The following is a 56769-nucleotide window of genomic DNA, read 5'->3' on the forward strand; positions in this document are numbered from 1 at the left end:
GAACAAACAGCGGCCGCTGCCCGCGGATTACCTGCCGCAGGACCTTGCCGATGCCGGCGGGGTGCTGCTGCGTGCCGAGGCTGCCGCGGCCTATCAGCTCCTGGCAGCAGAGGCCGGTGCTGCCGGAGTTCCCATCACCGCTGTGAGCGGCTTCCGGACCGGCGCCGAGCAGGAGCAGCTTTACGTCTCCTATACGGAAGATTTCGGCCCGGAGGCGGCGGACGCCATTTCGGCCCGTCCCGGGTACAGCGAACACCAGACAGGCCTGGCCATCGACATTGCCAACCCGGACGGAACCTGTGCCCTGGAATCCTGCTTCTCCGTAACCCTGGCGGGTTCATGGGCGGCCGCCAACGCCCATCACTACGGTTTCCTCATCCGTTACCCGGCGGGGGCCGAACATGTCACCGGGTACTCCCACGAACCCTGGCATCTGCGGTACGTGGGGACGGAGCACGCCCGCGCCGTGCACGACGCCGGCACCACCTTGGAAGAGTTCCTGGGACTGCCGGCCGCGCCGGGTTATTGAGAACCCGGGCCGTTATTCGTTCCCGGCAGAGTTGAACCGCTCCAGAGCGGCGGCGAAATCCCGGAGCTCAGCTTCGCTCCACCCCTCCAAACGGTTCCGGACAGCCTCGCGGTGAATGGCCAGGGACCGTTTGAGCCGGTCTGCACCCTCCTCGGTCACGGAGAGGGCGCGGCCGCGGCGCTGCTGGCTGTCGCCGTCGTCGCCCTCAATCACCAGGCCAAGCTCCGCCAGGGCATGGACCTGCCGGGAGACAGTGGAGCGGTTCAGGGAGAAGGCGGACGCAATGTCCGTGGCGCGGCACCCGGGGTTGCTGCCGATGAAGGCCAGGAGGGACTGCTCCACCTGCGTCAGCGGAGCATTGATCCGCCGTGACCGGGCCACGGCCCGCCGGTAGATCGCATCGATCTGGTCGTAGACGTTTCCCACTGCAGTGTCCCTGGATTTGTCCTGTTGTTCCACCCCTCCAACTTACCGTCCGGACAGCGGCGGAATCCCCTTGGCGGCCGTGCAGAGTTGCACTATGCAACAATATAACGTTGCATAGTGCAACTTACAGAGGTTGTCTGTCCTGTTTCTGAGAGGTCCCATGTCTGAGCCGTCCCTTTCCGCTCCGTCACCCGATGCAGTCCGCGCGGAGCCGGCTGTACAGCCGGCCCGGTCCGGGTACGGCGGTTCCGTTCCCGGGGCAACCTTTTGGAGGTCACTGGGAATGCACCTGCTGATTCCGTTCTTCCTGGCCGCGGGGATGGGACTGGCCTATCTGGGCGCGTTCCATGAGCCCGAGCCCAACCATCTGTCCCTCGGGATCATTGGTGCCGGGACGTCCGCGGAGGTTTTTGCCCAGCAGCTCAATGGCGAGGAGCCCGGCCGGTTTGATACCCGGGTGGTAGCTGATGCCGAAACTGCCCGCCGGCTGATGGTCGACCGCGAAATCTCCGCGGCTTATGAGTCCGGCGGCGACGAGGCCACTTTGTACGTTGCGTCGGCGGCATCCGCGACGACGGCGGAGGTGGCCAAGAAGATCTTCCAGCCCGTCGCTTTTGGCCAGCACCTGCCCTTGGACATCGTTGATGTGGTTCCCGCCAATGAGCATGACCCGACCTCCCAGGGGCTGTTTTTCCTGCTGGTCGGGTTGAGCGTTGGAGCTTACTCGAGCGCGGTGGCAATCTCCGCCGTTGCCGGACAGGTCACCGTTCCATGGCGGGCCGCCGCCGTCACCATCAGTTCTGCCGTGATAGCAGGAATGGGTGTGATCATCGCGGGGCCAATTTACGGCATCCTGGAAAACGGGCTCTGGGGCATGTGGTTGTTGTCCTGGCTCTACGTCACCACAATTGCCCTGCTGGGAGTCGCGCTGCATCCGGTGCTGCGCAAGTGGACTACCCCCACCCTGACCATGCTGTTTGTCATGCTCAACTTCACGAGTTGCGGCGGCATCTTTACGGCGGAAACACTGCCGCCGTTCTTCGCCGCGCTGGGGACGTTCTGGAACGGTGCGGCTTGGCTGCACGCCGCGCAGAGCCTGGTGTATTTCCCGGCACAGCCGTTCGGCATTGACCTGTTCAAGCTGGCACTGTGGCTGGTTGCTGCCGGAGTCCTGCTGGTCCTGACCCATCGGTGGAGCGTGCGGCGGATTCGATTGTCCGATGAACGCGCGCGGGTGCGGGAAGAAGAAGGCATCGTAGCTGCCTAGGCCTTCCGGCCGGTGAGCGACGGCGGAAGCGGCTGCCGCTCAGATATCACGCCAGGTGAACCGGCCGCCGAGCAGCGTTGCCGACACCGGCATGGTGCGCAACTCCTCGCCTGTTGCGGACAGGGGATCCAGCTCGGCAATAGCCAGATCAGCCACTTCGCCTGTCTGCACCGTTGACCGGCCGCGGGCGCTCGCAGCGAGGGCAACCTCCGCCGGCAGACACTGCTCGGGATGCCACGGCTCCCGGCCGTCCCGGCTGCGGCTGACTGCGGACGCCAGCGCGAGCCAGGGATCCAACGGAGCCACCGGGGCATCGGAGCCCAGCCGCAGCGGCGCTCCGTCACGATGCAGGGAGGCCAGCGCGAAGGCACGTCCGGTGCGTCCGGGCCAGAACATATCGGCCACGTCCCGGTCATCCATGGCATGCTCAGGCTGAACGCCGGCAGCCAGCCCCAGCTCCCGGAAACGGGGGAAGTCCGTGTCCCGTACCAGCTGCGCGTGTTCAATCACTCCGGTCATGTCCAGATCCTGAAAGACATCCAGCACCTCGGTGTTGGCCCGGTCGCCAATGGCGTGGATTGCCGCGCCGATGCCGGCGTTGCGGGCTGTGGCCATCAGTGTCCGCAGTTCAGGCATCGGAACCGTGTTGTGGCCGCAGGCGGACTCCCGGCCTGCGGGGTGCCCGGGATACGGATCCCAGCACCAGGCGGTGCGCGTGTTCAGCGAACCGTCAACGATGACCTTGAGCGGGCCCATGGTGATGAGCCCGCGCTCATCCAGCACATCGCCGGTTTTCACGCCGAGGTCCACGGCGCCGGCCAGCCGGTCCGGCCACACCGATACCTCCACCCGCAACGCATCAACGCCGTGGCGGACGCGCTCCGGCCACAGCTGCAGGTTGTCAGCGTTTTCAAAGTCCACAATTCCGACGACGCCGCGCCGGGCCGCCGCTTCAGCGGCCCGCAGGTAGGCCTCTAACGGGACGGCGTCCGGATCCTCAAGCTTCTCCAGCGTCCGGAAGCACTCCGCTTCCCGGACCAGGCCGCCGTCGGCCCCTGAAATGCCCAGAGCGCGCACCGCCGCGGTGTTGACCCAGACGCAGTGAAGGTCGGCGCTGACCAGGACCACCGGCGTCGAGCCTGAGACGGCATCAAGCCCGGCGCGAGTGGGGTTGTCCGGCCAGAGTGCATCGCGGAAACCGAAGCCCACCAGGCATTCCCCGGCGGTTCCCGCCGGTAGAGCCGCTGCAACCTGCGCGAGGACCTCCGCGGCGCTGCCGGATCCGGTCAGGTCCAGCCGCTGCTGCCGGATCACCCACTGGGTGAAGTGGACGTGGTTGTCCCACAGGCCGGGGAGAACAAAGCGCCCTTCGAGGTCGAGAACCTCCTCCGCGTTCACCCCCGGTGCGGTTCTCCGCGCATTTCCCTGCGCCGGACGAATGGCCGCGATCAGTCCGGCCTGCAACGCGACGTCGTGCCGTCCCGGACGGGAAGGAAGCGAAGCGTTCCTCAGCAGAATACTGTGCGGGTTCATGGGTGTCCTTCGGAGCGCAGGGGGAGTTGTTCAGCCAAGGGTTTCCGCGTTGACCTGCCGCATGCGCCCGGCCAGCGGCGGATTGGCGTAGGGTCCCGGCTGCTGAAGGTGGTCAATGACGCTTCGGATGGTTTCCGGGCTCTTCCCCTGGCTCATCTTGTCCTTGCCCTCAATCCGGGTGACCCGGAGCCGGAAACCAACGGTGCCGTGGACAATGCGGCGGGCATACTCGCTGTTCTCGCTGGAGGCGTGCAGCAGGCGCGGCTCAGGCAGCGGCGCCTCGAAGTGCTCCACCAGGCGGTCCAGGACTGACAGGTTTTCTTCATCGGACAGGATTTCCGGCGTGCCCCGGAGATGGGCGGCAACGAAGTTCCAGGTGGGAACGGCTGGACCGCCGTCGTACCAGCCGGGGGAGATGTAGCCGTGGGGGCCCTGGATGACCGCAAGCATTTCGTGCCGTCCCAGCTCATGTTTGACCTCGTCGGGCCGGCCGACGTGGCTGAGCAGAACTATTCCCTCGGCGTCCTCGTCCAGCAGGACCGGGTAATGCGAGGCCACCAGCCCGGCGCCGTCCACCTGGCTGATGAAAGTACACCAGGGGTTGCTGCGGATGAGGTCCTTGATGGCCTCTGCATCATTGAGGGCGTAGCTGGGGTTGTCTCTCATCGGTCCTTCCATTGCGCGTGCCGCCACCCTAACAGGATGCAACAGAACAGGGCTGCGCACCGGCGCCGGGCGCGTGCATACTTCGTTTATGACGGATCAAACCCCGGTACCGGAACTGTGGCGCAGCCTGGAACCCTTGCTGCCGGACGGGTTCGAGCCGGCCGCATGGTGGGGATCGCGGTGGTGGTGGGGCGGCCCGCTCGATGTTGAGGGCCTGGGGCTGGGGGCGCTGCAGGCGCTCGCAACTGCGGTCTCCGCTTACGCGTTAACCAGCGGACATCCGGAACGGGTCAGCTTCGCGGCCGGCGGCGCGGCGGCGTCGTTTGCGTCCTTCGCCCACCTGCGTATCAACGGTGAACCCGTGCGGGGATTCGCGCCGCTTTCCGGGTTCCGGCGCAGCGCCGACGGCTGGGTGCGGCTGCACGCCAACTATCCGCATCACGAACGCGCCTTGCTGGCCGCATTGAACATCAACGGACCAGGGGAAGTGGACGCCGAGATACGCCGGCGCACGTCGGCGGATGTGGAGGAGACGGTCACGGAGCACGGAGGTCTGGCCGCGGCAGTGCGCACCCCTGAACAATGGGCGGCATCCGGGCCCGGGGGCGCCGTACTGCACGAACCCTGGCTCCGGTTGGACCTTGAGGCTGCGGAACGGGCATCCCTGCCCTGCGGCGGCAGCGGTATCCTGGCGGGACTGCGCGTGCTGGACCTGACCCGGGTTATCGCCGGTCCATCGGGCAGCCGGATCCTCGGCTCGCTGGGGGCTGACGTCCTGCGCGTGGACCCGCCGGGCATCCCGGAACTGGAGGACCAGTACGTAGACACAGGCTTCTCCAAACGCAGCACCGCAGCGGACTTCGGCGACCCGGACGCCTACCGGAAGCTGTGCGGGCTGCTGGAGGGGGCCGACGTCGTCCTCACCGCCTACCGTTCCACGGCACTGTCGCGTTTTGGTCTCCACACCGCGGCGCTGCGGGCTGATCACCCAGGGGTTGCGGTGGTCTCACTGGACGCGTGGGGAGACCGCGGGGCCTGGGCCGGCCGGCGCGGTTTTGACAGTATCGTGCAGGCTGCCGCGGGCATATCCCACCTCTACGGGAACACGGAGGAGGACGGTGAGCGGCGGCCGGGCGCGCTCCCGGTGCAGATCCTGGATTACGCCACCGGGCTGGGGATGGCTGCGGCCGCCGTCGCCCTGGTAGCCGCCCGTGCCCGCGGACTGGGCGGATCCGCCCATCTGTCACTGGCGCGGACGGCCGTGGAACTGATGCGGTTGCCCGGCCCTCCTGGCGGCATCAAACCCGAGCTGCCCGAACCCGAGCTGCTCACGTGCCGCAGCGGCTACGGCGACTTGATCTACGTGCCTCCGCCGCTGCTGATCAACGGTGCGCAGCTTGAGTACCGCTGGCCTCCGCCGCGGTACGGCAGCGCCGCATTGGTCTGGGATTACCCGGGCAGCTAACCCGCCACGCGTGCGCGCTGCGCGGTGTCGACGGCGGCTACCGCACCGCCGTCGACCAGCAGGTCCATACCTGTGATGAAACTGGCGTCGTGTCCCAGCAGGAACGCTGCCGCGTTGGCGATATCTCCCGGCGTGCCCATGCGCTTGGTACCTGAGCCTTCGATCATGGCCCGCATCTGCGCCCCGGATTCACCGGCGAGCTCCTGCTGACCCATGGGCGTGGAAATGACACCGGGGCTGATGCTGTTGACCCGCGCCCCGCGGGCACCCCAGGCCAGGCTCGCCGCCTGCACCCGCACCTGGTTGGCTCGTTTGGCGATGCCGTAGGCGTACCCGGGATTATCAACGCCGGACAGGAACGGCACCAGAAGCAGATCATCGGTGGGGACAGCGGCCAGGCCGGCCAGAACGTCCGCGGGAATCTGCCCGCCCACCATGTATGCGGACATGCTGGAGATAAAGACACCGGAACCCCGCGGTGCAATAACCTTCTGGAACTCATCCAGGACCAACGCGGTGCCCAGCAGATCCACCTTCCAGATGGCCTCCACCGGCGCCTGAACGGGAGAAAGCCCCGCTGTATGCACGACGCCGGTGACCGTGCCCAGCTCGGCGGCCGTTGCTGCCAGTGCCGCCACGGAATCACGGGATGATACGTCCACGCGCTGCGAAACGACGTCGTAACCGTCCCCGAGCGCGGTCCCTGCGACAGTCTCGAGGAGGGTTTCGTCAAAATCGGCCAACAGGACCTTTTGTCCCGCGCCCGAGCGGCGCAGGACGGCCTGTCCCATACCGCCCATTCCTACAATGACCAGTACCTCGGTTGCCATAACTCTCCAATGTCCGGAGGACTTCGGCAGGGGGAGGCTGCCGGTGCCCTGACCATACCCTCCCGCGAGGGCGCAGGCCGCCGTCTCCCGGACAAATGCCTTCGGTTTACGGCGGATTGAAACTTCGTCAGCCGGGGATGTTTTCGTAGATATGTTCGGGTGGCGCCGCATTCGGTTTCACAAAAATGCGAGTATGTAACAATTTACCTGCAAAGTACTCTAATCAGCGCATGCAACCTGACGTAGTGAATTTTGTTGCCCTACCGTAATAGCAAGCTAAGGGAATCCATCCCTGCCGTCTGCAAGCGGTGAATCACGTCTCCGGTCCCGGCATTTCGCGGGAAAGGCGGCCTCATCGGGTCCGGGACGGCCGTACGGCAAGGCTTGGGGGCTGCGCAGTGCGGCAAGCCGGTAATCGAAAACACTTGTGTTTTCTCGTCTGCGTAATACGCGGAAACACCAACGACACCATCCAGGAAATAAATGAAAACGACACTTTCCACCGGCCTCACATCGGCAGCGCTGGCAGCCTTGCTCGCGGTCACCTGCCTGGCGGGTCCGGCCGCGGCTGCCGTCCCTGCCTTGGACACCGACATGCCGGCCAACAGTCTCAGCGAGGCCGAGCAGTCCCGAATCATCGGCGAGAACGGATCCCGGATGGGCCAGGGCCTTCACCGGCTCACCGTCACCGGCGATGCCCAGTTGCCGGCACCCCATGAGACCGGCTCAGCGCCTGCGGAGGCGGATCCCCAAGGAGCTGTTCCCGACCCGGCCGAGCCGCTGGGTGGAAACTGGCGTCCCCCGGGAATCCAGGGCATGGATGTCTCCAGCCACCAGGGCAATGTCGATTGGAACCGTGCCTGGGCTCAGGGATCCAGATTTGCGTACGCCAAGGCCACCGAGGGCACCACCTACAAGAACCCGAACTTCAACCAGCAGTACGGCGGATCGTACAACGTGGGTATGGTCCGCGGCGCCTACCACTTTGCACTGCCCAACGTCTCCTCAGCGGTTGAGCAGGCCAACTACTTCGTCAACAACGGCGGAGGCTGGTCGGCGGACGGAAAAACGCTTCCGCCCCTCCTGGATATCGAGTACAACCCCTACGCTTCGCTGGGGAACACCTGCTACAACATGAGCGCAACCCAGATGGTCAACTGGATTAAAGCGTTCTCCAACCAGGTAAAGGCGCGGACCGGCCGTACCCCGATGATTTATACGACTACCGACTGGTGGTCACGGTGCACCGGAAACAGTGCAGCCTTTGGAGACAACCCCCTGCACATTGCCAGCTACAACGAGGTGGGAGCCGGTCCCCTTCCGGCAAGCTGGCGCTATTACAGCGTGTGGCAGTACAGCGACACCGGTCCCTTTGTGGGGGATTCGAATGTCTGGAACGGAACCGCAGCCGGCCTGACCGCTTTCGCCCGTAATGCGGCTGAGGCAGCACCCGCGCCGGGACCGTTCAAGGATGTACCGGCCAATTCACAATTCGCCAAGGACATTACCTGGCTTAAGAATGCCGGGATTGCCACCGGATACGCGGACGGAACCTATCGTCCCCTGCAACCGGTCAGCCGCGAAGCGATGGCTGCTTTCCTGTACCGGGTTAAGGGAAGTCCGGCTTATACCCCGCCTGCACAGTCAGCATTCAGGGACATTGCGGGAAGCGAGTTCTACAAGGAGATCAACTGGCTCCGCGCAAAGGGTGTGGCCAAGGGCTGGAACGGTAACCAATTCGGCCCGAAACTGGACATCGGCCGGGACGCCATGGCAGTTTTCCTCTACCGGCTGGCGGGAAGCCCTGCCTACAGCGCTCCGCGCGTCTCGCCGTTCAAGGATGTGGCGGTCAACAACGTCTACTACAAGGAGATCAGCTGGCTGGCGGCCACCGGGATCTCCACCGGCTGGAGCGACGGGACTTTCCGTCCCTTCGATCCGGTCAACCGTGACGCAATGGCAGCTTTCCTGCACCGCTACGACACTAAGTTCTAGCACCCAACAGGACCCGGGAAGGGGTCCTCCCGAAGCGCTGCAACCGCCGGAATCACTTCTCCCACTGCATTCCAAAAACCGGCGGTGCAGTGTTTTACATGCATTCCTGTCTCTCAGGACGCGGCAATAGATTCATGCTGCTCTTTTGGGTATCAATCGATGATGAGCCGCCAATAAACCCGGCAAATCCAATTATCGTCCGGGCAGTAGACTAATATCGCGACGTGCCGCTACGATAAATCCAATCATGAAAAAGAAACCCGCCTTCCGGACCGCTGCCGTCCGTGTCATATGTGCCTTTGTCCTTGCATCCGTTGCCGTTCCGGGAAGCGCTGCAGCCGCCGCGTACCCGGCGCGCGGAACCGTTGCCGTACCGGCGGGTGAGATGCAGCAGCCGGAGGTTCCCGACCTGCCTCCCGCAGCTCCGGACACCCCCAAACCCGACCCCGCTCTTTTGTCTCCCGAGGCGGCTCAGGCATCGGTTGATGCGGCAGCCGCCGCGGCCGGCGCCGCCGCTTCCGGTGCAGCCGTTCCTGATGCATCAGTGGAAGCGGTCCGGAGCGATGCCTTCGCTTCGGCAGTGTTTGACCTGATGAATGCCAAGCGCCGCGCGGCGGGGGTTCCCGCATTGATTTGGCACCAGCAGATTGCTGACGGTTCCCAGGGCTGGGCGAACCATTTGCGGGTTGCCACGGCGGATCCGTACTTTGACTGGAACGGCATTCACCGGCCCGATGCCGGCCTGTCCGTCATTCCCGCCGGTGCCAACTGGTACGGGGAAATCATCGCCTTCAATTTCTCAGCTGCGTCCGTGGTGGATTGGTGGATGAACTCTCCCGCCCACCGGGCCGCGATGCTGGATCCGCGGGAGACCCATGCCGGGGTGGGCTACGTAGTACCCACCAGCGGACCGTACAAGGGGTGGCATCTGGTGGTCTCCAACCTGGCCGGATACCCCAAGACTGCTCCGCCCGCTCCGGTGTCTCCGTTCAGTGATCTGCAGAGCGGGCAGCAGTTCCTGCCCGATATGAACTGGATGCACGCCAAGCGCGTTTCCACCGGATGGGCGGAAAAGAATGGAACCAAGACCTACCGTCCTTTTGAAGCAGTAACCCGGGAAGCAATGGCAGCTTTTATGTATCGGCTTTCCGGCTCACCGGCCTATACTCCACCGAATAAATCTCCTTTCACGGATGTAAAAACTTCGCATCCTTATTATAAAGAGATAGCGTGGTTGTCAGCCAGGAAGATATCCACGGGCTGGAAGCAGAAAGACGGCACGCAGGAATTTCGTCCGGGTACTTCGGTAACCAGGGATGCCATGGCTGCATTTATGTACCGGCTAAAGGGATCGCCAAAATACGCGGCACCGAAAACATCGCCCTTTACCGACGTTCACAAATCCCACCAGTTCTATAAAGAAATCTCCTGGGCCGCCGCCGAGGGTGTCTCCACCGGCTGGCCCGCCGCAGGCGGCGCGTCCGAGTACCGGCCGGAGCAAACCATCGCCCGTGACGCCATGGCTGCATTCATGAAGCGCTGGGCTTCCTAGCGCTTTCTGCCCTGCGTTCCCCGGGGGGTCAACTGACCCCGCAGCCGCAAGCCGGCCGCGGGGTCAGCCGGCCGTGGGGTCAGCCGGCCGCAGCGGCCAGCCGGTCCGAGAGGGCCATGAAGTCCTGATCAAGTACTTGTGCCTCGGGGTGGGCGTCATACCAGGCAAGGATTTCCGCCGCACCCTGAACAAAGGGGATTCGGGCGGCAAACCCGGGGACCAGCGACTTGATCTTGGAGTTGTCGAAGATAACCGAGTGGGATTTGTCGCCCAGCAGGCCCGGCCCGCGTCCGGGGTCGAGAGCGGCAATGGTGTCAGAGGGAACATGCACCAGCCTCGGCTCAGGCACACCGGCTGCCGCCGCCAGAATCCGGTAGATCTCGTTCCACGGCAGGAACTCATCCGAGGTGATGGTGTAGCTGTCTCCCACCGCCGCCGGCCGGCCCAGCAGGCCGGTAAAGGCACGGGCAAAGTCCCTGCTGTGCGTCAGGGTCCACAAGGAGGTGCCGTCGCCGTGGACCAGCACGGGCAGGCCGGCACGCATCCGGTGCAGGTCCGTCCACCCTCCCGTGAGCGGAATCATGGTCCGGTCATAGGTGTGGGAAGGGCGAACCACGGTTCCGGGGAACCCCTCGTCCCGGTAAGCGGCGGTGAGCAGGTCCTCGCAGGCAATCTTGTCCCGCGAGTACTGCCAGAAGGGATTGCGCAGCGGCGTGGACTCCAGGATGGGCAGCCGGGCCGGCGGTTTCTGATAGGCCGAGGCCGAGCTGATGAACACATACTGGCCGGTGCGGCCGCGGAAGAGATCCATGCTCGCCGCCAGCTGCTCCGGAACAAACGAGATGAAGTCTGCAACGGCGTCGAACTCCCGTCCGGACAGGACTTCGGCAGCCGCCTCCGGATTTCGGATGTCTGCGTGCAGAACCTCGGCTCCGGCAGGGGCAGGCCGGACGGTGGAGGCTCCCCGGTTGAGAAGGGTGACCCGGTGGCCCAGCTCGGCTGCATGCCCGGCCACGGCGGAGCTAATGACCCCGGTTCCGCCGATGAGAAGAATGTCCATGTGTGCTCCCTGCTCGGATCCAACGGCTGCCGGGAGCCAGTCTACGGAGTATCGGCTTCTGCGCCACCGGTGCGCTCGCCAAGGCCCGATTTTCGGCCGCCGCTGCTGCGCCGGGTGACCGCTGATGCCCACACCCATGTGGCGCGCCGAATGCCGCCATCAGTCCACAGCACCTGGACTGCCCTGGCATTCCAGGTGCAGGCTTCACCCTTGACGCGCTCAGCGGAACCGGGAAACCGGATCCAGGCCCAGACCGGAATCCCCGGCACCGACGTGGCGGCGGGATGGTGTTCAAAGTCCAGCTCTTCGGGAGTGAGTCCAATCGGCTCCGCGCGCCTGGCGTAGCGGGCGGCGATCCGAGCTGCCGCATCCTGATCCATACTTAAAAGTAGAACACATATTCGAATGCGGGTGCCTCTGGAGTTCTCCGCTGCGGCGGGCACAATGGGACCATGTGCGGACGATATGTGATGGCGAAGGCAACGCCGGACCTGGTGGCGGCCTTTGCCGCGGAACAGGCTGTGGGGGAGGACGTGGCTCCGTCCTGGAACGTGGCGCCCACCGACAATGTGCGCATCGTCACCGAGCGCACCCATCGCAGGGACGGGGACGACGACGGCGGCAGCCGGCCTGCCGCGGTCCGGCGGCTGGCTACAGCCAAGTGGGGGTTGGTGCCGGCATGGGCGAAGGATCCCAAAATCGGATCCCGGATGATTAATGCCCGCCGGGAAACGGTGCTGGAAAAGCCGGCGTTCCGTAAGGCCGCCGTGAAGCGCCGGGCGCTGGTGCCTGCTGACGGCTACTACGAATGGGAGAAGTCGGGCGGGGCCAAGATTCCTACGTACCTGTACTCGCCGTCCGAGGATCCGCTGGCCTTCGCCGGCCTGTATGAGTTCTGGCCTGACCCGTCACTGCCCGAAGACCATGAGCATAAATGGCTGCTGAGCTTCACCATCATCACCACCGAAGCAGGCGATGCACTGGGGCATATCCATGACCGCACTCCGCTGATCGTTCCCCCGGATCTCTACGCGGACTGGCTGGACCCGCAGCTGACGGAATCTGCGGACGTGCAGCAGCTGCTGGACGCCATGCCGGAACCGGTGCTGACGCCGCGGGTGGTTTCCAGCGACGTCAACTCGGTGCGCAACAACGGGCCGGAGCTGATCCTCCCGGCACAGGGGGCCTAGCGGGGCGGGAAGGGATCCACCCCGCCTCCCGCCCGCTGCCCGTCACCAGGCGTAATCCTCCGGGGCGGTCCGGTGGCCGGGGAAAATGGTGTCGAGCCTGGCGAGCGCCTCTGCGTCGAGCTCCGTGTCCAGAGCCTTCAGTGCGTCGTCGAGCTGGGCCTGAATCCGCGGCCCGACAATTGGAGCGGTGACGGCGGGCTGGTGCAGCAGCCAGGCCAGCGCCAGGATGCCGGGGGCAACGCCGAGTTCATCGGCGAAGTCCTCGTACCGGACCAGCGCTTCCCGGTGGGTTTCCAGGGCTTCCTTTGCCCGTCCCTCCGTGCGTCTGCCGCCCTGCTCGGTTTTCTTGATTACCCCGCCGAGCAGGCCGCCTTCCAGCGGCGACCACGGCAGCAGCCCCAGGCCGTACTGTTGGGCCGCCGGTATCACTTCCAGCTCCACGGCACGGGTGATCAGGTTGTAGATGCTTTGCTCACTGACCAGCCCGGTGAAGTTCCGGCGCCGGGCGGCCTCCTGGGCGCGGGCAATGTGCCAGCCGGCAAAGTTTGAACTGCCGTTGTAGATGATTTTGCCCTGCTGGACCGCCACGTCCATGGCCTGCCAGATCTCGTCCCAGGGAGTGTTCCGGTCAATGTGGTGGAACTGGTAGAGGTCAATGTAGTCGGTTTGCAGCCGCTTCAGGCTGGCATCCAGGGCGCGGCGGATATTCAGTGCGGACAGGAACGTGTCATTGGGGCGTTCGCTCATGGACCCGTACAGCTTGGTGGCAATGACCGTGTCCTCGCGCCGGCCGCCGCCCTTGGCGAACCAGCGGCCCACAATCTCTTCGGTCCAGCCTTTCTTGTCCCAGCCGTAGACGTTGGCGGTATCAAAAAAGTTGATGCCTGCCTCCCGGGCGGAGTCCATGATGGCATGGGCGTCCGCTTCCTCGGTTTTGGGGCCGAAATTCATGGTGCCCAGGCACAGGCGGGAGACGCTGAGGCCGGAGCGGCCCAGGTGGGTGTACTGCATAGAGGAATCCTCACGTAGTGGATGGCTGAGCACGCGGTCCCGGGCAGCGGGACCGCTGATGCAGGACCCATTGTGCTCGTCCGGGGACTCCCCGGCTAGGGGTATCCAACAGTTCCTGCAGGAAATAGGGTGGCGCCCAAACACGATGAAAGGCACTCAATGACGCAGGACCATGTCCCGGGACTGGATCTCAACAACGGGGTCCGCATTCCGCAGCTGGGCTACGGAGTCTTCCAGATTCCCCCGGAGAACACCCAGGAAGCCGTCGAAAGTGCCCTCGAGGCGGGCTACCGGCACATCGACACGGCCGCCGGATACAGAAACGAAGCGGCAGTGGGAGCCGCCGTCGCAGCCTCCGGGATTGCCCGTGAGGACCTCTTCATCACCACCAAACTCCGCAACGGGGACCAGGCACGGGCGCGTGCGGCGTTCGAGGACAGCCGGGAAGCGCTGGGCCTGGAGCAGGTGGATCTGTACCTGATCCACTGGCCGGTTCCCTCGCAGGGACTGTATCTGCAGGCCTGGCAGGACCTGGAACAGATCTACTCTGACGGGCTGGCCCGCGCCATCGGTGTTTCCAACTTCCTGCCCGAGCATCTGGAAGAACTCACCCGGGCCGCAAATGTTCCGCCCGCCGTCAACCAGATCGAACTGCACCCCACCTTCCAGCAGCGGGCGCTCGCGGATGCTTCCCGCCGCCACGGCATGGCGGTTGAGGCTTACAGTCCGCTGGGGCAAAGCGGGGATCTGACGAACAGCACGGTGATCGAGATAGCAGCCCGTCACCATGCAACACCGGCGCAGGTGGTGCTGGCCTGGCACCTGGCGTCCGGCAACATTGTCATCCCCAAAACTGCCACCCCGGAGCGGATGCGGGAAAACCTCGCTTCGGTGAGCGTGGAGCTCTCTCCCCTCGACATGGAGCAGATCAACGATCTCGACGCCGGCAGGAGGATCGGAGCGGACCCCGCCACCGCGGCCTTCAGCCAGTACTGACGGAAGGCCGCTGAAGGCCGCTGATGTAGCCTGAGACACACACCTGATCCACAAGGAGGGCACATCTGTGGCCGAGTCGTATTACCGCGCCCTGGGCGAGGAAACTTTTGAATCCACCATCCACACGCAGGGCGCCTGGAATGAGCACGAACAGCACATGGCTCCCGTGGCCGGCCTGCTGGCCCACGCGCTGGAAACGTGCAGTCCGCGGCCGGATATGCGCGTGGCACGGATCGGCTACGACATTCTCGGCGTCATCCCCCGCGGCACCTTCGACGTGCGGACCAAGGTGCTGCGCCCGGGGCGCACCATCGAACTGCTGGAGGCAGAGCTGATTGCCGGCGGCCGGACGGCGGTGCGCGCCACCGCCTGGCGGCTGGCGGTGGGATCCACCGGCGAAGTGGCAGCCCTGGAAGATGCTCCCATGCCCGGACCGGACGGGCTGGAAGAGGCCCGCGGCATGACGCAGTGGCCGGGGGATTTCATTGGATCGCTGGACTTCCGTGCCGTGCCGGGCCTGCGACCGGGCCGCGGCCAGGTGTGGATCCGCACTCCCTATTCCATGCTGGAGGGGGAAACGACGTCGGACCTGGTGCGCCTGGTGGGCCTGGTGGACACCGCCAACGGCATTGCGGCCCGGGTTCCGCCGGGCGGGGACAGTTACATGTTCCCCAACGTGGATCTGCAGATCCACCTTCACCGGGCACCCCGGGGGGAATGGCTGGGGCTGGATACCCGCGTCACGTTTGGAACCGACGGCATAGGACTGACTTCCTCCGTGCTGCATGACGAGCAGGGCCCCTTCGGCCGCAGCGAGCAGATCCTGACCGTGCGCCGGCTCGGCGGACAGGCCTAGCAACCGTGTCCGGTGACCCTTTCCGTCCTGCCCGCGGAGCCGCTGCTTCAGCGCCGCTCACGGTGGTGAGGCAGGAACAGAGCCTGGGCGCGGCGGAAGATCTGGACTTCGCGCTCAGGATGCTGGATGCGGCCAAGCGGGGGGAGCTGGGGCCGACGCTCCGCGTCTACCGCCCGCTGCCCACCGTGGCCCTGGGCCAGCGCGACGCCCGCCTGCCCGGCTTTGACGACGCTGTGCGGGCCTGCCGTGCGCAGGGCTTTGAGCCGCTGGTGCGCAAGGCCGGGGGGCGCGCGGCGGCCTACCACCAGGGCTGCCTCGTGGTGGACCATGTGGAGCCCGGAACCAATGCCGTGGCAGGATCACTTGCCCGGTTTGCCGCCTTCGGTGACATGTATGCCTCGGCGCTGCGGCGGGCCGGTGCCGATGCGGCGGTGGGCGAAATACCCGGGGAGTACTGTCCAGGCGAGTTCACCGTCCACGGCACCACTCCCGGCGGCCGAAAAATCAAGCTCGTCGGCACGGCGCAGCGCGTGGTCTCCGGTGCCTGGCTCTTTTCCTCCGTGTTTGTGGTGCAGGATGCCGCGCCCCTGCGGCAGGTCCTGGACCAGTGCTACGCGGCACTGGGCCTGGACTGGAATCCGGACACGGCCGGCGCCGCGGAGGATACCGGCACCGTTGACCTGGACGGTGTCGAAGCGGCCCTGATGGAGGCTTATGCTGCCCGAGGCCCGCTGGATGTTGGTGATTTCGGGACCCTGGGGCGGGACCTGCATCCTGCCGCCACGGTGTCCGGTGCCACTGCAGTCCAGTGATTTCTGCGGTGGTCAGTAAGCTGAGTGATGGATCTGCACGCGAGGAACGAAGGAGAGACGTTGGCAAAGAACAGCATTGAGAACACGACACTGAGGCTGAGGGCTGTTTTGGAGGTCCTGGCGGCGGAGGATCCGTCCGTCGAGCGCCGCATCAGCAGGGGAGAAGTCCTTTCCGCCGCTGTGACCCGGGTGCCCTTCACCGGCAGCGAGGCGGAAGTACTGGCCAGCGGGGCGGCACGCGGAGAACGCGCGCTGTCCAACGCCAGCAGCAAGCTGGTCAAGGCAGGCTGGATCACCAAGGAAGGCAGGGCCGGCTGGAGCATCACCGCCGCCGGACGCCGGGCACTTCAGGATTTCCCGGACACCGCCGGTCTGCTGGCCGCCATGAACGGCAAGGCTCCGGCCGCCGCTTCACCCGCAGCAGCCGCTGACGTGGAGGAAGTTATTGAAGAAGCGCTGCAGGAAGCTGCGGCCATGCCCGAAATTCCGCAGGAACCGCACGGGGCCCACGAGTCCGCCGAACTGGCCGAACCCTCCTTTCCGCAGCCGGACGCCGTCGTTATTGCCGGCACCATGGGCAGCGCCCTGGGCCAGGCGGACTGGGATCCTGCCGCTCTCCAGCTCACATTTGACCGCAGCGATGAGCTCTGGAAGCTCACTGCGGACCTTCCCGCGGGCCACTATGACTACAAGGTGGCGCTGGACGGCTCGTGGGATGAGAACTACGGGCAGCACGGACACCGGGACGGCGCCAACATCACCATGGCGCACGATGGCGGCCCGCTGACGTTCCTGTATGACCACGCAACGCACATTGTGGTCACCAAGCCGGACGTCAGCGCCTGATCAGGTACTAGCTGACCGGGTATCAGCGGTCCGCCGCTTCCGGCGAAAGCCCGTGCCGGTCCAGGAACCCCAGCACTGTTTCGGCGAGCATCTGCCAGCCGTGGTCGATCACCAGGGAATGGCCGCTGCCTTCCAGTTCCGCATACTCGGTGACTGATGCCGAGGAGCGGTACCGGTGCGCAGCGGCCCGGACCACCGATGCCGGAACCACGCGGTCACGGCCTGCGCCCACCAGCAGCAGCGGGCCCCTGGCCGCGGCGGTGTCCACCCGGACCGGCGTGCGCGGATTGAGGTTCGCCGTAGCGGCCTGGAACAGCGGGCGCCCCGGTGCCGGCATCACACAGGTGGCGTGCAGGTCATAGGCCTCGCGTACGGAAACGGCATTGGCAAAGTTCCGGCGAAAACGCTGCGGGGTTAGGCGGACAATTCTTCGCACATTCAACGGGTTACGCAGCACCGGAAACAGGGACGCCAGCTGGACAGGCGGCAACCGCAGGACACCGCGGAACTGAACGGGAGCAACCGCAACCGCCCCTGCCGCCAGCCCGCGGGCCAAAAGCTGCTGTGCCAGCAGCCCGCCAACGGAGTGCCCCACCAGCACCGGAGGGCGGGGGAGCCTTCCAATGAGTTCCGCGTAATGGCTCAGGGCTTCGGCCATTCCGGTTCCGGCCATCGGTTCCGGAAAGGCATTGGCTGCTGGAAGGCTTTCCGGCTCGCCGGGCCACGCCGGAGCCCACGGCGCGTAACCGCGTTCCTGAAAGAGCTCAAGCCACGGGTCCCAGCTGGTTGAGTGCAGCCACAATCCATGGATGAACACCACGGGGGGGGCGGTCCTCGAACTCCGGAGCGTCCGCATCCAGGGCAGCGAAGGGAATGGGCGGGCTCCCCACTGGGGTCATGGTCAGGGCTCCTCGCATCGGCAGTGATCCGGTCCGCTGGCTGGTCCGGATGCTAAGTCTGCCACCGCCGGCTTTCCCTGCGGTAGGTATCAGGAAGGGATTTTCCGGACCGGGCCGCTGAGGAAGCCCGCCTGCTCGCGCACCCACCACACGCCGTCGGCCCGGCGTTCCGCCGCCGTGGAAAAACGGTAGCGGTACACCCGCGCCCGCACCCACCGGGGAGGTGTGCCGGCAAAGGGATCGGTGCGCAGCAGGGCGAGGGTGCGGCGGTCGCCGTCGAGCAGTTTCTGCAGCAGTACGGGAAACCAGGATCCGCCCGAAGCACCCAGCGCCAAAAACCACATCAGCCAGTCCAGCCGCAGATGGTAGGGAGCGAACTGGCGGGGCATCCTGCCCGGATCGCCCGGTTTCCCCTTGAACTCATACGCGAGCCAGCGGGCGTCAGCGCCCGGCTCATCCATGGTGCCCTCAATCACCACCTCGTTGCGCAGCCGGGTGATACTCCCGAACGCACCGTAGGCGTTGGACAGGTGCCAGCGGTTGAAGCTGGCGTTCATGAGCTGGTTTCGGCTGAACAGATTCCGCAGCGGCTTCCACGCCCAGTAGAGCATCAGCGCTGTTACAGACAGGACGACGACGGCGAACCAGACCGGAGTTGGCTCGGGGGCGGGGGTGCTGAAGGCAGTTCCGGGCAGCAGTGCCCGGAGGTTCGAATCGGCGACGGCGCTGAAGGCGAGCAGGACGGTCAGCACGTTCAGCCAGGCGAAGTTGCCGGAAAGGATGAGCCACAGCTGGGTGATGATCACGATGAGCGCCGCAACTCCGGCCACCGGCTGCGGAAAGAACAGGAAAAACGGCACCACGAGCTGCGCAAAGTGGTTGCCGAGCACTTCTGCCTTATGCAGTGGTTTGGGCAGGTGATGGAAGTACCAGCTGGCCGGATTGGGCATCGGCTGGGTCTCGTGGTGGTAATACAGGGCGGTCAGATCCCGCCACACCCGGTCCCCGCGCATCTTGATCATGCCGGCGCCGAATTCCAGCCGGAACACCAGCCAGCGGAAGAGGAAAAGCACCGTCACCGGGGGAGCCACCTCGTGGGAACCCAGGAACGCAGCCAGGAAGCCGGCTTCGAGCAGCAGCGACTCCCAGCCGAAACCGTAAAACGTCTGGCCGATGTTCACGATGGACAGGTATAGCCCGAACAGCAGCAGGAAGGCCAGCATCGGCAGCCACGGCGGTCCGTACTGCGGCAGCCCGGCCACCAGCAGGGCCGCGACGGCGGCGCCGGTCCAGGCCACTGCCAGCAGTAACCGGTCCGAGTAGTGCCGGCGGAACAGGGTGGGGATGCCGCGTCCGGCGGTCCGGGCCAGATAGCGCGGTGCCGGCAGCAGGCCGTGTTCGCCCAGCAGAGCCGGAAACTGGTTGGCGGTGGAGATGAAGGCGATCAGGTACACGGCGGCGATGCCGCGCTGAAGCACCTGGCGTGCAAACTCGTATCCTTCTGCGTTGAAAAGATCCACGGCAGGTCAACCCTTGCGTTCAGGGTCCGGCGTGCGCTGGATGATGCGGTACACGGTGCTGCGGGCAACCTTGAAGAGTTCGGCGATTTCGGATGTGGTGTGTTGTCCTGCCCGGTGCAGCGCAACCACATGGGCTTCCTGTGCCTTGGAGAGCTTGGGCTGCTTGCCGCGCAGCCTGCCCTTTGCCTTGGCAATCTGCATGCCTTCCCGGGTGCGGGCCCGTATGAGGTCGGACTCGAACTCGGCAACCATTGCAAGGACGTTGAACAGCAGCCGCCCGACGGGGTCCGACGGATCGTGGATGGATCCGCCGATACTCAACTTCACATTCTTCTTTGTGAGTTCTTCGAGGATGTCCCGGGCATCGGGCAGGGAGCGGGCAAGGCGGTCCAGCTTGGTGATGACGAAAGTGTCCCCGTCACGCACCGCGGCCAGGGCCTGGTGCAGGCCCGGGCGGTCACGGTTGGTGCCGGTGAGCCCGTGGTCCGTATATATCAGGTCCGCCGGAACACCGAGGGCTGCGAGCTGATTCTGTTGCACTGTGAGGTCCTGCTCGCTGGTGGAGACGCGGGCGTAACCGACACTGTGGGCACTCATGGTTCGAATGTAGCGGTTGGGCTACCCTCACCGGGAATACAGGAGGGCGGGGTATACGCGAATCTGCAGGTCAAACAGGTATATGTGCAGTCGGGGACAGGTAAGTTCGGGCGGATGTGCACTGGTGGTGGACCGGTTTGCTGGCCTCACTACGGAAACGGTCAGGAACCTCTTGTATCACCCTCTTGACACAAGAAGCTGTCTTCCGCTTGTATTGGCGTCAAGATACAAACAGTCCTAGGAGGACATTCCATGGGGTCGATAGCGGTAGTTTTAGCGGTCGCCGTAGCAGCCTTGATCGGAGCCGGATTGTGGGTTCTCGTCCGCCGTGCCATCAAGGGCTCCCAAATGACCTTCGTACCCGTGCCTGCATCTGCGGCGGGGGAACGTTACGGTGCTTCGGTGTACCGCAGTGAGGTCCGGGCATCACTGACAGCTTTACTCATCGGGGTGTCAGCCACCGTTCTGACGTGGCAGGTCGGCACCTGGTGGCCGCAGGGGTACGGGCTCCCGTACGCTCTCGCCGGGTCAGTAGGCGCTCTCGCAGGACTCAGCGCTTACAACCTGTATCGACGGACAGGTTGGGACTCGTCTCCAGGGGAGCGGACTCATGCTGAGCTCACACCTAGAAGGCCAGCCTCCTTTGCCCGGCAGTGGGTGTTCGCCCTTCCGCTTGCCACGGCACTCACCCTCATTCTCGGACTGGTGCTCACCGGGTTGTACTCATCGGCCGACGAAAACGGGCTGCATCGCATTTACCAGCGCCGCGGGCTCTCGGGCTGGGGTATCGAGGACGGACGGGTAGTGGACGTGCAGTACAACCTGTCCTCGACCGGTCCTTTCCCCGGCTGGTATTACGGCGTCCCCGTCATAATCAGCACGGTCCTGCTCATCATCGTCGTGTACTGGTCGCTACGCAGGATCGCCGCCGCAGCCAGACCAACCTCACCTGGGCTTTTCCACTTGGATACAGCTCTTAGATCATTGAGAACCGCGTTCGTTATGGCCACCTCCAGCGCGGCCCTCGCGTTCCAAGTCGCAGGGCTCCTGGCCATTACTGGCAACGTCTTACGGGTCAGTCACCTCGACGCAGTCCCCACTGCCGATACCTTCGCAAGTGCTAACACGGTCCCGGTTGAGCCTGGACACACACTCGCACTGATTGCGATCTTGTCCTCCCTAGTCGTTGCCATGGCCGCGGCTATCCTCCTCATTAAGGCTCTTACCGTCGTGGCGGACCTGCGGTTCGCTGAAAAAAAAGCCCGCACCTCTGACCCCTGGCCAGCGTGATGATCAGCATCGATTCCTCATCAGCGGTTTCACCGGTGGAACAAATCCGTTCCCAGATAGCCGCTCGAATTCGGGCCGGTCAGCTTGCAGCCGATACGCGGCTGCCCCCGGTCCGGCAGCTCGCCGCTGACCTCCGAGTATCACCAGGATCCGTGGCTAAGGCGTACAAAGAGCTCGAGAAGGCGGGGCTCATCCGCACCATGCGGGCGGCAGGCACCAGAGTCAACCCAGGTCACACAAGCACACAACCTCTCATCAAAATCTCGGCAGACCTCGCGCACCAAGCAATCCAAGAAGGACTTACCCTCCGAGAGGCACAAGACCTCCTCGCACATGCGTGGAAACAGCTACACACAGAACCCTGTGCACCCCCGAACCCAGAAAAGCCGCCGGCTCCATAGCAGGAAGAAGAGCATACTCTGTCCTAGAACACTGCCTGGCAGTCATCCGACGTCCAGCAGCGCCAAGACTCAATACTCGGCGCTGCCAAAATCATTCCCCTCGCCGGATCCCAGAACGGACGCCGGAACGTCCGAGGAAGCACCGGCTATCGGGCATCGAAGCGCTCGATGAGCCACCGTGGCTTAGGCGACGCGAACAGAGAGGATAGTCTCGTAACAACAAACTCGGTCTGAATTGGGGAACACGCAGGATGGAAACTGTATTCGGAATCATCGCTGGCTGTGTAGCGATTCTCGTCGGCTTGGCCGTAATCCTTAACCGGAAGTCCTTCAGTAAGTTCACTGCCGATGCCCAAAGGTCAACGTTTGGCAAAGCAGGTGAAAAAGTAGCAAACCGGGCAAACCCAGGCTGGACAGCCGCTGTGGGTACTGTATTTGTTCTCATTGGGGCGACCTTGGTCGTGCTCATGATCACCGGCGTAGAGATATAGGCAGGCACTAAATCCGAGTGTCTTTCAGCCGGCACTGGTAAGAATGCTAGACCGATCGAGCTTCATCGTCCGGTTGAGGATCCCAGAACGGACGCCGGAACGTCCGAGGAAGCACCGGCTATCGGGCATCGAAGCGCTCGATGAGCCACCGTGGCTTAGGCGACGCGAACAGAGAGGATAGTCTCGTAACAACAAACTCGGTCTGAATTGGGGAACACGCAGGATGGAAACTGTATTCGGAATCATCGCTGGCTGTGTAGCGATTCTCGTCGGCTTGGCCGTAATCCTTAACCGGAAGTCCTTCAGTAAGTTCACTGCCGATGCCCAAAGGTCAACGTTTGGCAAAGCAGGTGAAAAAGTAGCAAACCGGGCAAACCCAGGCTGGACAGCCGCTGTGGGTACTGTATTTGTTCTCATTGGGGCGACCTTGGTCGTGCTCATGATCACCGGCGTAGAGATATAGGCAGGCACTAAATCCGAGTGTCTTTCAGCCGGCACTGGTAAGAATGCTAGACCGATCGAGCTTCATCGTCCGGTTGAGGATCAGCTAATGGACAGTGGCTTGGTCGAACCCGGTGAAGTCTCTACGATCGCGGTATGACTAATCCGCTGCCTCCATCCGCGCAGATTGTTTCAGAGATCGAGCTGGTACTAGTCGACCACGCGAGAGAAACTATCGATGCGGCCACCGACGCCGGTCCTGGCGAAGATGGCATACACACCATGGGTGCTGCCGTGAGAGCCGCGGACGGGCGGATATTCACGGGCGTGAACCTCTATCACTTCACCGGCGGGCCTTGCGCAGAGCTGGTCGCGCTCGGAGCGGCCCGCGCCGCGGGAGCTACAGAACTGACACACATTGTCGCAGTGGGGAACCATGGCCGTGGCGTGAAGAGCCCTTGTGGGCGGGATCGGCAAATCCTCGCCGATCACTACCCTGAGGTGCGTGTGATCGTGCCGTCGCCTGAGGGGCTCGTGAGTGTTCTTGCCAGCGACCTGCTACCGCTAGCCTTCGATTATCACGCCGAACAGGTCTAGCTGAAAGCTCAAAGCGGACCCTCGACGCGCACCAGTCTTGTGCCCATTCAGGGACCGGCTTACGGGCACTAGGAAAACGTCGCCTTCAGACCGATGTAGTTATGGTGAACTATGAATTCAATGGAAGTCATCTGGTTCATCGTAGGATTCGCCGCGTTGCCAGCCGGCGTTCTAATCGTCGGGCTCCTCGTTCTCTGGAGGGAACCCGGCATGCGAGCTTGGACGCGATACATGTGGATGGTGGGCCTTGCCGTCATCGCGTGGTTCGTCCTGGTGACGGTCCAGGGCAGGCTTGACGCATCGTCGAGCGCGGAGTCCGCGAATCTAGAAATTCTTTACTCCTTATCGCTATTTCTAAGTCTGCCTGCGATCGTCATTGGTGGGAGCTTCTGGGCTTTGATCGGGCGCGCAGCCGCCCTAGAACGGGAGACACGGGCACATCTTCATGGAAATCCACGTTAGTTATCCCAGCCAGGAATTTTTCTGATCGGAAGTCAGTAAATGTCCCAGGTAAGGATCCTTTTATAGGGCTGGATCAGTGGCCCTTGCTGAGGGGTTGAACGCATCTGAGGACGTTCCCCAGTCCAGTACCTTTCGTGGTCTTGTGTTGATCCTGTCTGCTATCTCATTGAGGTCCTGCTGGCTGAACTGACGAAGGTCACCGTTCTTGGGCAGATATTGGCGTAGGAGCCTGTTGGTGTTTTCGTTCGTTCCGCGTTGCCAGGGGCTGCGTTTATCGCAGAAGTAGACGGGCAAGCCCAGCTCGGCTGTGAGCTCCTGATGCTCAGCCAGCTCGCGTCCACGGTCCCAGGTTAGAGACAGCCGTTGCTCAGCCGGTAGCCCGCGGAAGCTTGATGTCAGGGCGGCCCGGACGACGTCGGCTTTGATTCCATTGGGCAGCTGTACCAGCCGGACATATCGGGTCTTGCGATCAACGAGGGTTGCGATAGCAGACGGGCGTGCACCCATCACTAAATCGCCCTCCCAGTGACCGACCTCGGTCCGTTCTTCGATGTGACTTGGGCGGCGGTGGATGGACACCATGTTCTTCAGGCGTCCCCGGTTGCTTACACGAGGGGCCCTCGGAATGCGCATCGTCCGTCCTGACCGCAGATGATGCGACGGCCGGACCAGGCATCGCGCGAGGGCTTTGCGCTCAGCGATGTAGATGGACCGGTAGATCGCTTCGTGCGACAACCGCATCGAGGCATCCTCCGGGTACGTGCGGCGTAGCCACTGGGAAATCTGCTCCGGTGACCAGTCCTGCCCCAGCTTGAAGGCCACCACGATGAGCAGCATATGGTTCACATCCAGGCGCTGTGGCTTTGGCCGCTTCGCCAGCAACACCGCGCGCTGATCAGCACTCACAGCCCGGTAGTTCTCACGCCCGCCATTGCGGCGGATCTCCCTGGACACAGTTGAGGCCGCACGCCCCAAGCTTTCCGCGATGACGGCGGCTGAGTGGCCGGCGGCGATACCCCGGGATATTTCCTCCCTGTCAGCCATCGACAGGTGCCTGTCACTGCGCTTCGATGCCGGCAACCGAATACCACCGGACTGCAGCAGGAAGCTCCTCACCCGCTGAGTATTCGTACCCAGGTTCCTAGCGATCGACCGTAGAGAGTCTCCACGTCGCCAGTATTCCCACAGCTGATCCTGCTGCTCAGCAGTAAACCCATAATCACGCACCATTCCCATCACTTTCATATCCGATCACGGGCGGTGCGTTGACCGGTTGAGACCACCATCGTATTCGTGCACGCCAATGCGCGGGTCCAAGTATCGGAGTAGCGCAGAAGAGCGGTGTTTGTGACTCAACTTCAGGGGGACTTTCTGCGCGCTGAGATGAACGGAAGGCGGAACGAATCATGTGTGAACGAATAGTGCACGCAGGGTAAGTTTCGTGCACCCTCCCGACCAAGGACAATCGCTGGACGAATGGTCGGCGGCCGAGCCCACTAGCCCCCGGGAGCATAGCCGAATGCGGGTGACAGACTAGAATGAGTGGTTGGCCTCGCTGGGGGAGCGAAATTCCAGGTCCGACGTTTATTCCCTCAAATACTTAGGTGATCAATATGGCACAGCGTGTACAGGTACAGCTTCTTGATGACATCACCGGCGAAGAAGCCGCAGAGACCCTCACCTTCGGTCTGGATGGTGTCATGTACGAAATTGACCTCACAGTACAGAACGCCCGCCAGCTGCGCGACGAGTTGGGCGTCTATGTGGAAAAGGGACGAAAAGTCCGCGGACGGTCAGCCGGTCAGCGGCGGTCCACGACCTCCGCACGGGACGAAACGCATCGGATCCGTGAATGGGCTGAAAAGAACGGTTACAGCCCCAGCAGTCGGGGACGAATCAGCAAGAACATCATGGAGGCGTACCAGGTGGCCAACGCGTAAACAGGCAGGGCTTGGTAAACGGGTGGGCGCGACTTCTTCAGTCCGGAATGATGTGCGGGCCCGGCTGCTGCCGGGGCATAAATAGCAGACAGCCTGGCCCGCACAGCGGACTGTGAGCAGTTCCAGCTGTTCCACAACCCGCTGCGAAGTGCACACCTCTGGGAGAGGGCGACAATCACTTCGCATGTCAGAGCGTATCCCTGATATTGCCGGTGAACATGGTTCGCCGGCAACACGCCGTCATTCGTCTCTCTTGCCCTGAATCAGGCCGGGCGTTTAGCGGGAGGAGAGCCCCAGCAGGGACAGGGCAGCACGGAGTTCGGGGGTGTCGGAATTGAGATCTGCGAGTTCGATGCCGGTAATGTGTGCGCTGGTCTGCCCGTCGGTGTCGCGCTCATAGACGGCCCAGAGCAGCAAATCATCACCGTGCCGGGAGCGGAACTGGATTCCGTCGCAGAAATCGGTGCCGTCAGCGTTTTTCCGGGTCCACAGGAACTGGGAAACTTCCTGGGTGAGCAGCCGGTTTTCCGCGTTCTTCAGGGCAGCGGCGTCGAAGTCCTTGAGGTTGTAGGCCAAAGCTTTGCCCTTAAACAGCGGATGAAGGGCAGCGACTGTTTCTGCGGCGGTGATATCAACGAAGCGGCCCGTCAAACGAGCTGTGCCGGCCACCCGGTGGACCAGCCACTGATCAATGTCCAGTTCCCCGGGACGCGCGCTGGGGTGCTGCTCTGCATCAGCGTCATCTTCAACGATGTCGTCGATCTCGGCCACCAAGTACGGGTCGGGCCGATGCGGGGCCAGGAGTTCCACCAGACATGCCAGGAGCGAGTCCGCGGCGTACACCGTGCGGTAGAGGCCATGATCGAGCGGATCCCAGCGGCCGTTGAACCGTCCGTCGGGACCGGCCCACCGCCAGTCCGACCATTCCCAGGGCTGGGGAAGGAAACCCACACGCCAGACCCGCTGATCAAGTTCGGCGAATTTCATCCCAGACGGGCGAACGCGCGGGCCGCTGCCAGAACTTCAGGGCCGCTTTGATCAGGGTTGGTTTCCCGGATCAGGCGCGCGGGGGAGCGGTCTTCCAACTGCGGGTTCATGCCCTGAAACCAGGTCTGAGCGATCCGGGGCCCGTTGGACTCCAGAATGATGCCGGCAACATGGTAGGCCAGCCGCAGCCGGGCCTCGGTTTCTGAAGGCATCCTGCGGGTGCCTTCAGCCCACTGGCGGACCGCCCGGGTTTCTCCGACTCCTGCCAGATAGGCAACAAGTTTGGCGCCGAGCATGTCACGAAGCTCAGCGACCAGGGGTGCAACCTCGAGGTTGATGGAGTCGCGGTACGCGCGGATGCCCGGAGATGCTGTCTGGCTCATAGCCTGATCATCTCCCGGATTCAGGTCAATCGCAAGCCGATACCAAGGCTGATCCCACCCTGAATCCCATACCGAAACTCTTGGGTGACACTGGCTAGCTGTACCCATATTCTCTCTGCCGCGGCAGGATAGATCATCGCTTTCTGACGTATGCGCTGTTATCGGACCAAAGGCCTCACTGGAGCATGAGCCGTTAGACGGAGTCCTTGAGATATACGCTGCCGAGCGCCATCGCTCCGCCCTGATTCATGATGTCTAATGCAAGTCCACGGACGGTTTCGAGAGCCTCCTTCTCAGGACCGGTGGTCTCTAGGATGCCCGTGACCGGAAGGAACTTATGTATCGGGGCTAGTTCTTCCCTGTTGCGCATAAAACTAATGACTGGCTCGAAGGTGCGAATGAAGATTGGGTTGCCCGGCGGAGAGGACATGGTGATGCTGATTTCGAACTCCCCTAATACTGATAGTTGCTGGGCTGCAGTGCGGGCCAGGTGGCATATGTGGGCAGCCAGAGACTGAGCATCCATCACGTGGATGTCCCTGGTTGGGTCGAAGCCGTCCATGCCCGCATCTTTGGCCTTTACCGCCAGGGCTACGCTGCCGTCGTCATATATGTCCACAACGGTTTTGTTCGAGAATCTGAGTTCCTCAGAACGCCATTTGCGGTAACCAGGCCGTGGGTTTATGTCGGCTTCTATCGAGCCGGAACCGCGCGTCAGGAAGGGATTTCGGCTGATGAAGGCACCTAGAATGGCCTGAGCATCTGCACGATCGACCCTGCCTGTGTGACTGGGGCGTGGTCGTGTGGGACGGGCAGCTGCAGCCATCCAGATGCCGTGGTCGGTGTCGATGCCCAGCATTGCCTGCTCCAGCAAGTCTTCTAGCAACCGATCATTGTTGCGGCGATCTTCAAATCGGCGACGGTAGGCTTGCTCGATGTCACGCTCGCCCATATCAACGGTGTGGGAACCGTATCGGCGCGGGGCGCGGATTGTTCCGTTCTGAAAGACGAAGTGAGGGGTGTCAGGGCTGGCGGGCACGGACAGCACGATTGCCTGCTCACCGGTGCTGCCAGTGAGCGGTATGAATTCCAGCCCGTGTACGGGGGGTTGAATCAAGGAGTAAGCCCAGCTGCGAAGGCGTTGTTCGACCGAATCGCTCCAGTTATTTACAGTTTCGATCCTTGCAGCACCGGAATCAGACTCCGCAACACCGTAGACGATCAGCCCTCCTCCGTTGTTCACGAAGGCAGCAACGTCCTTGGCAAATTCGACCTTGGCGGTCGGATTCTGATGGTTGGGAAGCTCCTTCTTCCAGTCCAGGTCATCACGCTCCTGGAGCCCTTCACGAATGGCTAGAAGCAACATCGAATATTCCAACGGTGATGGGTGCAGGCCTAGGGCGCGGTGCAGAGGGGTGAATGCCATGAGCATAATCTTCGCACTCCGCAAGACGCTGAGTTCGTAGCGTACATAACTCCTGGCGCAGAAGCCGCACGTGATTTCCATGAACTCCATGCTCAAGTTCACGCAAATTGTCCGGTAGGAGTGTGCCTTCGCTGTTAGATTCGAACGGACCCGAGGCAATGGCCAACGGCGAATCATAGATTGGGAAAGTATGAGCCACGACTATTCAACGGCATGGGACGCACTCACCGAGGCCATTGGGGCAGCAAAAGGAAAAAGCGCAGGCTCTATCGCTGATCAGGAGCACCTTACTGTAGACCAGCGTCTCAAGGTTGCGGAGGTGGCGGCCTTGCTTTCCATCGCTCAGGAGCTTTCCGCGTTGAACCCCCAGAACACAACGACCAGCGACGACCAGGGAAACCAAGTCAATGGCTGGGGCATTGTCATGAAGAAAGCGAAGCCGAAGCCCGGTAGGTTCACGCAGGTCTAAGCGCGAAGGACACCCGACCCTGTCTATCTAGGTCGGGTGTCCTTGTATGAACGATCGTCCTCAGATGCCGGCGGGCGGCACGGCTACGTTGCTGCCGCCGGCTCCCGCCCCAAATTAAAGGGACGGATCCAGATAAGGATCTCGGTTTGCCCCGGAGTGCGATGCAGGATTCCCCTTCGTTTTCAGCCAGTCCCAGCTGCGGATCTCTTTCCGCTCTTTAGTTGCTAATTACTAGATCGAACTGGTCCCCTGCGATAGTCCAAGGGGTGACTAGCGTCTTGTATCCCGTAGGATGGGAGACACTTGCGTGAGACAGCGGTAGTGCCGCAGTGTGCCGCTCCTTTAGGTGTCTTGCCACTATGTATTGCAACCTCCTGCTAGGTTTATTGACGTTAGCATCGGTTGCAAGACACTTTTGAGGATGTGTGACGAAACTGATCGGGTATGCCCGAGTATCCACCAAGGCGCAGGACGCCGACAGGCAGGTCCGGGATCTGTTGGCGGCTGGCGTCCGCCGTGATGACCTATATATTGACCATGGAGTCAGCGGCGCCAGGGCATCCCGCCCGGGATTCACCCGGGCATTGGACGCACTGCATGAGGACGACACTTTGGTGATCACCACCCTGGATCGGCTCGGTCGGTCCACGGTGAACATGCTTGGTTTGTCCGAGGACCTGCGTGCCAGAGGAGTGAATCTGCGGGTCTTGAATCTGGGCGGCGGGAACGTGGACACCGGGACTCCGATGGGCTCCATGGTCTTCACGGTCTTGGCTGCCCTGGCTCAGATGGAACTGGAAATCAAACGCGAACGCATCAACGACTCCCTCTCCAAGCGTCGTGCGGCAGGCAAAGATCTCGGCGGGCGGCGGCAGCAGTTCAGTGACAGTCAGATCCGCAACGCCCGCCGCCTGATTGAGGCAGGTGAGCCGGCCACCCATGTGGCCCGAGACCTGGGCATGTCCCGGGCCACCCTGTATCGGAGAATGGTCGAACTCGACGCCCGCGAGGGTACGGCAAAGCGTTGATGTGTCCACCGGCGTATCTGGGAAAAACCGTGGTAGCGCTTTCACTAAGTTGCCGACGTGAACTGGTTCAACGGAATTAGTGGATTCTTCTACGCTGCCAAGTCTGGCTGTTGATAACCATAGTGGACTTCGTTGGGCCTGCGGTAACCGAGCGCGGAGTGCCGCCGCCGGCTGTTGTACAATGCCTCGATGTAGCGGGTGAGGTCGCTCCGGGCTGGTGATTTGGTCGCGTAAACAGTCCGATACACACGCTCGTTTCTCAGGGCTGCGAAGAAGGATTTTGCCATGCTCTTATCCCAGCACACGCCGGTGCGGCCCATCGAGGAGCGCATGCCCAGGCCAGCCGCCAGGGCCCTAAAACCGGCCGAGGTATAGACGCCGTATTCAATCTGTCCTGGGGCGCCATGCTCAAGAACGCCGGCACGGTCCAATCGATGTCCCGCAAGGGCAACTATTATGACAATGCAGTGATGGAGAACTCCATCGGGCACCGCAAGGAAGAACTCTTCCACCGGGTTCGGTTTCTGAACACCGATGCCCTGACAGCACGGCTCAGTGAGTACATCCGCTGGTACAACACTGAACGCATCTCGACAAAGCTCGAGGGCCTGAGCCCGGTGCAATACCGTGCTCAGGCCCTCGCGGCCAAACTTTTATTTGGCAGTCCAAGTTTCGTGGACCAGTTCAATATATCGGCCCTTAGCCTATTTTTGGAAATATTGTGAGTTAGCTTTTCGAATCTCTTGGAGGCTTTCTGTTTTTCTTATTATTGATTAGCTCTTGTAGGTTTTTCTCATTTTCCAGTGATTTCCTATTGCCCCACTGATATGCGTAGTGGCCTGCGATGAATGTGACGGCAATGAAAATCACTCCTCCAACCAGACCGAAGTCCCGGGAATACAGCCAAACAAGAACTGCAACTGCGACAATCATTACTGCGTTGATAATAAACCTTTTGATGCCGTCTCCTTCAAATGCGTTGCAATTCATGACAATGGTTGTTACAACCACTTACTCCATCCCGCAATTCGATCCATGTAAACGTTTCTGGCGCCTGTCGTCGCCCCGCTCAACGCCCCCCTCCCGAATCCGGATAAAGCTGCATCGTCGATTTCATCTTGACTTCCACCATCTATCTTAGCTCCGATAGCACCACCAGTGAGGCCGCCGACCGCTCCAAATCCAGCACCGAAAGCCGCTGCCCCAGCGACGGCACATCCACCCAATGTGGCAGCACAACCAAGAGCGATGCCGCCAGCAATTGCGCCCGCTGTGATCGCTCCTGATACTGCGTCCCCGAGACTGAATAGGCCTGAAGTATCAGAACTTGTGATCGGATTGTTGCCTGCATAGCTGTAATGCGGATCTTGCCCTGAAGGGTCGATTTGTGTGAATCTTCCGATGGCCGGGTTGTAGTAGCGTGCGCCGAACTTTGTGTAGCCGGTGGCCGCGTCCTTGTATCCGGAGACGTACTGGTAGGGGTTGTTGCCGGCCTGGGCGCCTGACTGGGTGGTGTTGCCCCAGGAGTCGTAACTGTAGGTCGCTGCCTTTGCCTGGTTGGCGTCGGTGAGGAGGATGACGGAACCAAGGGCGTCTGTTGTGTAGTAGTAGCTCGCACCGGCACTGTTGCGCATGCTGATCAGTTTCCCGTCAGGGTCCCTGATGAATGACGTGGTGGCACCGTTGGTGGTTTGGGTGGTGACGCCGAGGCTTCCGTTAAGGAAGCTCGTGTTCCCTGAGACAGTGCGTTCGTCGTTGCGGAGCCCGGCATAAGCAAAGCTCGTCGTGGTACCGGAAACAGTCGTCGACGTGAACTGGTCAAGCGCGTTGTATGCGGAGGTGTTTGCCCCGGCCTTCGTCGTATTGCCGTTCGTGTCATAGGTGTAGGTTGTGGCTCCGGTCGGCGCCGAGGCGCAGGAACCTGTTGAGGCGGCGGTCCAGCAGAGCTGATCAGCTGCGTTGTAGACGGAGGTCAGCGTGGGTTTGCCTGTTTTGGTTGCGCTGGTCCGGTTACCGTTCTTGTCATAGACCCAGGTCTCGGTTACGGCACCGAGGGTGGCTGCCGTGAGCCGGTTATGAGTGTCATAACCGTACGTGGTGAGAGCATTCGCCTCGGTCTTCACGGTTGCCTGCAGGGAGCCATCCTTGCCCGTGCCGCCCGAGGTATAGGTGTAGGCACGCGAGGTCAGGACAGCGCCGGCTGAGGTATTAGCCCGCGTTTCAGTGACCCGTCCCGCATTGTCGAAGACGGTGGTGTTCTTGACCCCGTTGGGATACGTCGTGGTGGTGCGCCGGTTGCTCTTGTCGTAGCCGAAACCCACACATTTGGTGGTGTTGGGGAAGACCGGTGTTGCCGGGCAGGATCCGCCGGGTTCAGCCAGGGCCGTCAGCCGGTTCGCGGCATCGTAGCGGTAGCCGATCGTGCCGGTCGGATCGACGAAGGACAGAATATTTGATGCCCCGTCATAGGTAAGGCTTGTGGTCGTTGTTCCAACAGTCTTAGCCGTTGATCGGTTCTGCTGATCGTAGGCGTAGGTCGTGGTTCCCGAAGCGTCGACGCGCTTGGTCAGGTTTCCGTTGCCATCATAGGTGTAGGTCACGCAGGTCGCAGGAACACAGGTGGAGGCATAGCGGACCTGCTGAATACGGTCATTGGCATCGTAGGTGTAGGTTGCGGTCTGGTTCTTCCCGTCCTTGCTGGTAGCAACCCGGCCTGCCGCATCATAGGTATTGACGATGGCACCAAGGGGTGCAGGACGGATGATCGAGGCAACGTTTCCCTGGGCATCATAGGTGTAGGTGGTTGCGTTTCCGTTACCGTCCGTTGTCCGGCACAGCGATCCTTTACCGGCCATGGGGCGTCACCTTTCATGCTCGGCTGGCGAGAACAGCGCCGGGCTATGAAATCGATAAGCCTATCCCAATGGTCACGAAGAATACGCCCATGATCATGTACATGAATCCCATGCCTCTTATGGTGGGTACGTCGGCGAAAGTAAAGCCATCTGGGCTGATCCCGTGGCTCTCCTTATAGATCTTCGACCATGTGCTGGCAGTTCCGTTGAGGTCCCGGAACACGTGCAGTCCAAACAGGAAAACGAAGACGCCAGACACGCTCAGGCCGAGGGCAAACCAGTTCACTCTAGTTATGACCAGGAGAAGAAAAGCACCCAGGGAAAAACCGATGAAACACCTCTGGAATGTCTTCGCCGGTTGGGGCAGCTCGATGAATAGTCGTTTGATCCCCCGGATAGTCTTGATGATCTACCTTTCTCTGGCTTTGCGGCTCTGTCGGATTTGGACCAGATGTGAGAGTTCGAGTCGCGCACCGGCAGCCTGACTCTACCTTGAGACGTTCTGGCCTCGCGGCCCGACTAACAGCATCGCCAAGTGTCCCAGCAGAGGACCGGCTATCGGGCATCGAAGCGCTCGATGAGCCACCGCGGCTTAGGCGACGCGAACAGAGAGGATAGTCTCGTAACAACAAACTCGGCCTGAATTGGGGAACACGCAGGATGGAAACTGTATTCGGAATCATCGCTGGCTGTGTAGCGATCCTCGTCGGCTTGGCCGTAATCCTTAACCGGAAGTCCTTCAGTAAGTTCACTGCCGATGCCCAAAGGTCAACGTTTGGCAAAGCAGGTGAAAAAGTAGCAAACCGGGCGAACCCAGGCTGGACAGCCGCTGTGGGTACTGGATTTGTTGTCATTGGGGCAACCTTGGTCGTGCTCATGATCACCGGCGTAGAGATGTAGGCACTAAATCCGAGTGTCTGTCAGCCGGCACTGGTAAGAATGCTAGGCCGATCGAGCTTCATCGTCCGGTTGAGGACCGGCTCACGGACGCTAGCGCTAATGGCACTAGCATCACAATCATGAGATCAATGCGTCCATGGCCTGTGTCTTTTGCTCGCCTCGCTATTATCGTCGCCAGCCTGATGTTGATGCTCGCCGTCTTCAACGTATTCGCCAACACAGGCAGAGTCACCTCATGGCTTCCGCTCTTTGTCATGATGCCGTGGCTGCTGTATCTGGGTATCTGGAGTCTGCGGAACCAGGATCGAACGTAGACGGACGAGAGCTGCGTCCTTCCCTTCAATCCGCCTCGTTCAAGGACCGGCTTACGGGGCGCGCTCTTGGGGTTGTTACACCACGTCTTCGATCTAGAACCGCCTAATGTCCGTGCCCGATACCGGCGAATGGCTCGTACCCTGAGTTGGTGCTGTTCCGAATCATCCAAAATCCTCGGTATCCGACTCAATTGTGGGCAAGTTGTGGGCAACCGGTTAGGCCTTAGCGAGCCCATTCACGTTGAGCGCGGAAGGGCGGTGGAGTTCCAAATCTCGACGCATAAAGACTCGCAAGTTGGCATCGATTTTCCCTAGAAGCTCGGTCCATTCGGTGCGGTCCATCTCCGGTCGTGTCATAGCTACTTGCACTGCGTCCTTGAAGCACATCCGCACGTCGTGGCTGCCGAGTAGATCCACCTTGTACATGAGTTTGTTGATGGCACGGGCCTGCTTTATTGACTGTGCTCCCAGTTTGACCGTGTCAACCTGCCCGTCAGCCTGGGGAGTTGGTGCTCTGTCGCCTGTCGTGCTGCTAGCCGTCCCGCGGAACAGGAAACTCTGGGTGACTATATAGTCTTGAAGCGCGTCGAGGCATTGCACATAGAGTTCGAGCAACTCAGCCCGTATATCGTCGTTACGCTTGTTTTCAAAGTCGAACTTCCTGCGCCCATGCTCATTACGACTGCTCAGCCATTGACCCGTAAGTACTCCACCAATGCCTAGCGCTGCGATTATGAGCGATGACCAAAATCCCATCCATTCCATGGACTCACGCTACTGGCAAGTACCGGTATGCCGCGACGCGGGAAACGCGTCTTACGAACGGACCCTGTTGCAGCCGGGTGTACACATGCACAACGTTCCCTGCTTCGCGCATTCATATCTGCATGCAGGCCCCTACTGACCGAGCTTGCGTTGGAGAAGCAGTACAGGTCCGCGGTAGGCCAGGCAGTGTACATTCACCCCGCCCGATGATGAAGATGCACGCGCAGATGGTTTAAGAAACATGTTTTCGGCGATCATGGTCTAATGCAGACTTTGAAAACTGACCGTTTATTGCTTCGACCGTGGGAGCCTGCGGACGCCGATTTTGTTTATGACATGTACTCACGGTGGGAGGTCCAGCGTTTTATCGGATTGGTCCCAAGGGCGATGGAAGATCGCTCCGAAGCTGACAGGTTGATTGAGAGATGCCGGAATTTCGACCATCCTGTTCGGGGTTTTTGGGCGGTGCAGCGAGTAGTTGATGCCCAATTAGTGGGGACCATCTTGTTGAAAGGTATTCCTGCGTCTGGTGAGGCGCCGCTCCAACCTTCAGGTGACACGGAAATTGGGTGGCATTTTCACCCCGATTATTGGGGGAAGGGATACGCAGCCGAAGCAGCTTCAGCAGTCTTGGGGCACAGTTTTAGAGAAGGACTTGGGCGAGTCATCGCAGTAACTTCGGCTGAGAACACAGCATCTCAGAGGGTGTGTGAACGCATCGGGATGGAGCATCAGGGAACAACGAAGGACTATTACAACGCAACTTGTGAGCTGTACCTAGCAGAGGCTGGCAGCAGGGCAAGTTAGCAGAACACATCGAGTTGCGCCCGATAACGACGGCATTAGAGATGCCCACACTGAGACTGGCCACGCCGGGAACATCCGTGTCCGATTACCAAGGGGACCCGGAAGGCGCCGCAGTCAAGGATCCCTTGGGAAACTTGAGATCAGCGCTAGGTTGGAGATGGCGTCCGTATCTCGCGGGCCCAAATAAAGGGGGACTGTAGTGCTGGTATGGACAGCAGCTGAAGGTGCAAATCCGATCGTGCCGACTCAGTGGGAGGTCACAGTTGTAGGGGTTGGGGTCCTTGCACTGCTCCTCTTTGTAGCGGCTGTCATCGGTATTGCGCGCTCTCACCATCTCACCGGCCTCGCACAGGCGCTCTGGGTACTCGTGGTGTTTGCCTTCCCCGTGATCGGTTCGCTTCTTTGGTTCCTCACCGGTCGCCGGGCTAACACCTCCTCAAGCCGCGACGCCGGTCGCAACCCGGCGAAAAGTGCCAGGTAAGGCCTTGCGGCCCCCGCCTTGCTGAGAGATCCCTCACCGTGCATGCTGCGTGGGGGTGAGCCAAGCGAAACGCAATGAGCCACCACTTATTGCAGCCAGACTCTGCAGCGGACATCAGAGACTTTGGAGATTCCTGTCCAGAATCCGGCCTTCCGGGTTAGGCTCGCGGAATGAAGCTCCGGGGGCTAATTCTGATTGTCTTTGCGGTGCTGGTCGTTGGCTTGGTCCTCGTTGTGTTTGTCCGTGGAGGTGCCAGCACCATCTGCCCTGCGGTTGGGTACGCCTACACAGGCGATGTGGAATTGGTATTTGCACACGAGCCAAAGGCAGTCGCGGCATGCTTTGGTGAGGGCTGCACTCCGGCCCCCGTAACCAGGAACCCGAACGGCAGGTGGCTTGTGCCCCAGTCTGCGCCATACCTAGTACCGCCCGTCAGCGTCACCTCTGTCTTTGTGGACGCGGCGGACGCTTCAGGTGTCCGTGTTGCGCGCATGCTGCCGATAGAAACAGAGCCGACCGGCGAGCACCCGGACGGCCCCGAATGCGGCGGGCCGGTGTGGTTCAAGCCAGTACAAGTACCGCCCGGGTGAAAACAAATCACCCCACCGTCGCCCGGCCCACGTCATCCTGACCTGCAAATGCGTTCTTCAGCTTGCGGGTCCCGGGTCCGAGATTGTGGACCCACGCGCAAAGGCCATCTTCCGCCCTGTCAGGGATCCTCCAGCGGGGCACCGTCCCTCTTGCTCGTCGGTTCTATCCTCTAGTGATAGAAGGGCAGTTTTTGATTCGTCTTGACCGGAACGACGTCGAGACTTGGTTCGGTCAGCAGCTGGTCGATCAGCGCCTGCTCACCCCCGATGCCGGCCCAATGAGGATCAACATCTTTGGTGATGCACCAGGCCCGATCAGAGGGCCATATGAATGATGGCAAGGGCATGGGGCGATTTGTTTTCGCCTGCCAGGAGTCTTCGATCATCCCAGAGGCAAAGTCTGCCAGTGAGACCCGGCACAGGTAGTACTCACGATTTGGGAGCACCACACGGGGTGTGCGCAGCACGGGTTCGGGGAACGCATCCTCACCCCACCCGTCCCAAACCAGCACATACCCCTCGGCAGGCGAGTCGGAGCGCTGGAGCAACGCCTCAACCGCGAGACGGAGTTGATCAGTATCTGATGGGACGTCGCTCTGGCCCGCAATCTCGTTTTCAGACTGACCCTCATGGGCCGGGTCTGGGATGAACCGCAGTCGCGCATAGGCCGGGAACCCTGGAGGGCCCAGCGTCACCAGGCTCCACCAATGCTCATCGCTAGTGGTGATCCACTCCGCGGGCGCTTGATCACTGCAAGGGAAGAATGTCACCGGCTCATCATGCCACTGACACCAGCAGGTCCCATTAGCACTCGCTCGATCGTGCACGCTGCCGGATCCCTCGCCGCCAACGCTAGGGGCGCAAAATGGGTGGTGCGCGTTATTCGGCTAGGGGCGTCCAGCCCGACGGCAAAGGTCCGCTGATTGCTCCCCGCTCAACGTCTGCCTCAGCCGACCAACCTTGTGCTGCTTGCCCCGTGTGAAATGCGCCTTTGGCCACTCGGAGGCCGACGTCGGGATGCTTCATCCCTGGCCCTCCGCCCCGCCGAGTGGACGCCCGGACGCTCCATCGCTTATCGGCGAATCCACCTCCGCGGAAAACCCGGTAGTCCCCATAGCGTGCTGGGTCGAGCAGATCCCAGCACCATTCCCATACGTTCCCCAGCGTGTCATACAGGCCGAACAGGTTGGGCTCCTTCGACCCGACAATCTGAAGTCCTTCCACCTCGTCCTCGGCCGTCCACGCGATGTGCTCGAGGGACCCGTAGTGCGGGCCCGTCGTACCTGCTCGGCAGGCGTACTCCCACTCAGCTTCCGTTGGCAGCCGGTACCCGGAGACTTCGGTCTGCCAAGTCACGCTTTCCTTGTTCACTAGGTAGACGGGCGTGAGACCGTCCCGAACCGACGCAGCGTTACAGAACATGACCGCATCAAGCCAGCTCAGGTCGACCGCGGGCGAGAGGGCAGTCGAATCACCAGTCCCCATCACCTGCGCGTATTTGGCCTTAGTAATAGGAACGATTCCGATCTCGAACGGCTTGAGCTCCACGGACCAGCGGCGTCGGCGTCGCGCGTCGTGCAACTCAACCTTCCCCGCAGGCAGAGTACGAGAATCGAAAGTAGTCATTCCGCCATGCTCCCACCGAAGCAAGCAGGAGTGTCGTATCGCGGTAGCCGACCGGCTGCTGGGACACTTGGCGATGCTGTTAGTCGGGCCGCGAGGCAATAACGTCTCAAGGTAGAGTCAGGCTGCCGGTGCGCGACTCGAACTCTCAGATCTGGTCCAAATCCGACAGAGCCACAAGGCCAGAGAAAGGTAGATCATCAAGACTATCCGGGGGATCAAACGACTATTCATCGAGCTGCCCCAACCGGCGAGGACATTCCAGAGGTGTTTCATCGGTTTTTCCCTGGGTGCTTTTCTTCTCCTAGTCATAACTAGAGTGAACTGGTTTGCCCTCGGCCTGAGCGTGTCTGGCGTCTTCGTTTTCCTGTTTGGACTGCACGTGTTCCGAGACCTCAACGGAACTGCCAGCACATGGTCGAAGATCTATAAGGAGAGCCACGGGATCAGCCCAGATGGCTTCACTTTCGCCGACGTACCCACCATAAGAGGCATGGGATTCATGTACATGATCATGGGCGTATTCTTCGTGGCCATTGGGATAGGCTTATCGATTTCATAGCCCGGCGGCTGTTCTCGCCAGCCGAGCATGAAAGGTGATGCCCCGGACGTCAGAGCGTCCGAGATTCACCGGCTTACGGGCGGCGTGTCAGCACAATTTCACCGCATAGCTTGGAGGGTCGGCCTATGGTTCGATGAGTATGAAATCACTTCTACAGATAAGGCTTAGGACTTGGACGTTTGGCTGGCATGGATTGCACTTGTTTTCGTAGTCGGCAGTTGTCTAGCCATTATCGTTCCCGGAGTTAAGGCAATTCGCCAGGGCGCCTTCGCGGATTTTTCTGTCCCTAAGCAGTCCTGGGTCGTCTTCGGTGTACTGCTCCTAATCGCCTTTGCGCTTATAGCAATCATCCTTCTCAACTAAGAAATTGGAAGCTGTAAGCCGATCCATTATCGGGAGGGGCGATCGCCTTCGCAGGCGTTCCAGGTGCCGGCCAGGCAACGGCGGCGCTGGTTGATGTCTATAAGCAGTGACTTCCGATGCTTCGTCGAGGGGAATCTGGCGGACACACAACGGGACCATGGGTTTCTCGAACTTGACTCCCATCGTGGTCGTTCATGGCGTTCCTGTTGTAAGAGAATCCTCTGTTGGCGCCCGACGGGTCTGCGATACTCACTAGCGAGTGCCCCGAACAAAAGGAGGACGCGCTAGTGGAAGACTTTCCTCCGGCCGCATTCGTCCGGCAACGCAGGATGAAGCGTGTTGCGCGATGCTTTTTCGCCGTCGCAGTCTTGACGGTCTTCCTACCCCTGATTGCCGGGCTCTTTAATCAAAATATAGCTTTGCCAATCGGGGTGATTGTTGCAGCTCTGATGATGATAGGAGTCGTCATTCAAGCCCGGTCCGACCCGATCTTTGCTCGGAGGTCGGTAGATCAAGAAGATCCCGCATGACGATCACTGGATTTTGGCAGTTATCACCCTAAGAGGGTCCCTCACCGGACGTGCTCGCCCGCAAACACCGAAGCATAGGTGGGTTCCGCCTTTCCAATGATTGGTGCACTGATTGATCAAAGGCATTCCAGTTGTGCTGCTCTTTCGCCTTTCCACATTAGGTTGGTACATATGATTATTCGCCGTTTAGATCTTGCCGATAACCAAGCCCTGGCTGACGCGTATGAGGTTGAGCGGGCAGCGAACCTCAAGTCGCGGCCTGATTGGGTAGGTCGGGGTTTAGATGCCCGCATCTTCGGGTGGCGTGCTGAGGACGGTTGGGTCAAGCGCCTCCTTGGGGCATGGGACGGCTCGACGTTGCAGGGGTTCGTTGCGGGCATGACTTCCGAAGACGAACCGGAGACGACGTGGATTTTCATCTGGGTGCACCCGGAGTACCAGGACAACGGCATCGGTAGTGCCCTGATAGTTGCCGCCGAAGCTGCCTCCCCGTCAACAACCACACGGTTCGTCACCAGTGCTTACCGGCCGACAGTGGAGAATATCGCTGCCCTTGAGAAGCGGTTCCTCAACCCGCTCGGCTACACGGTCGCGACGACCGAGACGGTCGTCGAGTTGGACCTTCAAGCCGCGGATCTGCCTCCGATTCCTGCAGTAGAGGGCTACACCATCTCCACACACCTCAATGGGGTGCCCGTCCGATACCGCGAGCAGGTAGGTCAGATCAAAGGTTTGGTGGACGCGGAAGCTCCCAATGGTGAACTCGGATGGAGCGAGACTGCCGTGTCGCCAGCAGAATACGCGAGCGAGATCGACAGGTGGGCCGCACAGGGATCAGCGGCAGTGGAGTCAATTGCGGTGACCGAGAACGACGACGTGGCGGCCTGGACTTGCCTCGTAAGCGCTGCGGCCGATGAGCGGCCGGCGGACATCGAGGGAACCCTCGTCCTTCGGGAACATCGCGGCCACGGATTGGGAGCTGCGGTGAAACTGGCATCTCTGTACGAGGCGAAGAAGCTCGGAGCAGTAAGCCGCGTGAGGACAAGCAGCGACGACCAGAACACATGGATGCGATCTATCAATACCGGTCTTGGGTTCAAGCCCGTGGAATCAGAAGCCATCTTTCATAAGACTCGATAACCCGACCCGGTCAGCTGGTGTCCTGCAGAACGATCCTTGAATGGGCACAAGACTGCTGCGTGTCGAGGGCCGTCCGTGGGCTTTCGGCTAGACCTGTTCGGCGTGATAATCGAAGGCTAGCGGTAGCAGGTCGCTGGCAAGAACGCTCACCAGTCCCTCAGGCGACGGCACGATCACGCGCACCTCAGGGTAGTGATCGGCAAGGATTTGCCGATCCCGCCCACAAGGGCTTTTCACGCCACGCCCATGGTTCCCCACTGCGACAATGTGTGTCAGTTCTGTAGCTCCCGCGGCGCGGGCAGCTCCGAGCGCGACCAGCTCTGCGCAAGGCCCACCGGTGAAGTGATAGAGGTTCACGCCCGTGAATATCCGCCCGTCCGCAGCTCTCACGGCAGCACCCATGGTGTGTATGCCATCTTCACCAGGACCGGCGTCGGTGGTCGCATCGATAGTTTCTCTCGCGTGGTCGACTAGTACCAGCTCGATCTCTGAAACGATCTGCGCGGATGGAGGCAGCGGATTAGTCATATCGCGATCGTAGAGACTCCACCGGGTTCGACCAAGTCAGTGTCCGTTAGCTGATCGGGTTAGGAGACGTTGTTGTCTCGATGTTGAGCTGGGGTGTGGTCTGGGAAGTCTTGCTCGCCGACTCCTCCTGCCTCGTAGAACGCCGTGATGAAACCTTGAACTTCGGTGATCAGCTGCTCATGAGTCATCTGCGGCATCCTCTCGGCAGAGGTGGAATCAGATCCCACACCGACTCGGCCGACGGTGAAGCCGTAGGATCCGTCAGCAGGTCCGTTCAGCCAGGAGAAGTGGTAGCTGGTTTGCCCGTCGGGTCCTGTTTGCTCGCTGATACGGAATATCTCTCCCTTGATTGCGAGCTCTATCTCGTCCATCCCGGCAGGCTATATCTGACCCTAGGTCGGTTTCCATTCATCTGCCGGAAGCCTGACAGGTTGGTTGGTTTGTGACGCGATGTACCGCTGACCGATCCCGGTGGGGGACCCTCTTACGACGCATCGAAGACGTAGGCCACCCCGGTTTCATTGAACGGTCGATTCATGTTCGTGGTGCCGCCAACTCTCTAAGGATCAAACACGTAGCCCAAAGCACCGCTCGTGATAAGAAAGAGAATAACGAGGAACAGGGCAGCAACTCCGCCGCATAGGAACCACATAAACCGCTTTTCCGGAGGCGTCATGTTCAGCATGATGTCACGACTCGGTGACACCCGAATTCGTCGACGTGGCCCCAGGAAGACTCCTCATCGGGCATTAACCTAAGAAAACCGTGGCCACTTACCGCTGCAACTCCCATATACGAGCTGGAAGACCGGGCCAAAGTGTCGCGCTAGGGGATTATCCGGGCGCTGCGAACAGACGGCCTTGCAAGCGCTGGGTACGGTGGGACCAATGTTTCTACCGGTATCAGGGGGGAGCACAATGGTGGTGTGTCACGTTCCTCGGAGCGCGGCGACGGGTTCAATGCCTGTTGCCTTACGGGCGGGGAAGCTGCCGGCAGTAAGTCCTACGAGTGCTCCGAGGAGTGCACCGCCAATGGCGATGAGGGGATTGATGACCGGTGTCCATTGTTGGGATAACGATATGGCGATGACAGTAAACACCCCGGCGGTAGCACCGATAAGTCCGCCAAGCAGCCCGATGATGACTGATTCCGTAATGAACTGCGCGGCGATTTGCTGGCGGGTAGCGCCGATGGCCCGCCGTAGTCCTATTTCTCCGGTGCGTTCCATAACCGAGAGCATGGTTACGTTTGCGATTCCGACGCCGCCTGCGAGGAGTACGACGACGGAGAGAGCGACGAAGATGAGGTTGACGTCGGCCTGGACGTTTTCTGCGAGTTCGGATCGGCCCTTCGGCGCTGTAATGTCCACGCTGTTCGGTGCGTCAGGGGCAAGCGCGAGAGCGGCTTGCTCAGCAATTTGTGGGCCGGCACCGATAACGATGCGGGCTTGGAGCTCTCCTGAGCTGGTGAGGCCGAAGTCGGTTTGGGCTGCACCGGTGGAAATGACGACGCTGTCGAGGAGCTCGGTGCGTTGTTGTACATCGCTGAAGACGCCGACGACGGCGTAGGGGAGACCATCGATAAAAATTGACGGTTGAGAGTCAATTCGAGTGATGCCGAGGCGTTCTGCGAGTCGCTCGCCGAGCATGGCCACCCGGTCATGGCGTAGGTCGTGGCCCTCGTCAAAGATCCGGCCGTGTCGGATGGTGCCCTCGAGCGTGTCGATGATCCCGGCGGATGTGGCGAAAACCCGAGGCGGGGCGCTGGTGGGGGCGGAGGGGTCGTTGACGGGTACCGCGGTCACCGTGCCTTCACGGAGTTCCACTTCCGTGATCAGTGCTGCCTGATCAATGCCGGCGAGGCGTTCTATACGTTGCACGGAATCCCAAGGCAGCGTGCTGGTTGCGACGCTATTGCCGTCAGCGTTTTGAGCCTGGGCGGGGGAGGCGATGATTTGAGTCGCAGCGAAGGCATCGAACCGTTTGGCCAGTTGCTCTGCTGTTGTCTGAGCGAAACCAACGGTCGCCACGAGGGCCCCAATGCCGAGGATCGTTCCTGCAAGAGTCATCAGTAACCTGCCTGGTCGTGTGCCGAGGTCGGAGGTGGCCTCAATAAGCAAGTCGATGAAGTTGAAGCGGTCGGCGGCTGGTACGGGCTGGATCAGGTCCGGGGTCGATGGGCTATCGCAGGCTGGAAGGTCCCGGGTTGCAGCCTCGACTGTGGCAGGACGGCCGTCAGGGTCCAAACGATGTGTCATGCGGGGGTGCTCACTCTTCCGTCGGCGATACCGACACGGTAGGGTGCGCGCTGCGCGACCGCCAGATCGTGGGTGATGATGATCAATGCGAGGCCGTCGGTGACGAGTTCCTCAAACAGTTCCATGACATCGGTAGTCGTTGCTCCGTCGAGGTTCCCGGTGGGTTCGTCGGCGAGAAGCAAGCTGGGCCGGGTGACGACGGCGCGTGCCACGGCTACGCGCTGGCGTTCACCGCCGGAAAGGGTGCCTGGAAGGAAGCCGATGCGGTGGCTCAGACCCACCCGTCGAAGAGCTTCATGAGCCCGCTCCTCGCGCTCGATGCGGGGTGTTCCGCTATAGAGCATGGGCATCATGACGTTATCCAAGACCGAGCGTCGTGGCATGAGGTGAAAGGCCTGGAATACAAACCCGATGCGTTGAGCTCGTACCGCCGCGCGTGTGTCCTCGTCTAGGGTGCCGGTGAGATGACCGGAGAGCCGGTATTCACCTACGCTCGGCCGGTCCAGTAATCCCAGGATGTTAAGCATGGTGGACTTACCGGAACCGCTGGGGCCGACGATCGAGACGTAGTCGCCACTGTTTACGGTGAGGTTGATGCCTTTCAGAGCCTGTACCTCGGGCGGGCCGGGAAACGAACGGGTGACATCGCGCAGCTCGACCAGAGGAGTGCTCATTTACCGACCACGACAAGGTCGCCTTCGACGAGTTCACCATCAACGGGGGTAACTTCCACTGCGCCAGGTGTCGCCAGGCCGCTGCGGACGACGACGAGCCTGGTGTTCGTTTTTTCACCATCACGGGGGTCCCCTTCAGCGACTTCGACCCGAGTCTCACCACCGGGGCCAGCGCTTAGAGCCGCGTACGGGACCGAGAGAACCTCGCCATCAGTGGCTCCGACAGCGATTGACACCCGCACATTCGATCCGTGAATTTCCTTGATCTGTTCAGGGGTCAGCGGGTCCGGTTGCAGATCGATGGTCCACCGCTGCGACTCGCCGTCGCCTGGCACCAGCGCAGTAATGGTCGCTTGATGCGCAGTGCCGTCGGATAGGTCGAAGGTCGCTTTGTCGTCAACTTTAAGCAGCCGGGCATCGGCCTCGGCTGCGGAGCCAGACAAACCTAGAGTTGCACCGGAGACGGTCATTGCCGGGCCCTCGAGGATGGATCCGCGTTGCGCGGTGACGGCATCGACACGGCGAGGCAGTTCGCTCAGATACAACACTTCACCTGCGGGCAAAGCGGGGAGGGCTGCCTGCTCGACCCGAGCCAGTTCCTCCTGCATCTGGGTTAGTTGGATTGTTGCTGCCTCCACGGCAGCCCTCTGCTGTGCGTCGGTGCGATCAGATCCAACCTGTTGGCGGCGCAACTCAGCCAACTCGAGCGCATCGACAAGATTGCCAATCTGCAGGGAGTCCTGGGGCGCGGAGTTTTGTGCTGCGGCGAGTTCACGGCGTGCGCTTGCTACTGCGTTGTCGGCTTCCCGAACTTCGACAGGTGTCGCACCTACCGGAGTCATCGCAAGGTCGTTTTGCGCTGTGAGCAGGCTCTGCGCTGCGGCGCGAACTGATTCTTGTGCAGCGCGTACGGCTTCCGCGCTGCCTTCCTCAGGTTCAGGGACAGCGTAACCTGCGTTGGAGTAAAGGGTCGCGACCGCGTTTGCCGCATCCAAACCAAAAAGGGGATCTGCCGGGTCCCCTGCATCGATGCCAATTGTCCTGGCAGCTGTCTTGAACTGGATGACGTCCGGACCGGATAAACCGACCTGAAGGGTGCGGTACGCGGGTAGCTCGCCGGGCAGGACGATGACGGGCCGTCCGGCAACCTCGAGGGCGATCGACAGGGCTTCGAGTTCGGTACCTTCTTTTGGCACCTGACCGGTGACGACCGCCGGGCCGGAAATCGAGGAGGTTTCGACACGTACCTCAACAGGGTCGGCGTAGGCGACCTCCCCGCGGATGGTGACGTCATTACTGAGCTGCCCATACTCGACCGGGACGGTCACCAAGCCAGGAGCCGGCGGTTCGGCATCGGCGGCTGCGTCGGCCGGTGATACAAGAAACTGGCCAAGCAGCAGGCCAGCAACCAGGCTCACACCCGCGGCAGCCGCAACAATCCAGAAGATTTTGTTACGGTGGAAAACAATAGCAACCCCGGACAACCACGACGCCGACACCGAAGCGCTCTCCTCCCGGCTTACGTCACTAAGGACAAGGTCTAGGCCTGTCGTGTCGTCATCCTGGCGCGGCGAGCGGTTGCGTTGGAACCATGCCACTTAGCTTCCCTGCTCGAGATCAGCCCTAAACGCCTCAAGTTCGGCCTTGTGATCATCGACGAACTGCTGCTCCTGTTCGTACTGCACGTCGAGCAACTTCTCCTGGTAACCAGTCTTTTCCCGGCAATCCAGATCAACCAAGGCGAGCTCGGTTTCCTTATCGCCGAGTTCCTTCATCGCGGCCTCATCCGGTTCGGTCTCACCCGTTTCTTCATAGAGTGCGTCGGATTCTTCGACGATGCTGTTCTGGGCATCCATCTGCGTCGAGAATCCTGGTTGTCCTGCATCCATCATGCAGGAGGACCAGGCTGCATCGACCTCAGCGAGTTCGGGGGAGCTCATCGTGTTTTCATGCAACTCGTTTATCGCGTCCATGAGCGGTTTGTGTTCGTCAGAGGCCAGCGGGTCCGTGGTGCCGCGTTCGTTCTCTGCCCAGCCGTAGCAGCCCGCCGTCGTCCAGTCCCACTCCATGGCATCCGCGTCCACCGGCATCTCCTCCGGATCTATGGCCGGCCCGTTGAGAGCTTCATTGAAAGCTTGCTGCTCAGAGGCAGACAAGCTTGCAACGTAGTTAGCGTTCGCGTCGACATACTCGCCTTCCTCGCCGGTGGGCATATCCCTCCCGGGGTAGTTGATTATTCCGTATCCGTACTGGGCCACCCACTCACGCGACTCAGGGTCCCACTCCAAGTCAGCGGATCCAACGGCCACAGAGGCATCTTGTAAATTCGGAATATATTCGAAACCTTTTTCCGACATGCACTGCGCCACCAAATCCTCTCGCTGACGCTCATCTTCAGCGAACTTCTTCCCCTGCTCCTCGGGACTTAGATCAGCTCCAAAGGCCGAGGACAAGAACTCTGTCAGAGGAGTTTCATCACTAGGACTTGATTCAGGCTCCGCAGCGCAGGAACTACAAATAATGATGAGAGCCGCCAGCGCTGGTATAAGAGCGTTCCTATTAGTGGAGAAATACACAGGGCCCTCTTCTTTGAATGTACTAAAAATGGAAAGGAGTGTTATCGCGAAAGCACGTTCTGCGTCTCAGCAACTTATCCACCTCGACTGTCGGCGACAAGCAGATAAACACGGGCTTGATTCTACCGAGGGGCCGTCAATGATCTACGCACGACACGCCACAGGGGAAGGACAATAAAACCGAGCCCTACTGCAAGTAATACCTTTCCCAGGATTATATCGAGTCCTACGACGAGGCTGACGACGATCAGTACTGAGGCAAATACAATAACTGCAAGATCAAGCTTCATGGACAACTCCATCCGTAAGGTGCAATCTTTGTGCATTAAAGGACAAGGCTACTTCTGATATGTGACTAACGACGACGACTATATTCTGAACTGCTCTGTCACTGATCAACTTCAGCAGTATATCGCGGCTGGACGCGTCAGTGGCGGTAAGAGGTTCATCAAGAAGTACAACAGACGCGTCCCGCAGGAGGATGAGGCAGAGCGCAAGTTTCTCTCGCATGCCGGACGAGTAGTTCTCCACTCGACAATAGATGTCCACCATCTGAAGAATTTCCAGAGTGTCTGTGACATCTGAAATGTATTTTTCGGATTCCTCAGCGTTCATCATCCACATTTCTGCGATGAGCTCCATGTGTTCCAATGCTGAAAGTTCATCGAACAGTGACGGTATGGGGTCGGCGTACAGTATCTGACCTCGCTGAAGTCGAATACCATCATGGGTGATTGTGCCTCTGGATAAAGGCAACAGGCCCGCGACAGTTTTCAGCCACGTCGACTTGCCCACTCCGTTCGGGCCGGTAAGAAGCCAGGGTCTCCCGGCAGATAGGTGGACCGTTCCACCGCTCAGGATCTCAGTCGACGATTCAGGGTAGGAAAAATGAACGTCAGCGACAACGAGTTCAGCCAAGGAACAAACCCGCGGTGGAGGATAGAACAGTATAGATTAGGCATAAACTCACAACGACCAAGCGGGGCTTTCGTGCAACGCCCGCTAGTTTGCTTAGAGCAGATCCATAACCCAGTATCAGCCCGATGCTAACACCAAGCGAGATGATTGTCATCAACGTTCGACTAATATAAAGATCTGATAATAGGTAGAAACTTAGTGAAGTGTTTAGGGCGGATATGGAGAATGCCAAACAGGTAATCCAGTAAACGCGCCCGAAACTAAATACCTTATCCATTGTCGATATGAGAACAGCGCAAAGAGCGCTCATGCCCAGTGTTACCAGGAGAAACAGGGGGACTCCAAAGAGCGTTGAGAGCAGTGCGGTAAGTATAAGGTTTTGACTCTCTTCCTCTGGTACAAGGAGTAGGGTCATAATCAACATGACTGTTGCTAGCACAAGGACCAAAAGTCCCCAGCTGAGAATTTTGACGGACAGAACTACCCTTGGCAAGGGGCGCTCAGTATAAAGGACGTTCGCGTTGACATCCTTATCCACTTTGTATGCCTCAATCATTTTTTCTCCTATAAGTGATCGACGTATTGTAAATATTCATGTCACCAGGTAACGGTGCTTATGTGACCTTCAACTACTGCTGCCACGATAATGAGGGTGAAGCCGACCGTGGTGAGAGCGACGGATCTGATGAGGATTGCTTTCGTAGCGCTCGGTCCCACTGATTGAGTAATAAGACGCACAGCAATCAGTGGTCCCAGAAGGCCGGCTGAGCTGACAAGACATAATCCCAATGCTTCGATGAAGACGTGCGGTAGGAGACCGACGAGCAACATGCTGCCCAGGCTGTTATCAATCAGTAGGACCGCTAATTGGCCTACGATCAGACCGTTGATGAACAGGGCCACTATTGCCCCGAGCCCCGCTGTCGCTGCAGATAGGACAAATAGAGACAAGGCTAGTGTCAAGTTGTTCCCTGCGATAGCTAAGGTGTCCGCGGACCCTGAAGCTGATGCAAGGTCCGCTGGCTCGTATGGTGCAGGCCACCAAAGCCCTCCTGCGACTGTGCCGGCAAGAATGCTGGCCAAGAAAACGGTGGGAGCCACTGAGAGCATCCAGGAACCTGTAAAGAACCACGACAGGCTCGTAGGTTTGACGCCGCTCGCGTCGTGTTTGACCTTCATGTTTTCCGCCAGGGTGCCTTAGGAGAAAGCGCCGTACGCCAGGCCCTGGCTGATAGGGAATTTGCCAGATGAGGAAGGACAGCGGCCGCCGTCAATGCCGCAAGCACAGTTAGAGCTACACCGAAAAGGTCGACTGCAGGGGGTAAGAGCGCTCCTGCGATGAGGACCACGAGTAGCAAAATGCCAGGCAACACGACGATGACATAGCGTACCCATCCCTGCATGGTCGATTGTGCTTCTGCTGTCCATGACCCTTCGCCCTGCTCATGCCTCCGATCGGACGCGCCATCGATCATAAGCAGAGCAGACATGTACCACTGGACCCACGTCGCGTTTGTCAGTGCGGACAGGGCCGCAACTAGGGCTGTTAGCCCCGCCCAATAATGGCCAGTCAAGACCGCTACGAGAACAAGCGCTGTGACTGAACAACAAGTGGAGGGAACGAGGAACCGCCGGTGGACGCGTACCCGCGCGACCGTTAGTCCGTGCAGCATCCTTGCCGTCGGGGCTTGTAGGTGCAGCGAGACCTGAGCTCGATCAAGGGCTGGCCCGAGCACGGGCATGAGAGCTTCCCTTGTCTCCGTCGCCTGGTTATGCACCATGAATGTCGCCAACACTGCCAATAAGAAGCACGCGGTTGACTCCTCTATTCCGCTGAAAAGTAGTGCAACTCCTCCTCCGAAGTAGCACCAGGATTCGAGAGTTGGAAATACCAGTCCCAAAAAGCCTGGCCGGATGGCCCAAGAATGACGAGTAAGCGACCGAACATACCGCTTCTCGAAATGAGAACGATTCATATGAGTCGCCTCAATGAAACGAATCAACGCATCAAGAAAATCAGGAACCGAGGAACCTGGCTGGGCAGTCGTTGCGAGATCCAGAATCTGAAGCGGTTTTCGCCAGACATAAAAAATGGAAGCAGCCGCAAATATAGAACCAGAAATCAGTATGGGAGTGATCCATTTTCCCTCCAGTACAAGAAAACTTAGCCCGTCTCCCGTCTTAAACTGCTCAGGAATCGCTTGTTCAAGGAAGATCACGCCGAATTCTTTCCAGCGCTCATCGCTTTGAAGATCCTGCATAGTGGCGAAAACCAACCGAGCGGTGGACAAAGTGGTGACAACAACGACGTTGATAACGCAATATCCTATGAGCACGAAAACTGCGGCCAGTGTTGCATAGCGCACGAAGGCCACAGTACCTACTCTGCCTTGTAATCGCTGCTTGGCGTACAGAACTCCAACCCTCGCGCCCGTGAGGAAACTCGGGACTGCAACCGCGGCAACGAATATTGCGGCGAGAGCGGTCCACACGATTGAAAAGGGAGAATGTTGGGGGCTGAAGGCAACTAAGGTTTGACCGAAAAATAGGACCGCCGCCCACCAGACGGACGATCGGCAAGTCGCTACAAAGCGCAGTTCCGACAGCATCATCAGTCGAGCCACTTCGGCACGCTGTATCGGAGCCTGAATTAGATAGGCCTGGAACGGAAAAACTCCTACATGTCTCCATGAAGAAGCACCGAGCAATAGCGGAAGGGCGAGGGTGGCAAGTCCTGCCAGCACAACAACCAGGGGCTCGCCCACTGGCGTCAGGCGCATAAGAACAAGAGAGAGAGCGGCGCCGGTCACGATTTGAAGCGACAGCGCTAACAGAACTACCCGCTTGGAGGTCTCGACCGAGAATTGTGCTTGCGCCCACCGAACAACCAATACGTTAAGTTGTCTCGGAAAAACAGTAGAAAGCACGATCAAAATACGATGTTCTTGGCGCCACCGACGCAACCACAGAAGGTTAACAAGGTGAGAGTTTATTGAAGCTTCCCGTCGCCCCAATCGAGGTGATTGAGGCGACGGGAAGCTACGGTTGGAAAGGAGAGTCATGTCACCAAGCAATTACTGCTTTGCGACCCTTCTTCTTAATCTGCTTCTGAAGGTAAATGCGAATGCTCTCCTTGCCTGCGGCAGCAAGAAGAGACAGGCCGCCAGTACCAACAGCGGTCAGTATGCTTACAATGGTGGTGACCCATCCTCCCGCTTCTACGACGGTAAGGACTGTACCGGCGACGGCTGCCGGAATACCGAATTCTTTCGCCATGTCTGCCATTGGCAGAATTTGCATGACAAAGAACGTCGCGGCGATCAGGGCTGCGGATAGGGCAGCAGCGCCAAAAAGCCGGGTGAAGCTTTGTTCCTTAACCATATTGTCTTCCTTTTTGGATTCGAGTGATGACGGACCTTCGGGTCGAGCGTTTGCATAAAAGGGCAAATATTGGGCTGCACGGAATTCGCGATCAACACGTCACGGTCGATTCGACTAGTTTTCCTCTGCCCTCAGCGGCCGTAATAAATCATCGACGACAACGATTGAACCGTATGCGAAGATATTGCGTTCTACAAGAGGGGACTGCCCTGAATTTTGCTGACTCGGGGTTTGAGGCCCCCGCGATCGCGATTTGGTTGGTTGTCTCGTTTTCGATAGGCGTGAGTCTCCCCAGCCGTCGTTGCCGTCGCCGTCGGTGGTAAGTTTTTCGATCCGGGTCGTGATGGCGAGCCGCAGATGCTGCTGGTGCCCCACCGCTGACGTTCCGGGATGTTCTTCTGTAGCAGCGAGAAGAACGATTCCATCGCGGCGTTGTCCGCACACGCGCCCATTCGGCCCATAGAGCCGGTCAGCGATTCAACGAAACGGTGGAAGTGGTTGAATCCCGCCTGGGAATCGCAGTCTGAGTGCACCACTGTTCCTACTGGGCAGCGGGCCCGCACGGCGTTCTCTAATGCTGCGACCGCCATTGAGGACATCATTCACGAATCCATCGAGTAGCTCGTGATTCTGCCGGAATAGACGTCCTTGACCAAGCAGAGGTACAACTTGCCCTCGACGGTGGGGCGCTTGATGGTATCGGGTGAGCCAGAGCTCGTTCGGCGCCGCGGCGGTGAATCCCTACTCCACCAGATCGTCGTGGCCCGGTGGTACGGGCTTGAGGCTCTGGCCGCGTTTTTGGAGAACACCGACCAGATACCGTGGACCGGCAGTGATGCCTTTATCAGGGGGTTCATCGGCAATGAACCGATAGCCAAACGCCGGATCTGTGACTAGCGCGTGGGTCATATTTGGTTGATGTCACTGGCCGGATAGGCCGCAGCTCGACGCAGAATCTCGTTCTCCTGCACCAACAAGCGCTTGCGCTTCTTCAATTCGCGCATTTCGGCTGACTCTGTCGTTGCCGGACCGAAGCCCGTCTCCTTGCGTTCAGCGATCCCCCGCGGACAAGGCTGAAGGCCCGAGCAGATGCTCGGGCCTTCGGCATTGGAGAGCTCCTCCTGCTTACTGTTTCCAGGGGGTGGAGGGCTGCTGGTCGCGGTACTTCGCGCCCCAGATGCCAGAACGGCCGGGCATGAGGATGCTGTTGGGGTCGAGAGCATCCTTGAGCTTCTCGTTGAACGCGCCGAGGGCGCCGTCGTTCCAGGAGTAAGCCGCCGCAACGACGTCCATCGTTGAGGTGTGGGCCCGGTACTCGCCATAGCCAGCTTCGGCAGCGACCTGAACGGTGTCGCGGCAGACCTGGTAAACGTGGCGGGTGTGCTCATCGTTGTCGCGGTCGAGGAAGGCGAGGAACACGTGCACTGCGTACCGCGGGCCGAACATCAGCGTCGATGAGTAGTCGACACCGGCCTCGGCAGCCGCCTTGCGGACCAGGTTGATGACTGCGCGCACGTCCTTTCCAGTGGTCGGAACGACGGAGGAGAACCCGACGTGACCACCGTTGTCGCCGGCGAAGTTGATCATCGAGAGCATGGACATGTCAGGCTTCCCGCCCTGGACGGACGCCCCCTGGTCGAGCTCGAGCTCGTCGATCTTGTCGCCAGGCAGCTTCTCCCCCATCACGCTGACGCCTGGAAGGTCAGCCATGGCCGCCTTGACGGCTGCCAGAGACTCATCGACCTGGGTCTCACGGCCGTAGAGGGCGAAACGGCACATCCAATACCCGATGTCGGCCTGCTCGCGAACGCCAGTGAGCACCTCTTCCGGGATGGGGCCTTCGCCGTCCCAGAAGTCCTTGCGCTGCCCGATGTAGGACATGGCGCTGGAGCCCATGAAGCAGGAAGGAATGTTGGGGATGGTGCCGTCGAGCATGAGCGGTCGAAGCGCGTCGACCATGGCGTCGAGCTGCTCGTCCTCCTCGACGCGGATGGTGCCGGAGAAGTAGGTCTCCGGCGTGGGCATGACCCAGAAGCCCGCCTTGGTGATGATGCCGTAGTTGGACTGCAGGAAGATCTGTTCGGCGTCGGGACCGTAGCCCTTGGGGTAGAGGTGGGCGGTCTCGCTGCCGGGCAGCGCCCACATGCCGGTGCGGATGACCTCGCCGGTCGGCAGGACAACCTCGAGACCACAGATGGAGCGGGCGCGGTCGCCGTTCTTGGTGTAGCCGTAGCCGTGGTCTGCGGCGTTGCCGATGAGGGATCCCCAGCCGAGGTCGGGGGTGTCGATCAGGACCTTCTTGCCCTGCGCCTGGACCTCGGCGTAGAGCTGGTTGAAGGAGACGCCGGGCTCGACAACGACATATCCGAAGTCCTCGTTGATCTCGAGGACCTTGTCCATCCGGCGCAGGTTGATGAGGATCGAGCCGGGGACGATGGTGCCCGAGCCGCCGTATCCGTTGTTGCGGCCCTGGGAGCCGACCCAGACCGGAATATCGTGCTGGTTGGCAATCCGCATCACTGCTTGCACGTCTTCGGTGGAGGTGGGCTGGACGATGCAGAGGCTGCGTTGTCCACCCCAGCTCTCGGGCTCGTACGGATCGACCAACTCGGCGAAGAGGGCACCGTCAGTAATCACGGCATCGGTGCCGAGCGCCGTCCGGAGCGCGGCAAGCGCTTCGGCCTGCTCGGGGGTGGGGTTTGTGATGGCAGTCATGAAACCTTCTTCTTGCTTGTGTTTTCCGGCTGCAAGGCGTGCCGTGCTCCAGCCGTGCAGATAGTTTATTGAGTACTAAACTTTCTTGTCAAAGCGCCGTCGAAGATTCGGGATGCGGCATCGGGGGCGACACGGCCTGTCGAACATCGCTGGACGGGACGGGCACATGCTCGGTGTTTTTTGGGGTGGTTGCCGCAACTGTGTTGCTGCCGCAGGAGACCACGAAAGCGCTCGGCTGCCCCAGCCGAGTGCTTTCCACGGCCGGCGGTCGAGCTTGTTCGCTGGTGTTCCCATTCGAGCCGCGATGCCATGGGCTGGCCGGGTCGCAGGAGCGGACCGGCATTCCGGTGACCATGCTGAAAGAGCAGTGCTTAGCCGTTCCACGCCCTCGACCCAGGTCAGGGGCGCCGTCAGGTCAGCGGGCGGCGGCTGACACCTCGCGGCGAATCTCGGCGATCCGTTCCGAAACGAAGTCGGCAAGCTTGTCGAAGAGGTCGAAGAAAGCTGTCGCGTTCAGCTCGAGCTGCCGTGCGACGAATGCTCCGTCCCAGAAGACCAGAAGCGCCAGCGCGAGATCGTCGATCCGTGCCTGATGCTCAGGACTGATGTCGGGGCCCGCGAGGTCGAGCAGCCATTGCTGCACCATCGCCCGCCCCCGCGCGCGCACTTGCTGCGCTGCAGCCATGAGTGCTGGGCTGTCACTTTGCCGTTCAAGCACCAGCATGATGAGCAGCCGCAGGAAACGGGGATGCGTTTCGAACGTTTCGGCCACGGTCCGAATCGCTGTGTGGATGTCGCCGGTTACGCCGATGGTCCTGAGCAGTCCGAAGAACTCTTCCCCTGCCGCCTCGGCAACGGCGGCGAGCAGACCTTCCTTGCTTCCAAAGGCATGGTAAATAGACGCCGGCTTGACCTGCGCCACGGCGGCGATGTCATTGATGCTCGTACCAGAGAAGCCGCGCTGCGCGAACAGATCTGAAGCAGCGGTTAATACCCGTATTTTCGTGGCTTCGCCGCGCACCCTCCGACCATCCCTCAGCGTCTGGTCGTCATCTCGCGGCATGCTCTCCATCATAGCTTCGGCGGATCGGCTTGCGAGCCCGGGCCTACGGCATGAATCGATCTGGTCTTGTCGAACGGCAAATGACGGAGAATGACCTCATGATGAGCACAGCAAAGGTTGAGGGTTTCATAGTCCAGGTAGGTGGGCAGACGCGAACGCAGCTTGAAAGGACCCTGCGCGATGCCGGCGTTCACCTCAACGCTTACGCAGAGACGCTGCTCGCTCACCCCGCGTTCGAAGATCCCGCGGGTCGAACGCTGCGGATTGTGGAGCGGACCGTAGAGCAGCTTGGCCTTGAGGAAGGGGCTGTCCTGTTCCAAGTCTTCGCGGCTGCAAGGAACCAGGGACTTGAACTCTGTCCCTTGGCTGTCGGACCTTACCTCCGTCTGGCGCTGACGGACCAAGTGAACGCGCCGGATTCAGTCCTATCGGCAGGTCGCAGCCCGACCGGAGCTATTCACATTGCATCTGTGCCCGTGAGCGAGGATGTGGAGTATCCCAAGGGGTTCTACCTCCGTGTCGTGGACGGGCAGGCGTGGTTGAGAGGTTACTGCTGCGATGACACGTACGTCTGGACTCCCGAGCAGCGGCTCGCGTTCCTATTGCCAGAAAGCCACTAAGGCGCCCGTTCCACAGGGCGATCCTTCAGCGGGTGCCCTGCGTTGCTCCCTCATGTTTGAGCGGTCAAAGTTCAAGCCGACCCCTAGAAGTTGGCAGGGCATTGTCATTGATGGGGAATGCCTGCGATGACCTGATAGTCCGCATACGTGATCCCTGGGCCTTCCAGATCAGCTAGGTCAGGGCCACTCGGACTCGCTCCAGGGCACTGTGTGGATATTTCGTACAACCCATGCGGTTGCACAAACTCAACACGGCCGTTTTGGTCCGAAGTTCCAGATGACGCCGTTACTGTGGCTGGCTCACCAAATAAGGGTTCTAGCTGTACCTGACAGTCCGGCACGACAGAAGACCCGCCATTTTCCAGAACTACGACAGTTAGAAAGACATGTCCGTCCGGCGGCATTGGGGCGCTCTTCGGCGAACATCCAGCCAAGGCAAGAAGAGTCAGCAGGCCAGCGACGTAGCGGGACCTGCTAAGCGATACTCTTCCATATCGGCATTTCGCAGGTTTCCCAATCTTCATGGCGACAGTCTAGCCATCGGTTGCCGTATCCCCAGCCCTCCTTCGCTATAAGTGCGTCCCGTAGCCTGTAGCGGATCAAAGGCCACCTGACGCCCTGCGTCCGTGGCGCGATCCTCCATCGGGCGCTGAAGCCGTCTCTGCTGAACCGGTCCTTGCCGCCTGCTCTTAGTCTCCGTGTGTTTTGCGGAAAGATGACGGGGATGTTTTCGCTTACGGGTCCTACCTGAGCAGAAGACCAACGACCCACAGAACGATTGCGATAGCGCCGGCGATCGCAACGGCGAAGCCGCGACGACGGGAGATCGTTAGGCTTTGGAAGATCATTCGCAAGAAGAGCTCAATGCAGAGACCAATTGCCACGAGAGCACTAACCAACGCCGCACCCATCACTAGGGCAAAGTGGCTTGAGTGATGAGGGATCACCTCAAAATATCTACCGGTAAGCATGACCGCGCCTACAAGCATGACGACGATCTGTATCCAAACCCATGATCGGGCTTCCCGTACCTCGCTCTGATTCCGGTTTTTCGGAGAGTCACTCATCTAATCGCTGGCTTCCCTGTGTGAGTCTGCCATCCCTGATGAGAACAGCACCGACTAGTGGTAACTACTTGAAGG

Annotated in this window: 53 protein-coding genes and 3 pseudogenes; 23 read left to right on the forward strand and 33 right to left on the reverse strand. The window is 60.7% G+C overall.

What is annotated here, in order from left to right; genetic code table 11:
- Positions 1-529 (forward strand): M15 family metallopeptidase (locus QMA10_RS12925; RefSeq protein ID WP_290168928.1); only part of this gene is annotated, 529 nt, incomplete at its 5' end.
- 12 nt (positions 530-541) lie between these two features.
- On the opposite strand, the gene QMA10_RS12930 is transcribed toward QMA10_RS12925, so the two are convergent.
- A complete protein-coding gene (locus tag QMA10_RS12930; RefSeq protein WP_290168930.1) occupies positions 542-988 on the reverse strand; it encodes a MarR family winged helix-turn-helix transcriptional regulator in 447 nt (148 codons plus the stop codon).
- Positions 989-1115: 127 nt separating this feature from the next.
- Here QMA10_RS12930 and QMA10_RS12935 point away from each other — a divergent pair, with 127 nt between their 5' ends.
- On the forward strand, positions 1116-2222 hold the full coding sequence (locus QMA10_RS12935) for a hypothetical protein (protein ID WP_290168932.1): 1107 nt from the start codon (positions 1116-1118) through the stop codon (positions 2220-2222).
- 39 nt (positions 2223-2261) lie between these two features.
- Here the strand turns inward: QMA10_RS12935 and QMA10_RS12940 are convergent, their stop codons facing one another.
- The gene (locus QMA10_RS12940) at positions 2262-3755 is read right to left on the reverse strand and encodes an amidohydrolase family protein (RefSeq protein WP_290168934.1); all 1494 of its coding nucleotides are present in this window, start codon (positions 3753-3755) and stop codon (positions 2262-2264) included.
- A 30-nt stretch (positions 3756-3785) separates the two neighbouring features.
- Positions 3786-4421, reverse strand: a complete 636-nt coding sequence (locus tag QMA10_RS12945) for an FMN-binding negative transcriptional regulator (protein WP_290168936.1) — start codon at positions 4419-4421, stop codon at positions 3786-3788.
- Between the two features lie 88 nt (positions 4422-4509).
- Between QMA10_RS12945 and QMA10_RS12950 the strand changes: the two genes are divergently transcribed.
- A complete protein-coding gene (locus QMA10_RS12950) occupies positions 4510-5886 on the forward strand; it encodes a CoA transferase (protein WP_290168938.1) in 1377 nt (458 codons plus the stop codon).
- On the opposite strand, the gene QMA10_RS12955 is transcribed toward QMA10_RS12950, so the two are convergent.
- Entirely contained in the window at positions 5883-6716 is an 834-nt protein-coding gene (locus QMA10_RS12955) for an SDR family oxidoreductase (protein WP_290168939.1), read from the reverse strand. The genes QMA10_RS12950 and QMA10_RS12955 overlap by 4 nt on opposite strands.
- Positions 6717-7199: 483 nt before the next feature.
- Here QMA10_RS12955 and QMA10_RS12960 point away from each other — a divergent pair, with 483 nt between their 5' ends.
- Together QMA10_RS12960 and QMA10_RS12965 are read left to right on the forward strand one after the other, a co-directional pair.
- Positions 7200-8711 carry a GH25 family lysozyme gene (locus QMA10_RS12960; RefSeq protein ID WP_290168940.1) on the forward strand — a complete coding sequence of 504 codons (1512 nt, stop codon included), beginning with the start codon at positions 7200-7202 and terminating at the stop codon, positions 8709-8711.
- A 247-nt stretch (positions 8712-8958) separates the two neighbouring features.
- Positions 8959-10263, forward strand: a complete 1305-nt coding sequence (locus QMA10_RS12965) for an S-layer homology domain-containing protein (protein ID WP_290168941.1) — start codon at positions 8959-8961, stop codon at positions 10261-10263.
- 79 nt (positions 10264-10342) lie between these two features.
- On the opposite strand, the gene QMA10_RS12970 is transcribed toward QMA10_RS12965, so the two are convergent.
- Positions 10343-11323 (reverse strand): NAD-dependent epimerase/dehydratase family protein, encoded by a 981-nt coding sequence (locus QMA10_RS12970; RefSeq protein ID WP_290168942.1) that lies wholly within the window; start codon positions 11321-11323, stop codon positions 10343-10345.
- 41 nt (positions 11324-11364) lie between these two features.
- Positions 11365-11703 (reverse strand): hypothetical protein, encoded by a 339-nt coding sequence (locus QMA10_RS12975; RefSeq protein ID WP_290168943.1) that lies wholly within the window; start codon positions 11701-11703, stop codon positions 11365-11367.
- Positions 11704-11775: 72 nt separating this feature from the next.
- Between QMA10_RS12975 and QMA10_RS12980 the strand changes: the two genes are divergently transcribed.
- The gene (locus QMA10_RS12980; protein ID WP_290168944.1) at positions 11776-12513 is read left to right on the forward strand and encodes an SOS response-associated peptidase; all 738 of its coding nucleotides are present in this window, start codon (positions 11776-11778) and stop codon (positions 12511-12513) included.
- Positions 12514-12555: 42 nt separating this feature from the next.
- Here QMA10_RS12980 and QMA10_RS12985 read toward each other — a convergent pair whose 3' ends face one another.
- Positions 12556-13524, reverse strand: a complete 969-nt coding sequence (locus tag QMA10_RS12985; protein ID WP_290168945.1) for an aldo/keto reductase — start codon at positions 13522-13524, stop codon at positions 12556-12558.
- Between the two features lie 159 nt (positions 13525-13683).
- Between QMA10_RS12985 and QMA10_RS12990 the strand changes: the two genes are divergently transcribed.
- The 4 genes from QMA10_RS12990 (at position 13684) to QMA10_RS13005 (ending at position 17034) form a co-directional block, all read left to right on the forward strand.
- A complete protein-coding gene (locus QMA10_RS12990; RefSeq protein WP_290168948.1) occupies positions 13684-14520 on the forward strand; it encodes an aldo/keto reductase in 837 nt (278 codons plus the stop codon).
- Between the two features lie 67 nt (positions 14521-14587).
- Positions 14588-15376 carry a thioesterase family protein gene (locus QMA10_RS12995; RefSeq protein ID WP_290168950.1) on the forward strand — a complete coding sequence of 263 codons (789 nt, stop codon included), beginning with the start codon at positions 14588-14590 and terminating at the stop codon, positions 15374-15376.
- Between the two features lie 5 nt (positions 15377-15381).
- Positions 15382-16188: a lipoate--protein ligase family protein gene (locus QMA10_RS13000; protein ID WP_290168951.1), complete on the forward strand. Its 807-nt coding sequence runs from the start codon at positions 15382-15384 to the stop codon at positions 16186-16188.
- A 60-nt stretch (positions 16189-16248) separates the two neighbouring features.
- Positions 16249-17034, forward strand: coding sequence for a winged helix-turn-helix domain-containing protein (locus tag QMA10_RS13005; RefSeq protein WP_290168953.1), 786 nt, complete (start codon positions 16249-16251; stop codon positions 17032-17034).
- A 22-nt stretch (positions 17035-17056) separates the two neighbouring features.
- Here the strand turns inward: QMA10_RS13005 and QMA10_RS13010 are convergent, their stop codons facing one another.
- The 3 genes from QMA10_RS13010 to QMA10_RS13020 form a co-directional block, all read right to left on the reverse strand.
- Positions 17057-17854 (reverse strand): alpha/beta hydrolase, encoded by a 798-nt coding sequence (locus QMA10_RS13010; protein WP_290168954.1) that lies wholly within the window; start codon positions 17852-17854, stop codon positions 17057-17059.
- Between the two features lie 168 nt (positions 17855-18022).
- Complete coding sequence (locus QMA10_RS13015) at positions 18023-19453, reverse strand: lipase maturation factor family protein (RefSeq protein ID WP_290168956.1); 1431 nt, start codon at positions 19451-19453, stop codon at positions 18023-18025.
- A 6-nt stretch (positions 19454-19459) separates the two neighbouring features.
- Positions 19460-20050: a recombinase family protein gene (locus QMA10_RS13020; RefSeq protein ID WP_290168958.1), complete on the reverse strand. Its 591-nt coding sequence runs from the start codon at positions 20048-20050 to the stop codon at positions 19460-19462.
- Positions 20051-20359: 309 nt separating this feature from the next.
- Here QMA10_RS13020 and QMA10_RS13025 point away from each other — a divergent pair, with 309 nt between their 5' ends.
- From QMA10_RS13025 to QMA10_RS13035, 3 genes are all read left to right on the forward strand, one after another.
- Positions 20360-21340 (forward strand): hypothetical protein, encoded by a 981-nt coding sequence (locus tag QMA10_RS13025; protein WP_290168961.1) that lies wholly within the window; start codon positions 20360-20362, stop codon positions 21338-21340.
- Positions 21340-21741 (forward strand): GntR family transcriptional regulator, encoded by a 402-nt coding sequence (locus QMA10_RS13030; protein WP_290168963.1) that lies wholly within the window; start codon positions 21340-21342, stop codon positions 21739-21741. Before QMA10_RS13025 ends, QMA10_RS13030 begins: the two co-directional genes overlap by 1 nt.
- Before the next feature lie 1088 nt (positions 21742-22829).
- A complete protein-coding gene (locus QMA10_RS13035; protein ID WP_290168964.1) occupies positions 22830-23270 on the forward strand; it encodes a cytidine deaminase in 441 nt (146 codons plus the stop codon).
- Between the two features lie 522 nt (positions 23271-23792).
- Here the strand turns inward: QMA10_RS13035 and QMA10_RS13040 are convergent.
- Entirely contained in the window at positions 23793-24848 is a 1056-nt protein-coding gene (locus QMA10_RS13040; RefSeq protein ID WP_290168967.1) for an IS30 family transposase, read from the reverse strand.
- 497 nt (positions 24849-25345) lie between these two features.
- Between QMA10_RS13040 and QMA10_RS13045 the strand changes: the two genes are divergently transcribed.
- Entirely contained in the window at positions 25346-25672 is a 327-nt protein-coding gene (locus tag QMA10_RS13045; protein WP_290168968.1) for an Lsr2 family protein, read from the forward strand.
- Between the two features lie 276 nt (positions 25673-25948).
- On the opposite strand, the gene QMA10_RS13050 is transcribed toward QMA10_RS13045, so the two are convergent.
- The 3 genes from QMA10_RS13050 to QMA10_RS13060 form a co-directional block, all read right to left on the reverse strand.
- Entirely contained in the window at positions 25949-26659 is a 711-nt protein-coding gene (locus QMA10_RS13050; RefSeq protein WP_290168971.1) for an RES domain-containing protein, read from the reverse strand.
- Positions 26656-27042, reverse strand: a complete 387-nt coding sequence (locus tag QMA10_RS13055; protein WP_290168972.1) for a hypothetical protein — start codon at positions 27040-27042, stop codon at positions 26656-26658. The genes QMA10_RS13050 and QMA10_RS13055 overlap by 4 nt, the downstream gene beginning before the upstream one ends.
- 193 nt (positions 27043-27235) lie before the next feature.
- Positions 27236-28468: an ATP-binding protein gene (locus QMA10_RS13060; protein ID WP_290168974.1), complete on the reverse strand. Its 1233-nt coding sequence runs from the start codon at positions 28466-28468 to the stop codon at positions 27236-27238.
- A 190-nt stretch (positions 28469-28658) separates the two neighbouring features.
- Here QMA10_RS13060 and QMA10_RS13065 point away from each other — a divergent pair, with 190 nt between their 5' ends.
- Positions 28659-28937, forward strand: a complete 279-nt coding sequence (locus QMA10_RS13065; protein WP_290168976.1) for a hypothetical protein — start codon at positions 28659-28661, stop codon at positions 28935-28937.
- 425 nt (positions 28938-29362) lie between these two features.
- On the forward strand, positions 29363-29965 hold the full coding sequence (locus tag QMA10_RS13070; protein WP_290168978.1) for a recombinase family protein: 603 nt from the start codon (positions 29363-29365) through the stop codon (positions 29963-29965).
- 89 nt (positions 29966-30054) lie between these two features.
- On the opposite strand, the pseudogene QMA10_RS13075 reads toward QMA10_RS13070, so the two are convergent.
- Positions 30055-30351, reverse strand: a pseudogene (locus tag QMA10_RS13075) (integrase core domain-containing protein); the annotation flags it as partial.
- A gap of 18 nt (positions 30352-30369) precedes the next feature.
- Between QMA10_RS13075 and QMA10_RS13080 the strand changes: the two are divergent.
- A complete protein-coding gene (locus tag QMA10_RS13080) occupies positions 30370-30690 on the forward strand; it encodes an IS3 family transposase (RefSeq protein WP_290168980.1) in 321 nt (106 codons plus the stop codon).
- A gap of 1 nt (position 30691) precedes the next feature.
- On the opposite strand, the gene QMA10_RS13085 is transcribed toward QMA10_RS13080, so the two are convergent.
- From QMA10_RS13085 to QMA10_RS13095, 3 genes are all read right to left on the reverse strand, one after another.
- A complete protein-coding gene (locus QMA10_RS13085) occupies positions 30692-30976 on the reverse strand; it encodes a hypothetical protein (RefSeq protein ID WP_290168981.1) in 285 nt (94 codons plus the stop codon).
- Positions 30967-32820: an RHS repeat-associated core domain-containing protein gene (locus QMA10_RS13090; RefSeq protein WP_290168983.1), complete on the reverse strand. Its 1854-nt coding sequence runs from the start codon at positions 32818-32820 to the stop codon at positions 30967-30969. The genes QMA10_RS13085 and QMA10_RS13090 overlap by 10 nt, the downstream gene beginning before the upstream one ends.
- A gap of 1430 nt (positions 32821-34250) precedes the next feature.
- On the reverse strand, positions 34251-34799 hold the full coding sequence (locus tag QMA10_RS13095; RefSeq protein WP_290168984.1) for a hypothetical protein: 549 nt from the start codon (positions 34797-34799) through the stop codon (positions 34251-34253).
- Positions 34800-35063: 264 nt separating this feature from the next.
- On the opposite strand from QMA10_RS13095, the gene QMA10_RS13100 reads away from it, so the two are divergent.
- From QMA10_RS13100 to QMA10_RS13105, 3 genes and pseudogenes are all read left to right on the forward strand, one after another.
- Positions 35064-35606: a GNAT family N-acetyltransferase gene (locus QMA10_RS13100; RefSeq protein WP_290168987.1), complete on the forward strand. Its 543-nt coding sequence runs from the start codon at positions 35064-35066 to the stop codon at positions 35604-35606.
- A gap of 199 nt (positions 35607-35805) precedes the next feature.
- A pseudogene (locus QMA10_RS17700) lies at positions 35806-35904 on the forward strand (F0F1 ATP synthase subunit B); the annotation flags it as partial.
- On the forward strand, positions 35893-36087 hold the full coding sequence (locus tag QMA10_RS13105) for a PLD nuclease N-terminal domain-containing protein (protein WP_356835020.1): 195 nt from the start codon (positions 35893-35895) through the stop codon (positions 36085-36087). The pseudogene QMA10_RS17700 and the gene QMA10_RS13105, both read left to right, overlap by 12 nt.
- Before the next feature lie 760 nt (positions 36088-36847).
- Here QMA10_RS13105 and QMA10_RS13110 read toward each other — a convergent pair.
- Both QMA10_RS13110 and QMA10_RS13115 read right to left on the reverse strand, forming a co-directional pair.
- On the reverse strand, positions 36848-37447 hold the full coding sequence (locus QMA10_RS13110) for a hypothetical protein (RefSeq protein WP_290168990.1): 600 nt from the start codon (positions 37445-37447) through the stop codon (positions 36848-36850).
- A gap of 109 nt (positions 37448-37556) precedes the next feature.
- Complete coding sequence (locus QMA10_RS13115) at positions 37557-38303, reverse strand: SUMF1/EgtB/PvdO family nonheme iron enzyme (protein WP_290168991.1); 747 nt, start codon at positions 38301-38303, stop codon at positions 37557-37559.
- Between the two features lie 316 nt (positions 38304-38619).
- Here QMA10_RS13115 and QMA10_RS13120 point away from each other — a divergent pair, with 316 nt between their 5' ends.
- Entirely contained in the window at positions 38620-38862 is a 243-nt protein-coding gene (locus QMA10_RS13120) for a hypothetical protein (RefSeq protein WP_290168993.1), read from the forward strand.
- A gap of 1064 nt (positions 38863-39926) precedes the next feature.
- Positions 39927-40895 (forward strand): GNAT family N-acetyltransferase, encoded by a 969-nt coding sequence (locus tag QMA10_RS13125; protein ID WP_290168995.1) that lies wholly within the window; start codon positions 39927-39929, stop codon positions 40893-40895.
- A gap of 87 nt (positions 40896-40982) precedes the next feature.
- On the opposite strand, the gene QMA10_RS13130 is transcribed toward QMA10_RS13125, so the two are convergent.
- The 13 genes and pseudogenes from QMA10_RS13130 to QMA10_RS13185 all read right to left on the reverse strand — a co-directional run bounded on the left by QMA10_RS13130 (position 40983) and on the right by QMA10_RS13185 (position 55007).
- The gene (locus tag QMA10_RS13130; RefSeq protein WP_290168997.1) at positions 40983-41423 is read right to left on the reverse strand and encodes a cytidine deaminase; all 441 of its coding nucleotides are present in this window, start codon (positions 41421-41423) and stop codon (positions 40983-40985) included.
- A gap of 59 nt (positions 41424-41482) precedes the next feature.
- Positions 41483-41794: a hypothetical protein gene (locus QMA10_RS13135; protein WP_290169000.1), complete on the reverse strand. Its 312-nt coding sequence runs from the start codon at positions 41792-41794 to the stop codon at positions 41483-41485.
- 557 nt (positions 41795-42351) lie between these two features.
- The gene (locus QMA10_RS13140) at positions 42352-43680 is read right to left on the reverse strand and encodes an ABC transporter permease (protein WP_290169001.1); all 1329 of its coding nucleotides are present in this window, start codon (positions 43678-43680) and stop codon (positions 42352-42354) included.
- Positions 43677-44354 carry an ABC transporter ATP-binding protein gene (locus tag QMA10_RS13145; RefSeq protein WP_290169004.1) on the reverse strand — a complete coding sequence of 226 codons (678 nt, stop codon included), beginning with the start codon at positions 44352-44354 and terminating at the stop codon, positions 43677-43679. The genes QMA10_RS13140 and QMA10_RS13145 overlap by 4 nt, the downstream gene beginning before the upstream one ends.
- A complete protein-coding gene (locus QMA10_RS13150) occupies positions 44351-45952 on the reverse strand; it encodes a hypothetical protein (protein ID WP_290169005.1) in 1602 nt (533 codons plus the stop codon). The genes QMA10_RS13145 and QMA10_RS13150 overlap by 4 nt, the downstream gene beginning before the upstream one ends.
- Positions 45953-46930, reverse strand: a complete 978-nt coding sequence (locus tag QMA10_RS13155) for a hypothetical protein (RefSeq protein ID WP_290169007.1) — start codon at positions 46928-46930, stop codon at positions 45953-45955. It lies immediately after the preceding gene.
- Positions 46931-47209: 279 nt separating this feature from the next.
- Positions 47210-47848, reverse strand: a complete 639-nt coding sequence (locus QMA10_RS13160) for an ATP-binding cassette domain-containing protein (RefSeq protein WP_290169009.1) — start codon at positions 47846-47848, stop codon at positions 47210-47212.
- A gap of 597 nt (positions 47849-48445) precedes the next feature.
- On the reverse strand, positions 48446-49027 hold the full coding sequence (locus QMA10_RS17705) for a stage II sporulation protein M (RefSeq protein ID WP_356835005.1): 582 nt from the start codon (positions 49025-49027) through the stop codon (positions 48446-48448).
- Positions 49024-50775, reverse strand: a complete 1752-nt coding sequence (locus QMA10_RS13165; RefSeq protein ID WP_290169011.1) for a hypothetical protein — start codon at positions 50773-50775, stop codon at positions 49024-49026. The genes QMA10_RS17705 and QMA10_RS13165 overlap by 4 nt, the downstream gene beginning before the upstream one ends.
- Before the next feature lie 136 nt (positions 50776-50911).
- Positions 50912-51229 carry an uberolysin/carnocyclin family circular bacteriocin gene (locus tag QMA10_RS13170; protein ID WP_290169012.1) on the reverse strand — a complete coding sequence of 106 codons (318 nt, stop codon included), beginning with the start codon at positions 51227-51229 and terminating at the stop codon, positions 50912-50914.
- A gap of 235 nt (positions 51230-51464) precedes the next feature.
- Positions 51465-52287 (reverse strand): annotated as a pseudogene (locus tag QMA10_RS13175) (DDE-type integrase/transposase/recombinase); the annotation flags it as partial.
- Positions 52288-52354: 67 nt separating this feature from the next.
- Positions 52355-53944, reverse strand: coding sequence for an FAD-binding oxidoreductase (locus QMA10_RS13180; RefSeq protein ID WP_290169013.1), 1590 nt, complete (start codon positions 53942-53944; stop codon positions 52355-52357).
- A 415-nt stretch (positions 53945-54359) separates the two neighbouring features.
- A complete protein-coding gene (locus tag QMA10_RS13185; RefSeq protein ID WP_290169016.1) occupies positions 54360-55007 on the reverse strand; it encodes a TetR/AcrR family transcriptional regulator in 648 nt (215 codons plus the stop codon).
- Between the two features lie 98 nt (positions 55008-55105).
- Here QMA10_RS13185 and QMA10_RS13190 point away from each other — a divergent pair, with 98 nt between their 5' ends.
- A complete protein-coding gene (locus tag QMA10_RS13190) occupies positions 55106-55627 on the forward strand; it encodes a hypothetical protein (RefSeq protein WP_290169018.1) in 522 nt (173 codons plus the stop codon).
- Positions 55628-56769 lie beyond the last annotated feature (1142 nt).

Origin of the sequence: Arthrobacter sp. APC 3897 (assembly GCF_030407495.1) — a bacterium.
Taxonomy (GTDB): domain Bacteria; phylum Actinomycetota; class Actinomycetes; order Actinomycetales; family Micrococcaceae; genus Arthrobacter_B.

Bases quoted from the DNA above. Each gene is read 5' to 3' on its own strand.
- QMA10_RS12935 (WP_290168932.1), top strand. From the start codon at position 1,116: ATGTCTGAGCCGTCCCTTTCCGCTCCGTCACCCGATGCAGTCCGCGCG.
- QMA10_RS12940 (WP_290168934.1), bottom strand. From the start codon at position 3,755: ATGAACCCGCACAGTATTCTGCTGAGGAACGCTTCGCTTCCTTCCCGT.
- QMA10_RS12945 (WP_290168936.1), bottom strand. From the start codon at position 4,421: ATGAGAGACAACCCCAGCTACGCCCTCAATGATGCAGAGGCCATCAAG.
- QMA10_RS12950 (WP_290168938.1), top strand. From the start codon at position 4,510: ATGACGGATCAAACCCCGGTACCGGAACTGTGGCGCAGCCTGGAACCC.
- QMA10_RS12955 (WP_290168939.1), bottom strand. From the start codon at position 6,716: ATGGCAACCGAGGTACTGGTCATTGTAGGAATGGGCGGTATGGGACAG.
- QMA10_RS12960 (WP_290168940.1), top strand. From the start codon at position 7,200: ATGAAAACGACACTTTCCACCGGCCTCACATCGGCAGCGCTGGCAGCC.
- QMA10_RS12965 (WP_290168941.1), top strand. From the start codon at position 8,959: ATGAAAAAGAAACCCGCCTTCCGGACCGCTGCCGTCCGTGTCATATGT.
- QMA10_RS12970 (WP_290168942.1), bottom strand. From the start codon at position 11,323: ATGGACATTCTTCTCATCGGCGGAACCGGGGTCATTAGCTCCGCCGTG.
- QMA10_RS12975 (WP_290168943.1), bottom strand. From the start codon at position 11,703: ATGGATCAGGATGCGGCAGCTCGGATCGCCGCCCGCTACGCCAGGCGC.
- QMA10_RS12980 (WP_290168944.1), top strand. From the start codon at position 11,776: ATGTGCGGACGATATGTGATGGCGAAGGCAACGCCGGACCTGGTGGCG.
- QMA10_RS12985 (WP_290168945.1), bottom strand. From the start codon at position 13,524: ATGCAGTACACCCACCTGGGCCGCTCCGGCCTCAGCGTCTCCCGCCTG.
- QMA10_RS12990 (WP_290168948.1), top strand. From the start codon at position 13,684: ATGACGCAGGACCATGTCCCGGGACTGGATCTCAACAACGGGGTCCGC.
- QMA10_RS13020 (WP_290168958.1), bottom strand. From the start codon at position 20,050: ATGAGTGCCCACAGTGTCGGTTACGCCCGCGTCTCCACCAGCGAGCAG.
- QMA10_RS13030 (WP_290168963.1), top strand. From the start codon at position 21,340: ATGATCAGCATCGATTCCTCATCAGCGGTTTCACCGGTGGAACAAATC.
- QMA10_RS13035 (WP_290168964.1), top strand. From the start codon at position 22,830: ATGACTAATCCGCTGCCTCCATCCGCGCAGATTGTTTCAGAGATCGAG.
- QMA10_RS13045 (WP_290168968.1), top strand. From the start codon at position 25,346: ATGGCACAGCGTGTACAGGTACAGCTTCTTGATGACATCACCGGCGAA.
- QMA10_RS13050 (WP_290168971.1), bottom strand. From the start codon at position 26,659: ATGAAATTCGCCGAACTTGATCAGCGGGTCTGGCGTGTGGGTTTCCTT.
- QMA10_RS13055 (WP_290168972.1), bottom strand. From the start codon at position 27,042: ATGAGCCAGACAGCATCTCCGGGCATCCGCGCGTACCGCGACTCCATC.
- QMA10_RS13060 (WP_290168974.1), bottom strand. From the start codon at position 28,468: ATGGCATTCACCCCTCTGCACCGCGCCCTAGGCCTGCACCCATCACCG.
- QMA10_RS13065 (WP_290168976.1), top strand. From the start codon at position 28,659: ATGAGCCACGACTATTCAACGGCATGGGACGCACTCACCGAGGCCATT.
- QMA10_RS13080 (WP_290168980.1), top strand. From the start codon at position 30,370: ATGCTCAAGAACGCCGGCACGGTCCAATCGATGTCCCGCAAGGGCAAC.
- QMA10_RS13090 (WP_290168983.1), bottom strand. From the start codon at position 32,820: ATGGCCGGTAAAGGATCGCTGTGCCGGACAACGGACGGTAACGGAAAC.
- QMA10_RS13095 (WP_290168984.1), bottom strand. From the start codon at position 34,799: ATGGAATGGATGGGATTTTGGTCATCGCTCATAATCGCAGCGCTAGGC.
- QMA10_RS13100 (WP_290168987.1), top strand. From the start codon at position 35,064: ATGCAGACTTTGAAAACTGACCGTTTATTGCTTCGACCGTGGGAGCCT.
- QMA10_RS13115 (WP_290168991.1), bottom strand. From the start codon at position 38,303: ATGACTACTTTCGATTCTCGTACTCTGCCTGCGGGGAAGGTTGAGTTG.
- QMA10_RS13125 (WP_290168995.1), top strand. From the start codon at position 39,927: ATGATTATTCGCCGTTTAGATCTTGCCGATAACCAAGCCCTGGCTGAC.
- QMA10_RS13130 (WP_290168997.1), bottom strand. From the start codon at position 41,423: ATGACTAATCCGCTGCCTCCATCCGCGCAGATCGTTTCAGAGATCGAG.
- QMA10_RS13135 (WP_290169000.1), bottom strand. From the start codon at position 41,794: ATGGACGAGATAGAGCTCGCAATCAAGGGAGAGATATTCCGTATCAGC.
- QMA10_RS13140 (WP_290169001.1), bottom strand. From the start codon at position 43,680: ATGACACATCGTTTGGACCCTGACGGCCGTCCTGCCACAGTCGAGGCT.
- QMA10_RS13145 (WP_290169004.1), bottom strand. From the start codon at position 44,354: ATGAGCACTCCTCTGGTCGAGCTGCGCGATGTCACCCGTTCGTTTCCC.
- QMA10_RS17705 (WP_356835005.1), bottom strand. From the start codon at position 49,027: ATGAAGGTCAAACACGACGCGAGCGGCGTCAAACCTACGAGCCTGTCG.
- QMA10_RS13170 (WP_290169012.1), bottom strand. From the start codon at position 51,229: ATGGTTAAGGAACAAAGCTTCACCCGGCTTTTTGGCGCTGCTGCCCTA.
- QMA10_RS13180 (WP_290169013.1), bottom strand. From the start codon at position 53,944: ATGACTGCCATCACAAACCCCACCCCCGAGCAGGCCGAAGCGCTTGCC.
- QMA10_RS13185 (WP_290169016.1), bottom strand. From the start codon at position 55,007: ATGCCGCGAGATGACGACCAGACGCTGAGGGATGGTCGGAGGGTGCGC.
- QMA10_RS13190 (WP_290169018.1), top strand. From the start codon at position 55,106: ATGATGAGCACAGCAAAGGTTGAGGGTTTCATAGTCCAGGTAGGTGGG.